Genomic DNA, 57,671 nt, shown 5'->3' on the forward strand with positions numbered 1-57,671 from the left:
TTGTAGATGCGCTCATAATTGCGCAGCATGCCCTTCTTGGCGCGTTCCACTTCGGATTCGGTAAACCCGTACTGGCGCGCGCGCTGGTCTTCCTCCACCAGCGCGTTGATCGCCGGCGTGGCGCCGCCCTTGCCCAGCACCGCGCCGGCACCGAACGAGCGGTAGCCGCGCACGATCTTGTTCATGCCGCTGCCGCCCTGCAGGAATGGCGGGTCGGCTTGCTGCGTCAACTCGTACATGCGCTGGCTGAGGATAAAGCTGTACATGCCTTCGATCAGCTTCTGGCGGTAGTCGGCGATGGTCTCGCCGGCCGGCCAGGACTGGATCGGATAACGGATATAGACGGTGTTGGCGCTGACTTCCTTGTCGGTGAAGACGATGCCTTCCGACTTCTGCTGCTGCGGAATCTTGGCGTAGGTGCGCGGACGCGGATTGGCTGGATTTTTGAGCTTGGAGAAATGCTGCTCGATCAGGCGCTGCGCCTCGGCCGGCTCGATGTCGCCGACCACCACCATCGCCATCAGGTCCGGGCGATACCAGTCGCGGTAAAAGCGCTTGATGGCGTCGTACTTGAAGTGCTTGATCACTTCCTCTTTGCCGATCGGCATGCGCTGCGCGTAGCGCGAGCCGTTCAACACCTTGGGCAGCACCACCTTGTTCATGCGGTCATCCACGCCTTTGCCGAGGCGCAGTTCCTCCAGCACGATGCCACGTTCGCTGTCGATGTCGGCGTCGTTGAACGACAGGCCATGGGCCCAGTCTTCCAGCACCTGGAAGCCCTGTTCGACAATCTCATTCTTGTCGGTCGGGATGGGAAGGATGTACACCGTTTCATCGAAGCTGGTATAGGCGTTGAGGTCCGCGCCGAACTTCACGCCGATCGACTGCAAATAGGACACCAGCTCGTTGCGCTTGAAATGGGTGGAGCCGTTGAAGGCCATGTGTTCGGTGAAGTGCGCCAGGCCTTGCTGGTCGTCGTCTTCCAGGATGGAGCCGGCCTTGACCACCAGCCGCAGTTCCAGCTTTTTCTCGGGACGGCCGTTTGGATGAATGTAGTACATCAGCCCATTGGCCAGTTTGCCAACTTTAACCTGTGGTCCAACCGGAATTTGGTCGCTCAGCTTCAGTGGTGGGAGAGTATCGGCATACGCCAGAAGAGACCATGCCAGAAGTGCGGCGCCGGACACGAGGCGCAGGGTAATCAGCTTCATTCAGAATGCAGGATATTGAATAGACCTCCTACCTTACACCGAAATCCACGATTCAGGTTAGAATCCTCGTGCCTGCCGCCCGGCAGGCAACAACAACGTCTTCGGGGCGGGGTGTAATTCCCCACCGGCGGTAAAGCCCGCGAGCGCGGCAACGCGCAGATCTGGTGTAACTCCAGGGCCGACGGTTAAAGTCCGGATGAAAGAAGATGTGCGCTTGACGCAACCTGCCGCCCGAGCCATCGGCGTGGCTGGCTGCGCGTATTCGCTTGCCCTGTCGCGTTCCTATTTTATCAAGGAGCGTTTCCCATGCTGGACCACACCGCAGTATCCCCTTACACCCTGATATCCGATGATCTGGAAGCCCGTATCCACGCGGCACTGGAAGCCATGCGCGCCGGCGTGCCGGTCATCCTGCTCGACGATTTTGACCGCGAGAACGAGGCCGACCTGATCGTCGCCGCCGAAAAGATGACGGTGCAAACCATGGCCATGATGATCCGAGAATGCAGCGGCATCGTGTGCCTGTGCCTGAGTGCCGACAAGGTGCGCGAACTGGAATTGCCGATGATGGCGGCCAACAACGGCAGCCGCTATGGCACGCCGTTCACCGTATCGATCGAGGCGCGCGAAGGCGTGACCACCGGTGTATCGGCGGCCGACCGCGTGACCACCATCCGCGCGGCGACGGCGGCCAACGCCAAGCCGGCGGACCTGGTGCATCCGGGCCATGTGTTCCCGCTGCGCGCCACGCCGGGTGGCGTATTGTCACGCAAAGGCCATACCGAGGGCTCGGTGGACCTGGCCACCATGGCCGGCCTGCATCCATCGGCCGTGCTGTGCGAGTTGATGAATCCCGACGGCACCATGATGCGCGGCGCCGACATCGAGCGCTTCGCCGAACTGCACCGGATGCCGATCCTGACCATCGCCGAGATGATCGCATGGCGCACCAGGCACGCCATCTAACCGTCACTCCGGCTTTGCCAGCTTGACGTAGCGGTAAACCAGCCACAAGGCACCGGCGTAAGCCGCGGCGATCAGCGTGAACGCCAGCGGCATGCGCAGCCCCCAGTCGGGCGTCATGTACATCACGGTGCCCATCATCGCCACGCCGACCAGCGCACCGACCTGACGGTTGGCGTTGAGCGCGGCGGCGGCGCTGTTGGCTTGCGCCCTGCCCGCCACCAGCATCACCGTCGCCGTCATGCCCGGAATCGCAATGCCGATGGCGACATTCATCAGCATCGCCGTCGTCACCAGCAGCCAGTAAGGCGTGTCCGGACGCAGGCCAAACAGCATCACCAGCGCCATGCCCAGGCCCACCAGCAGCCCATACATCATCGGCGGCCGCGTGCCGACACGCGCCGTGATGCGGCCGGAGGTCAGGTTGCCGATGGCGAAAGCGGCCATCATCGGCACCAGCTTGAGGCCCGTCTGCAACGCATCCGAACCACCCTGCTGAATAAATAGGCTCAACAAAAACACCTGTCCGAACACCGCGAAGTTAATCAGGAAGCCAACGCCATTGGCCGCCGCGAAGGCCGGCGTGTCGAACAGCGCCTTGGGCAGCAAGGGATGCGCGCCGGTCCGCTCGCGCATCACCAGCAGCGCGGCGGCGGCCAGCGTGACGATGCCCGCCCCCGCCACACCGACCGACATCCAGCCCCGCACCGGGCCTTCGATCAGCACAAAGCTCAGCGCCGCCAGCGCGACGACGCCCAGCGCGTGACTCAACATTGACAGCGCGCGCTCATGACGTGGCGTGGCGGGCACCAGCACCTGGGCCAGCACGATACCCAGCAGGCCAATCGGCACATTAACCCAGAACACGCTGCGCCAGCCAAATGCGTGCACCAGCAGTCCGCCGACCAGTGGCCCGGCCGCCGACGCGCAGCCGACGATCGCCGACCAAGTGCCCAGCATGCGCGCCCGCGTGGCCTGATCCTCATACGCATGCGTCAGCAGGCTCAGAGAACTCGGCATGAACAGCGCCGCCCCCAGGCCTTGCAGCAGGCGCGCCGCGATCAGGGCGGTGCCGCTGGGCGCGACGGCGCACAGCACCGAGCCGAGTATGAAAACACTCAACCCGCCCTGGTAGACGCGTTTGGGACCGTAGCGGTCGGCCAGCGCGCCACCGGCCATCAACAGCGCGGCAAAGGTCAGCGTGTAGCCGTCCACCACCCACACCAGACCGGTGAGCGGCACCGCCAGGCTGGCGGCGATATCGGTCAGCGCCGTGTTGACGGCGGTGACGTCGATCATGGCCATGACGAAGCCGATGGCCAGCGTCGTCAGCATCAATAATGGAGGTATATGCCGCGTCCGCGCGGCGCTGGTGATCGAGGTATGCATGCGCCCATGGTAGGCCGCTTGCATGATGCAGTAAATACGCATAATATCAGCACTCCGATGCAAAATTGCATCACGCACGCAGACCGCCATGGACTGGGACAACGCCCGCATCTTTCTCGCCATCTACCGCAAAGGCACGCTGCGCGCCGCCGCCGCGCTGCTGGACATCGACCAGGCCACCGTCGGCCGCCGCCTCAACGCGCTGGAAAAATCACTGGGCGCGCGCCTTTTCCTGCGCACGCCGTCCGGCTACATGGCCACGCCGGCCGGCGAACTGGCCGTCACCGCCGCCGAAAAGATGGAACAGGCGGCGCTGCAGTTCCAGCGCGAGATGCAGGGCATCGACAACCGCCTGTCCGGCAGCGTGCGCGTCACCACCTCCGACACCATGGCCGCGCACTTCGTCATCGCCGCCATGCAGCGCCTGCATGTGATGCATCCGGAAATCCGCATCGTGCTCAGTACCAGCACCAGCATCACCAGCCTGACGCGGCGCGAGGCCGACCTGGCGGTGCGCACCTTGAAGCCCTCCGATCCGGACCTGATCTCGCGCCACCTGACCCGCCGCAGCATGGGCCTGTACGCCACGCCGGACTACCTGAAACAGCGCGGCATGCCGGTGCCGGGCGCCGGCCTGGCCGGGCACGACATCGTCATCTACCAGGCCTCGGTCGCGCCACGCCACCAGGAAAAAATCTGCCTGGAGCCGGTACACAACGCGCGCGTGGCGATGGAGGTCAACAGCGGCCTGGCCATGATCGAGGCGGCGCGGCTAGGCATGGGCGTGACTGAGCTGCCCTGCCACATGGCCGACAACGATCCGCTGCTGGTGCGCGTGTGGCCGGAGCGGGTTGACCACTACGACGTCTGGCTGGCGATGCACGCCGATTTAAGCCGCAGCGCGCGGGTGCGCGCGGCGGCCGACGCCATCATCGACAGTTTCCCTCAACGGTAGCGGACGCGGGATTTTCACGCGCCGGTGCTAATATGCCAATATGAGTACGCAAGCATCGCTTCCCCATCTTCTGCAACGGCTGCACCGTGGCGCGGCCGGCTGGCTGCAAAGCTGGTGGCGGCTGACGCAATTCGCGGTGCTGATGTTTTCCGTGGCGCTGACGCCGGCCAGCTATGGCCGCGAGCGGCGTCCGGTGCTGGCGCGTCACCTGGTGAGCGACACGGTGCCGAATCTGGCGTGGTACGGTGTGCTGTCGGCGCTGGTCAGTCTGGTGCTGATCCGTATCGTGGTGGTGACGTCGCAAAGCTATGGCCTGTCCCGCTACGCGCTGGAGATGGTGGTGCGCGTGCTGGTGCTGGAGCTGATTCCGCTGACCGCCGCCGCCTTCGTGGCGCTGCGTACCACGCTGCCGGCCGGACTGGAATTCGCTCAGGGCCGCAGTGCGGGGCGCCAGGTCAGCATGCTGGAGCTGCACCGCGAATTCTTCCCGCGCGTGGCCGCGGGCGTGTTCGCGGTGTGGATGCTGGCGGCCGTCAGCTGCGTGCTGACGCTGATCCTGACTTATCTGTCGCTGTACGGTTTCACGCCGTGGGCGCTGGCCGGCTATACCCGCGTGGTCGGCCAGGTGTTCAATCCGGCCGTGACCATGATACTGGCGCTGAAGATCGTATTCTTCAGCTTTGCCGTCGGCCTGATACCGATGGCGTCCTCTTTTTACTTTGGCGAGAACTACCGCAACAAGGTGTCGCACGGCCTGTCCGACATGGTGCGGCTGTTTGCCGTGATGCTGCTGATCGAAGTTGCTTCGCTCATGGGAAATTACTACTGATATGACTGAACCAATCAATGAAGCCGCGCCGGTGCGCAATGCTGAATTCAAGGCGGCCCTGCTGCTGGTGCTGATGGTTGTGCTGGTGGCCGGCTCAGGCCTGTATTTGCTCTATGCGCGCGGCGCGTTCGAGTCGACCCAAACATTGTTCCTGCAGGCGGACGACTCTGAGGGCGTGGTGGTCGGCATGGATGTGACGTTTGCGGGCTTCCCGATTGGCCGCGTGCGCCGCATCGAGTTGAGCAACGAGGGCAAAGCCCGCGTGGTGGTGGATGTGCAGAGCAAGGACGCGCACTGGCTGCGCAGCTCCAGCATCTTCACGCTGGAGCGCGGGCTGGTGGGCGGCGCGAAATTGCGCGCCTTCAGCGGCATTCCAAGCGATCCGCCGCTGCCGGATGGCGCCGCGCGCGCGCTGCTGGTGGGCGATCCGGGCGCCGAGATTCCGCGCCTGCTGGCGACGGCGCGCGACCTGCTGCAAAACCTGAATGACCTGACGGCGGAGAACTCGGCGCTGGCCACCAGCCTGGCCAATGTGGCCGGCGTTACCGGCAAGCTCAATGGCCCGCAAGGCGCCATGGGGCTGATCGCCGGCGACGACAAGAATGCGCAGCAGTTGATGGAACGAGCCAACAAACTGCTGGTGACGGTGAACGCGCTGGCGGTCAAGGCGGATAGCCTGATCGGTCATGCGGATGAACAGGTGTTCGGCCAGCAAGGCGTGATGACCGATGCGCAGGCGACGGTGCGGCAGTTGAATGGCCTGCTGGCCGATGCGCGTAACTCGCTGAAAAAGATGGACGCCGTGCTGGTGGAGGCGCAAGCCGTGGCCTCCAACACCAAGGAAGCCACCGCTGATCTGGGCACGCTGCGCGGCGAAGTGGAAAGCAGCCTGCGGCGCGTTGAGCAACTGGTCAATGAAATCAACCGCAAATGGCCGTTCAAGCGCGATACGGAGATCAAGCTGCCATGAAGAAGACCATCTTAATCGCCGCCGTGCTGCTGGCCGGCTGTGGCAACACCCCGCCGGTGCCGGACTGGCAAATGAACGCCAAAAACGGCATCGACCGCGCCACCGACGCCTACATGGAGGGCAAGGCCAACCTGGAAGCGGCCGAATACCAGCGCGCCCGCGCAGCCTTGTCCAGCACCGGCAAGGTCGATCTGATCATCCGGGCAGAATTGACGCGGTGCGCCGCGCGTGTGGCCTCGCTGGTGTTTGAGGACTGCGCCGGCTACGACAAGCTGGCGCAGGACGCCGCCCCTACAGAGCGCGCCTATGCCGCCTATCTGGCCGGCCGCGCCAGCGCCGCCGACATCGCGCTGCTGCCACCGCAGCACCAGGCGGTGGCGGCGGCCACCAGCGACGCGACCGCCGCCAGCGCCGTGCAAGCCATCGCCGATCCGCTGGCCAGGCTGGTCGCCAGCGGCGTGATGCTCCGCAGTGGCAAAGCCAGCCCGCCACTACTGGCGAACGCGGTGGACACCGCCTCCGCCCAGGGCTGGCGCCGGCCGTTGCTGGCCTGGCTGGGTGTGCAGGCGATGCGCGCCGAGCAGGCGGGCGACGCCGCCGAGGCGCAACGCATACGCCGCCGCATCGCGCTAGTCACCCAGTGAGCCGGTCCTAGACCGCGCGCAGACGCAGCGCTGGTTTGCGCGGCGCGCTGACGCTGGCGCCGGCACCGCCGGCGGACGACACGGCGACGCTCGCCGACGCGTCGAGCTTGAAGACGCCGACCACCTGCTCCAGATGCCGCGCCTGATCCTGCATGGATTCGGAGGCGGCAGCGGCCTGCTCGACCAGCGCGGCATTTTGCTGGGTGGCGCCGTCCATTTCCGCGATCGCCTGGTTGATCTGCATGATGCCGGCTTCCTGCTCGGTGCTGGCGGCCGTGATCTCGCTCATGATGTCGGTCACGCGCCGCACGCTGGCGACGATTTCATCCATCGTGCTGCCGGCGTCCGCCACCAGCCGGGTGCCGGTTTCGACCTTGCCGACCGAATCATCGATCAGCGTCTTGATTTCCTTGGCGGCGGTGGCCGAGCGGTGCGCCAGACTGCGGACTTCGCTGGCGACCACGGCGAAGCCACGACCCTGCTCACCGGCGCGGGCGGCTTCGACCGCCGCGTTCAGCGCCAGGATATTGGTCTGGAACGCGATCCCATCGATCACGCCGATGATGTCGGCAATCTGCTTGGCGGAGCTGTTAATTTCCGTCATCGTGCTGACCACATTGGACACCACGCTGCTGCCGCGCAGCGCCACATCGGCGGCACTGCCCGCCAGACCGGTGGCCTGGCGCGCATTGTCGGCGTTCTGCTTGACGGTGGAGGTCAGCTCCTCCATTGACGAGGCGGTTTCTTCGAGCGAACTGGCTTGCTGTTCGGTACGCGACGACAGGTCCAGGTTGCCGGTGGCGATTTCCTCGCTGGCCGAGGCTATCGTCACCGTGCCGCGGCGCACGTCGGTGATGATGTCGTGCAGACGCTGGATAAAACCGTTGAGCGACGTCGCCACCTGGCCGAATTCGGCCGACAGCACCGGCAAGCGGTAAGTCAGGTCGCCGTCGCCGCTGCGCAGGTCTTCGGTGGCGTGCAGAATCGCCCGCAGCGGCGTCAACACCATGCGCGCCAGCAGCACCGCCAGCAGAATCGACAGCGACAGCGCCAGCATGCCGCCCCCCACCAGGGTGGCGCTGGTGGCGCTTCTCAGCACGGCGGCGTTTTTGCCGCGCTCGACCAGCAGCACCCGCTCCGCATCCACCAGTTCACTGATCAGGACACGCATCTGGTCCATCGTGGCTTTTCCCTTGGCCGACTGCTCAAAGGCCACCACCGCCTGCATTTTAGCGCTGTCTTCATTGGCGGCCTTGCGCAAGGCGATCGCCGGTTCGGCGGCGGCAGCAAGCCATTGCTGCTGCAACTCCTCGATTTTTTTCAGGCGCGCCTGCTGCTTCTCATTGTTGGCGGTGAGCGAACGCGCCTTCGCCAGATTCTCCTTGAACGCCACCTTGCCGTTATCGTACGGTTCCAGCGATGCGCTGGCGCCAGTCAAGGCATAGCCGCGCTCGCCGGTTTCCATATTGATCAGGCTTTCCAGCACGTTCTGGCTGGCGCCCAGCACTTCATACGTGTGAACGTTCCAGTCGTTGGCCTGATTCAGTTTGCTGAAATTGGTATACGCCACAGTCAAAAGCACCAGCAGTATGGCGACAATCAGGCCAAAGCCCGCATACAAACGTGTGGCGATCCCGAACTGGGCAGTTGAAGTTTTCATAATATTTTCCTGCAGGAATGGGTGGATTCGAGGTTCGCATAGCACGTCGTCGCGCTACGCGACAAACAACCAACACGGCAGCGGTTAGGCCATGCGCCATGCGGTGGACGCATGACTGATCGATCCGTTACCTCCCCCTCAACGACAAACACACGATATGGTGCAGGCGGAACGGCTAGGAGAGGCACAAGTAAGATAGCTTCATTATCGCGCCAAAAGATTCCATATTGCAATTGAATTTATTTTTGTGTTGTATCCGAGTCGGTTAGAATCGGCCTCCTCACTGATCAAGGAACACCATGCCTTACTACCTCGCCCGCCCGCTGCGCGGGCTGTTCACCGCGCTGGCGCTGTCGTGCGCCATGCTGGCACAGGCAGCGCCACAAAAAGTCATCGTCGACCTGGACATCGGCGACGACATCGACGACGCCTTCGCCGTCGGCCTGCTGCTGCAAAGCCCGGAAATCGACATCATCGGCATCACCACCGCCTGGGGCGACACCGCGCTGCGCGCGCAACTGCTGGAGCGCATGCTGCGCGAAACAGGCCACAGCCAGATCCCGGTGGCGCAGGGCATCGCCACCAGCGGCAACCCGCAGCCGTTCACTCAGGCGCGCTACGCCCAGCGCGGCAAGCTGCCGGCCAAAATCGACGCGGTCGATTTCCTGCTGGAGCAGATCAAACGCCAGCCTGGCCAGATCACGCTGCTGGCCCTCGGCCCGCTGACCAACGTCGGCGCCGCCATCGGACGCGACGCCGCCACCTTCGGCCAGTTGAAACAGGTGGTCATGATGGGCGGATCGGTACGCAGCGGTTACCGCAAGTCACAATACGTGCCATCGCGTCCGGTCGACAAGGAATACAACATCGCCTCTGACATCGCCGGCGCGCAACAGCTGTTCACCGCCGGCGTGCCGATCGTGATGATGCCGGTCGACTCGACCCAGATCCGCCTCGATGAAGTGGAACGCAACGCCCTGCTCGGCCACGGCTCGCCGGTGACCGACGCCATGGCGCTGCTGTACCACCAGTGGATCAACGCCTACCAACCCTGGTCCAGCAATATGCCCTCGCTGTTCGACGTGGTGCCGGTGGCGTGGTTGATCGATCCGGCGGTCTGCCCGACCACGCCGCTGCGCATCGTCGTCGATAACGACGGCTACACCCGCGAGCGGCCGGGCAAACCGAACGCGCAAGTGTGCCTGGCCTCGGACCAGAAGCGCTTCTTCGACATCATGATGCCGCGGCTGCTGAAGGATTAAGCGCCATGGCCCTCGTCTACTCCACCGAAACGGGGCGAATCTGCCCCGACTGCCGCAAGCCGTTGAACGACTGCGGCTGCAAGGCCGCCGCCAGGGCCAAACCGGCAGGCGACGGCAATGTGCGCGTGGCGCGCGAATCCAAGGGGCGCGGCGGCAAAACCGTGACACTGGTGCGCGGTCTGCCGCTGGACGCCGAGGCGCTGGCGGCGCTGGGCAAGCAACTGCGCAGCGCCTGCGGCTCGGGCGGCACTGTCAAGGATGGCGTGCTGGAAATCCAGGGCGACCACTGCGAACGCGTGATGGCCGAGCTGACCAAACTCGGTCACAAGCCGAAACGCGTCGGCGGTTAATTTCTCTTCGCGCGCTGGACCGACAGATAGACGTTGTCGCGCTCCAGCGCCGTCCCCGCGCACATCGCCGTGATCCACTGGTCGGTAGTGCCCACCGCCGCGAAGCCGGAATGGAACACCGTGCTGAAAACCCGATGTATCTCTTCCGCGCTCGCCTTGCCGGCCGCGTTCTCATAGGATGGCGAGCCGCTGGCGTCCGACAGAAACTCCACTGCCAGTCCCTTGTGCGACGCCTCGTAGATGGTCGCCGCGTCGCAGTTGTGCGTCATGTAGCCGACGATGGTCAGCGTGTCGATGCGATGGTCGGCGATCCATTGTTCCAGGTCGGTGCCGGTGAACACGCTGGCGTAGGTCTTGTTGATATGGTGATTCGACGGGCGTCCGGCGATTTCGTCATGCAGCCGCCATGCCGGTGAACCCTTGGCGAAGATCGGCGACTGTTCGGGCGCGTCGTGCTGCACCACCACCACCGGGATGTCGGCGGCGCGGGCCGCATCCATGGCGCGGATGATATTCGGCAGCGAGACATCCAGCGGCGGGTATGCAATCTTCATAGTTCCGTTGAAGTATTCGTTTTGCACATCAATGACGATCAGGGCACGGCGCATGATTCTTCTCCTGTTTGGGTTGCGATGAGCGACATTGTGCGCGCGCTGGCGCTCCCGCGACAGCGGCCCGAAGGCACATATACGATACAATCGGGCCATGCACTCGCCCGCCACCCAACGTTATCGGATCGCCGTGATCGCCTTCGACGGCATCACGCCCTTTCATCTGTCCGTGCCGGGCATGGTGTTCCGTGACGCGGCGTTCGATCTCAAGATCTGCTCCCCGGACCCGTCACCGCTGCGCACCACCGGCGGCTTTGACATCTCGGTGCGGCACGGACTGGCGGCGGTGAGCCGCGCGGACATCATCATCCTGCCGACCTGGCATGACGACTGCCGCGACGCGCCGCCCGCCCTGCTGCAAGCGTTGCGCCGCGCCCACCAGCGCGGCGCGCGCATCGTCGGCCTGTGCCTGGGCGCCTTCCCGCTGGCGCAGGCCGGCCTGCTCGATGGCCACCGCGCCACCACCCACTGGGGATTTGCCGACACGCTGGCCGAGCGCTATCCGGCCATCGCCGTGGATCGTGAAGTGCTGTACGTGGATGACGAGGTGCTGACCTCCGCCGGCGTGGCGGCGGGGCTGGACTGCTGCCTGCATCTGCTGCGCCAGCTGCGCGGCGCCGAAGCGGCCAATCACGTCGCACGCCAGTTGGTGGTGGCGCCGCACCGGCAAGGCGGCCAAGCGCAGTTCATCGAGCGTCCGGTGCCGGTCAGCGGCAGCGACGGCCGTTTTACGCAGGTGTTGGAGTGGGTCAATCAGCGGCTGGCCGATCATCACAACATCGACGCGCTGGCGGCGCGGGCGGCCATGAGCCGGCGCAATTTCACCCGTCACTTCCGCGACGCCACCGGTACCTCGTTCAAGCAATGGCTGCTGAACCAGCGTGTGGCGCACGCCCAGCGGCTGCTGGAACGCAGCGAGATGTCGATTGAACTGGTGGCGCAGGAAGCCGGCTTCGGCTCGACGCTGTCGTTGCGCCAGCACTTCCGCGCCACATTGCGCACGTCGCCGTCCGACTACCGGCGCCAGTTCCGCGCCGGCGCGGGCTGAGCGCGCGCCGGCTTAACCGCCTTCCGCCTCGCCGGCGGCGGCGGCTTCCCGCAGCTTGTCCTTCTTGCTCTTGCGCTTGCCCTTGACGCCGCCGTTGACGACGTCCGTGGCGGCACTCATCGGCTGCGCGACTTCGGTCGGCTCGAAGCCGGCGATGACTTCGCGCGGCACGCGCTGGTTCTGGCGCTTCTCGATCAGGCGGAAATGCTGCTCGGCGTCGGCGGTGATGAAACTGATCGCCAAGCCGCTTTCGCCAGCGCGACCGGTACGTCCGATGCGGTGCGTGTAGTCGACGGCGGAACGCGGCAAATCATAGTTGACCACCGCCGGCAGGCGCGCGATGTCGATGCCGCGCGCGGCGACATCGGTCGCCACCAGCACTTGCAGGTAGCCGGTGCGGAAATCGGTCAGCGTCTGGGTGCGGGCGCCCTGGCTCAGCTCACCGTGGAACGAGGCGGCGTGGATGCCGTTGCGGCGCAGTTTATCGGCGACATGGTCGGAAGCGTATTTGGTGGCGACAAACACCATCACGCCGCGCCACTTGTGCTGCTCGATCAGATGCTTGAGCAGCATGGTCCGGCGCGGCACATCGACGCTGATGGCGCGCTGTGTGATCGCCGGCTCGCAGGACGCCTCGGACAACACCTCGATGCGGGTCGGCTCGCGCAGCAGGCGGTCGGCCAGCTTCTGCACCGCCGGCGGGAAGGTCGCCGAGAAGAACAGGTTCTGACGCTGCGCCGGCAGCAGTGCCAGGATGCGATGCAATTCCTCGCTGAAGCCCAGGTCCAGCAGGCGGTCCGCCTCGTCCAGCACCAGCATCGCGGTCTGCTCGATGCGCACCGCGTTGTGGTCGATCAGGTCCAGCAGGCGACCCGGCGTGGCGACCAGGATGTCGGTGCCGCCGCGCAGCGCCAGCATCTGCGGGTTGATCGAAACGCCGCCAAACACCACCTGCACCTTGTAGGTGGTCGGCAGCATCGACACCAGCTGGCGCACCGACTCGCCCACCTGCGCCGCCAGTTCACGCGTCGGCACCAGGATCAGGCCATGCAGGCGGCGCGGGCCGCCGCGCTTGGCCAGCAGCGTTTGCAGCATCGGCAGCGCGAAGGCGGCGGTTTTGCCGGAACCGGTTTGCGCCGCGCCCAGCACGTCGCCGCCGCGCAGGATCGCCGGAATGGCGGCGCGCTGAATCGCAGTCGGCTCTTGATAGCCGATTTCGGTGATGGCGTTGAGCAGGGAGGGAGCGAGGCCCAGGGTGGAGAAGGACATATCGGCCTGAATTCTTTGAGTGAGGGCGACAGTATAAAGCATGCCAGCGGCACCCACCCCGCAGGCATCGCCGCCCACACCAAGGGCGCGGCTATTTAAAGCAGTTCTCGCGCGGCGGACGCTCGGCATTCAGCGGCACCCGTTGACCATCGATTTCCAGCTCCTTGAAGCGCGGCGCGGCCAGCGTGAATTCGCCCTTGCGCAGCTTTTCAACCAGCGGCTTGCAAGCGGCGTCACGGTAATCCAGCGTGGCGGCCACGCTCCACTTGCCATCGCCATCTTCCGCGTACAACCGGCCGCCAAACGCATTCTTTTTTTCTATCAGCAGCACCTCGGGCTTGCCGTCGCCGTCCGCATCAAACACAAAGGCATCGCACTTCCCTTCCCTGGTGCTCAGGCAGGACGGCTTTTGATCGTCCCGCGTATCGTCCCATTTCTGCGCCAGGAATCCCGTCGGCACCGGCGCGCCGGCCGGCCACACAGTCAGGTTGTCAGCCACCGACACCGGCGCGGTCGAGCGCACCGGCAGCTTCCATCGGTCCTTGTCGTCCTGCGCCAGCATGGCTTTGGCGCCCGCCTGCAGCACCGCCGCATCCGGACCGGTGGCGCGCGTCAGCTCCTGCAGGGCGGCGCGGCCATAACGTCCACCCTCGTAACGCAGATAATGGAAATCGAAATCGGCGGCGGCCACCTTGCCCTGGGCCAGCCGCGCCATCTGGCTTTGCACGCCGATGCGCGCCGGGTCGGCGATCGGCGTAAAGAGCGCCAGCAGCACCGCCAGCACCAGGAAGGCGGTGTAGATGTTCACGGTGGTCAGCGGCTGCAACCATGTGTCGTACTCATAAGCCGCCCACAGGTAGCCGACGGCATAGCAGGTGGTCACCAGCAGATAGGCGGCGGCCATCACGCGGTCGGCGGTCCAGCCGTACTGCACCACCCGCAAGCCCAGCGCGTAGATGCCGACCATGATCACCGGCAGGATCAGGATGGCCGCGGTACGCGCGCCCACCCGCAGCGGCAAGGCGACAATCGCCTCGCCGTTCTGGAAGGCGGCGTTGATCAGCACCAGCAGCACGGTGGCCGCCACCAGCAGCACGGCGGTGGCGTGACGCGTTTCCCACAGCGCCGTCAGACCGGTGAACGGCAGCGTGCAGATAAAGCCCGTCACCAGCACCACCGCCACCGGCAAAATCCACGATAGCAGCACCAGCAACAACGTGCGGATGCCGCGCACGATGGCCGGCCGCACGTCCGTCACATGCATCGCACACGAGAAGGCGGTGCAGATCACCGGCACATTGAACCAGGATTGCTGCAGCAGCTCGCGCAGGAAGCGCAGCTTGACCAGCATGAACAGCTCCGCGCCCAACCACAACACCAGGAACAGTGCGCCGACGAAGAACACGGAAAACAACAGTTGTATAGCCAGCTTCCAGGCGGTTTCAAAATAGCCGTTGTAGCTGGCGATGCGCCGCCCCTCGTGCGCCCCGGCCATCACCATCGCATGGGCGATGAAGAAGAAGGCGGCGCTGTACAGCAGCAGCGGCGCCGACGGCGACCACACCGATTGATACCGCCAGCGCGGCAGCAACAGGTCCGCGTGCAGCCCGCGCCACACGTCATGCTGGGCGAACACCAGCAGCACCAGCAGCGCCGCCACCAGCCAGTAGCCGACCTTGCGCAGCGTCAGGTGCCCCAGGCTGGACACCAGCAACACCGGCCATATCAGCAGCACCATCATCAGCGGCACCATTACATAGGCCGACGTGGCCGGCCAGGCGCTGTCGCGCGCGGCCGCGTATAGCCAATACAACAGCAATCCCTGCGCCAGCCCTATGGCCAGCCGCGCCGCCATCACCTTGCGGCTGACTTGCGCCTCCAGCACGATCTCGTTTTCCGCCATTCTCTCAACCTGTGATTGTGAATCCGTATAGTTTAATAATTTAGCATGAATGTCCGCGCACGCGTCAAGGCGCTATAATCAAGGACTATGAACCCACTTCTCGACAAGCTGCACCCCTATCCGTTTGAAAAACTGCGTCTGCTGTTTGAGCAGGTGACGCCCAATCCGCAGTACACCGCCATCAGCCTGGGCATGGGTGAGCCCAAGCACCCGACGCCGAAGTTCATTCAGCAGTCGCTGATCGACAACCTCGGCGGCCTGGCAGTGTACCCGACCACCATCGGCACGCCCGAGCTGCGCAACGCGATCGCCGGCTGGCTGGAACGCCGCTACAACCTGCCCAAGCTGAACGCCGCCACCCAGGTGCTGCCGGTGAACGGCTCGCGCGAGGCGTTGTTCGCGCTGGCGCAGGCGGTGATCGACAAGGACGCCGGATCGATCGTGGTGAGCCCGAATCCGTTTTACCAGATCTACGAAGGCGCCGCCTATCTGGCCGGCGCCGAGCCATATTTCGTCAACTCCGACCCGGCGCGCAACTTCGGCTGCGACTATGACAGCATTCCGGAAGCGGTGTGGCAGCGTGTCGCCCTGCTGTTCGTCTGCTCGCCGGGCAACCCGACCGGCGCCGTACTGTCGCTGACCGACTGGGAACACCTGTTCGCGCTGTCGGAGCGCTACAACTTCGTCATCGCCGCCGACGAATGCTACTCCGAGATCTACCACGGCGACCAGCCGCCGCTGGGCGCCATGGAGGCGGCCCACCAACTGGGCCTGGCCACCATCGACCAGCCCTACGCGCGCCTGGTGGTGTTCAGCAGCCTGTCCAAGCGCTCCAACGTGCCGGGCATGCGCTCGGGCTTCGTGGCCGGCGACGCCGAGGTACTGAAAAAATTCCTGTTGTACCGCACCTATCACGGCGGCGCCATGAGCACCACCGTGCAGGCTGCGTCGATCGCGGCGTGGAACGACGAAACCCATGTCGAAGAAAACCGCGAACAATACCGCGCCAAGTTCAACGCCATCACGCCCCTGCTGAAGGAAGTGCTGGAAGTCGAGCTGCCGGACGCCAGCTTCTACCTGTGGGCGGACGTCAGCCGCACCGGCCTGTCGGACACCGAGTTCGCCCAGCGCCTTTACGCTGCATACAACGTCACCGTACTGCCGGGCAGCTATCTGGCGCGCGAAGCGCACGGCGTCAACCCCGGCCGCAACCGCATCCGCATGGCGCTGGTCGCCGCGACGGCGGAAGGCCTGGAGGCGGCGCAACGCATCGTCCAATTCTGCAAGTCCCTTTAATAAATATCGAGTCCATCATGAGCCAACAACTCCAGAACATCATCGAAACCGCCTGGGAAGACCGTGCGAACATCAACCCGGCCAACGGTTCGGCCGAACTGCGCGACGCCGTCAACCACGTGCTGGCCGGCCTGGACGCGGGCACCATCCGCGTTGCCGACAAGGCCACCGGCGCCTGGGTCGTCAACCAGTGGGTCAAGAAAGCCGTGCTGCTGTCGTTCCGACTGGAGAACAACGTGGTCCTGCCATCGGACGGCACCATGCAGTTCTACGACAAGGTACCGACCAAGTTCGCCAACTACACCGCCGACGATTTCGCCAAGGGCGGCTTCCGCGTGGTGCCGCCCGCCGTGGCGCGCCGCGGCTCCTTCATCGCCAAGAACGTGGTACTGATGCCTTCCTACGTCAACATCGGCGCCTACGTCGATGAAGGCGCGATGGTCGACACCTGGGCCACGGTCGGCTCGTGCGCGCAGATCGGCAAGAACGTCCATCTGTCGGGCGGCGTCGGCATCGGCGGCGTGCTGGAACCGATGCAGGCCAATCCGACCATCATCGAAGACAACTGCTTCATCGGCGCCCGTTCGGAAATCGTCGAAGGCGTGATCGTCGAAGAGAACTCGGTGATCTCGATGGGCGTGTACATCGGCCAGTCGACCAAGATCTACGACCGCGCCACCGGTGAAGTGAGCTATGGCCGCGTGCCATCGGGTTCGGTGGTGGTATCGGGTTCGCTGCCATCGGACGACGGCAAGTACTCGCTGTACTGCGCGGTGATCGTCAAGCGCGTGGACGCGCAGACCCGCTCGAAAACCAGCATCAACGAACTGCTGCGCGGCGTTTAACACCATCGCAAGCAGCCGCTCCGTCACTCCGGCTTGCGCCGGATGACGGAGTGCCTGCTTTTGAGGAGAACTGCATGGCCATGGACCGCCTGTTCCAACTGATGAAGGACAAGAACGCGTCGGACATGTTCTTCGCCGTGAACTCCCCGGTTCACATCAAGATTAACGGCAACCTCATCCCGGTCAACCAGCAAAAGCTGGAGTCGGAAAACATCCATGCCCTGCTGGCGCAAATCGCCACGCCGGAGCAGATGGACGAACTGGCCGGCACCAATGAATTGAACATGGGCGTGTCGGTACCCGCGCTGGGACGCTTCCGCCTGTCGGCTTTCAAGCAGCGCGGCACGATTTCCGCCGTGTTCCGCTTCGTGCCGGCGGTGATTCCGCCGCTGGCCGAGTTGCGGCTGCCGCCAGTGCTGTCGGAACTGATCATGGAAAAGCGCGGCCTGATGCTGCTGGTGGGCTCCACCGGCTCGGGCAAATCGACCACCATCGCCTCCATGCTGGATCACCGCAACGCACTGCGTCCGGGGCACATTCTCACGCTCGAAGACCCAATCGAGTACCTGTTCCAGAACAAGCAATCCATCGTCAACCAGCGCGAGATCGGCAGCGATACCAGCGACTTCGCCACCGCGCTGCGCAACGCCATGCGCCAGGCGCCGGACTGCATCCTGATCGGCGAGATCCGCGACAAGGAGACCATGGCGGCGGCGCTGGCCTACGCGCAGTCGGGCCACCTGGTGCTGGCGACGCTGCACGCCAATAACAGCTACAACGCCTTAAACCGCATCATCAGTTTCTATCCGATAGAAAACCGCCCCGCCCTGCTGCAGGATCTGTCGAGCACCATCAGGGCGATCGTGTCGCAGCGGCTGGTACGCTCGGCGCATGGCGGCACGCGCGCGGCGGCGGTGGAAGTGATGGTCAACACGCGCCTGATCGCCGACCTGATTGAAAAAGGCGAGATTGGCCAGATCAAGGAGGCGATCGAGAAAAGCCTGTCGCCCGGCTCGCAATCGTTCGAGCAGGCCTTGCTCAAGCTGGTGCAGGACGGTCAGGTGGCCCAGGACGAGGCGCTGGCCAACGCCGATTCCGCCAGCAATCTACTGTGGCTGTTGAATAATGGACCGGACAGCCAGCGCGCCACCGCACCGCCGGCCGCGCCGGTCGCGCCGCCGGCGGGCGAGGTGCGCTTCACCGAGTTCAAGCTGGACGTCTAGACGCCGCTCGCCGCCGCCACGATGAATGCCTCGATCCAATCCTACATCCTGTTCTCGCTGGTCGCAGACCTGAGCCTGTGCGTGGTGCTGTTACTGGTCTGGCTGCGCCAGCGCAACGAATGGCAGGCGCTGTTCTGGGCAGCCAGCCAGCTGGCGCTGTCGCTCGGCACGGTCGCGGCCTACCTCGGGCCGGACAACTGGTTGCGGCCTTTGCTGACCTCCGCCACGCTGACCGTGGCGGTCGGCGGCATCTGGGCCGGGGCCGAATATTTTCGCGGCACGCTGCAGCGCAAGGTGTTGCGGCCAGCGCTGCTGGCGGGCCTCGCCGGCTGGGCTGCGCTGTACGCCGGCTGGCTGGCCTACCCCGGGTCGCTGCGGGACAGCACCGCCGCGCTACTCGGCCTGACCATGCTGTGGGCCGGCGTGCGGCTCAGCGTCCGGCGCAGCTACTATCTGCCACTGGGCCTGATCCTGCTGGCGCGCGGCGGCTTCAATCTGCTGAACGCGATGTACGACCTGAATCTCGATCTGCAATTCTGGTTCGCCTATTCGGTGCTGATCAAGACGCTGACGATGCTGTGGGTGGTGGCGGCGGTCCAGGAGAAAATCCAGCGCCGTCACGCGCACACCCTCGACAGCATGACCAGCGGTCTGCTGCTGGTGGACCACCATGGCGTGGTGCGCGAAGCCAATCGGGTCGCCGCCCGGCTGCTGGACTGCGAGTCGGCGGTCGCACTGGTCGGCGGCCAGATTGGCGATCACCTGAGCGGCTCGCTGCGCGACCTGGTCGCCGACTATCTGCGCGACCTGCGCGGCGCCGGCGCCTGTGTGCCACTCACCCGCAACATCCAGCTGCACCGGCAGGACGGCGTCACGGTGCCGCTGGACGTCATGCTGTCGGCGTATGAGGAAGGCGGACAGCCTTGCTGCATGCTGCAATTGATCGACGTCAGCGAGCGTCAGCAAAAAGACCAGCAGTTGTACCGCGCCGCGCACTACGACCAGTTGACGGGCACCTTCAATCGCAGCGGCCTGCTGCAGCAACTGGAGCACTGCGAGGCCCCGTATGCGGTGCTGGTGGTCGACCTCGACCAATTCCAGCGCATCAACGACTGCTTCGGCCGCGCCGTCGGCGACCAGTTGCTGCTGCAGGTCAGCGAGGGCCTGCGGCAGCAGCTGTCGCAGGGCGATCTGCTGGCGCGCCTGGGCGGCAACAAGTTCGCGCTGGTGCTGCACCAGCGCGTGCCGGGCAGCGTGCTGCCGCAGGCCGAGCTGCTGGCCGCGCGCCTGCCGCGCGCCATGCACGCCAACCTGGCGCAGCACGAGCAGCCGGTCGCGCTGTCGGCCAGCATCGGCATCGCCTGCCAGCCGGAACATGGCCGCGCCGCCGGCACGCTGCTCGATTTTGCCGCAACCGCGATGTACACCGTCAAGAAGACCGGGCGCGGCGCCTTCCGCGTGTTCGATCCGGCCATGAACCTTCAGGCCAGGGACGCGGTGCGGATCGACGCCGCGCTGCGCCAGGCGCTCAAGGCCGGCGAACTGCACCTGCTGTACCAGCCGATCGTCGCCACCGCCGACCGCCGCCTGCGCAAGGTCGAGGCGCTGGTGCGCTGGCATAGCCCGACGCTGGGCAGCGTGCCGCCGGACCGCTTCATCCCGGTGGCCGAGGAAAGCGGCCTGGTGGTCGAACTGGGCGCCTGGGTGCTGGGCGAAGCGTGCCGCCAACTGGCCGCCTGGGGGCCGGCGGCCGGCGCGCTGGCGGTCAGCGTCAACATCTCGCCACGGCAGCTGACTGCGCCCGGATTCGCCGCCCAGGTGCGGCAACTGCTCGACAGCCACGGCATCGCGCCGCAGCGGCTGGAGCTGGAGTTGACCGAACGGGTGCTGATCGACGAGGGCCAGCATACCCGCGAGGTGCTGGCCCACCTTAGCCAGATCGGTGTGCGCATCTCGCTGGACGATTTCGGCACCGGCTATTCGTCGCTGAGCTACCTGACGCAGTTCCGCATCGACACGCTGAAGATCGACCGCTCCTTCATCACCGACATCGAACACTGCCCGCGCAGCACCAATCTGGTGACAACCATCGTCCGCATGGGCCTCAGCCTGGGCATGGAGCTGGTGGCCGAAGGGGTGGAGACGGCGGCGCAGGCCGAGGCGCTGGCGGAGATGGGCTGCCACTGCCTGCAAGGCTATGTGATTTCCCGGCCGGTGGCTGCGGACGCCGTGCCGGCCATGGTATCCTACGGGGCTTAACTTCCCCGACTTATCATGACCATTACCCTCTACGGCATCCCGAACTGCGATACCGTCAAAAAAGCGCGCACCTGGCTGGCCGACCGGCGGCAGGAGTTTGTGTTCCACGATTTCAAAAAACAGGGCCTGAGCCGCGAAATCGTCGCCGGCTGGTTAAAGCAGCTGTCGCGCGATGTGCTGGTGAACCGCAAAGGCACCACCTGGCGCGCGCTGTCCGATGAGCGCAAGGCGTCCATCGTCGACGACGAAGCGGCCATCGCGCTGATGCTGGAAAACCCGTCCGTGATCAAACGCCCGGTGCTGGACCAGCACGGCGCCTTCGCCGTCGGCTTCTCCGACGCGCAGTACCAACAAATCTTCAATGGCTGACATGACTCCTTCCAAGACCCTGGCGCTGACCGAAAAACTGATCTCCCTGTCCTCCGTCACCCCGGACGACAAGGGCTGCCAGCAGCACCTGATTGATCTTCTGACCCCTCTCGGCTTTCAGTGCGAGACCATCGAATCGAACGGCGTGACCAATCTGTGGGCACGCCGCGGCAGCACCGCGCCGGTGCTGGTGTTTGCCGGCCATACCGACGTGGTGCCGACCGGCCCGGTCGAGCAATGGCGCTCGCAGCCCTTCACGCCGACCCACCGCGACGGCAAGCTGTATGGCCGCGGCGCGGCCGACATGAAAACCTCGATCGCCGCCTTCGTGGTCGCCTGCGAGGAATTCATCGCCAAGCATGAGGATCACAAAGGCTCGATCGCCTTCCTGATCACCAGCGACGAGGAAGGCCCGGCCACCGACGGCACGGTCATCGTCTGCAACCTGCTCAAAGAGCGCGGCGAAACGCTGGACTACTGCATCGTCGGCGAGCCGACCTCGGACGAAACGCTGGGCGACATTATCAAGAACGGCCGCCGCGGCTCGCTGTCCGGCAAGCTGACAATCAAGGGCGTGCAAGGCCACATCGCCTATCCGCAGCTGGCGAAGAACCCGATCCACCTGGGCGCGCCGGCGCTGGCCGAACTGGCGGCCGAAGTCTGGGACCAGGGCAACGAATACTACCTGCCGACCTCCTGGCAGATGTCCAACATCCACGCCGGCACCGGGGCCAACAACGTCATCCCCGGCGAGATGGTGATCGACTTTAACTTCCGCTTCTGCACCGCCAGCACGCACGAGGAGCTGAAGCGCCGCGTGCACGCCATCCTGGACAAGCACCAACTGCACTACGACATCAAATGGGCGCTGAGCGGGCTGCCGTTCCTGACGCCGCGTGGCGTGTTGAGCGACGCGTTGTCGGCGGCGATCAAGTCGGAAACCGGCGTCGATACCGAGCTGTCGACCACCGGCGGCACCTCGGACGGCCGCTTTATCGCGCAGATCTGCCCTCAAGTGATAGAATTCGGCCCCCCAAACGCCAGCATTCACAAGATTGACGAGCATATCGAACTGCGTTTCGTCGATCCGCTGAAGAACATCTATCGCCGCACGCTGGAAAACCTGCTGACTTAAACCGCCATGAACACAACTCTTTTCACCACGCCGCGCGACCTGCTGCGCTACGCCGTCACCCGCTTCAATACCGCCCAGCTGTTCTTCGGCCATGGCAGCATGGAGGCGTTCGACGAGGCGGCCTATCTGATCCTGCACACGCTCAAGCTGCCGCTGGACCGCCTGGACCCGTTCCTGGACGCCCGGCTGCTGCCCGAGGAAGTGGCGTCGGTGCTGGCGGTGATCGAGCGCCGCGTGGTCGAGCGCATTCCGGCGGCCTACATCACCAACGAGGCGTGGCTGGGCACTTACAAGTTCTACGTCGACGAGCGCACCATCGTGCCGCGCTCCTTCATCGCCGAGCTGATTCCCGACTACTTCGCGCCGTGGGTCAACCAGCCCGAGAATGTGTCGAACATCCTGGAACTGTGCACCGGGTCCGGCTGCCTGGCGATCATGATGGCGGACGCCTTCCCGGACGCGCGGGTCGACGCGGTCGACATCTCGGCCGACGCGCTGGAAGTAGCCAAACGCAACGTCGCCACCTACGAGCTGGAAGACCGCCTGACGCTGATCCACTCCGACCTGTACGCCAATGTGCCGGCCAAAAAGTATGACCTGATCATCACCAACCCGCCCTACGTCAACAGCGGCTCGATGAGCAAGCTGCCGATGGAATACCGCGCCGAACCCGAACTGGCGCTGGACGGCGGCAAGGACGGCATGGACCTGGTGCGTCGCATCGTCGCCGGCGCCGCCGAACGCCTGACCGACGACGGTCTGCTGATCGTCGAAATCGGCAATGAAAAAGAATTTGCCGAAGCCGCATTCGGTGAACTGGGCCTGACCTGGCTCACCACCAGCAACGGCGACGACATGGTCTTCCTGCTGACGGCCGACCAACTCAAACTGTAAATATGATCCGTTTTAATCAAGTAAGCCTGATGCGCGGCGTGAAGCCGCTGCTGGAACAAGTCGACGTCACCCTCAACCCCGGCGATAAAATCGGTCTGATCGGCGCCAACGGCGCCGGCAAATCCAGCCTGTTCGCCATGATGCGCGGCGAGCTGCACCCGGACCAGGGCGACATCGACTTCCCGGCCAAATGGCGCGTCGCCTACGTGGCGCAGGAAACCCCGCCGCTGGAGCGCGCCGCCCTCGATTACGCCATCGACGGCGACGTCGGCCTGCGCAAGCTGGAAGCCGAACTGGCGCGCCTGGAGTCGGAACCCGAATCGACCGAGAACGGCATCGCCATGGGCGATATCTACGGCGCGCTGGCCGACGCCGACGCTTACACCGTGCAGTCGCGCGGCGAGCAGCTGTTGCTGGGCCTTGGCTTCACGCTCGACCAGATGCAGCAACCGGTGGCCAGCTTCTCCGGCGGCTGGCGCATGCGCCTGAATCTGGCGCAGGCGCTGATGTGCCCTTCCGACCTGCTGCTGCTCGATGAACCGACCAACCACCTGGATCTGGACGCCATCATCTGGCTGGAAGACTGGCTCAAACGCTACACCGGCACACTGCTGATCATCTCCCACGACCGCGACTTCCTCGACGAAATCGTCAACGTCGTGGTGCACATCGACGAACGCAAGCTGAAACGCTATTCGGGCAACTACTCGGCCTTCGAACGTCAGCGCGCGGCGCAAATGATACTGGCCGCCGGCGCACTGGAAAAACAACAGCGCAAGCGCGCCCACCTGGAATCTTTCGTCAACCGCTTCAAGGCGCAAGCGTCCAAGGCACGCCAGGCACAGAGCCGCATGAAGGCGCTGGCCAAGATGGAAGAACTGGCGCCACTGCGCGCCGCCGCCGAATTCTCGTTCGAGTTCCGCGAGCCGCTGAGCGCACCGAACCCGCTGCTGGTGATGGACGACGTCAACGCCGGCTACCGCAGCGAGAACGACAAGACCGGCGAGATCACCGAGAAAACCATCGTCCGCGGCATCAACTTCTCGCTGCAGACCGGCCAGCGTATCGGCCTGCTGGGGATTAACGGCGCCGGTAAATCGACGCTGATCAAGACCATCGCCGGCGAGCTGACGCCGCTGACCGGCGAATCGACCACCGGCAAGGGCCTGAACATCGGCTACTTCGCCCAGCACCAGGTGGAGATGCTGCGCCACGACGAATCGCCGCTGTGGCATCTGGCGAAGATCGCGCCGACCACGCGCGAGCAGGAACTGCGCAACTTCCTCGGCGGCTTCAACTTCCCCGGCACCATGGTCACCAGCCCGATCGCGCCGTTCTCCGGCGGCGAGAAGGCACGCCTGGCGCTGGCGTTGATCGTCTGGCAGCGCCCCAACCTGCTGCTGCTCGATGAACCGACCAATCACCTGGACCTGGAAACCCGCGAGGCGCTGACCGAGGCGCTGGCGCAGTTCGAGGGCACGCTGGTGGTGGTGTCGCACGATCGCCACCTGCTGCGCGCCACCACCGACCAGTTCATCATCGTCGCCGACGGCAAATTGCAGCCGTTCGACGGCGACCTGGATGACTACAAGGACTGGCTGTTCCAGACCAAGCTGGGGAAAGGCACCGACGTGCTGCCGGCGGCGGGCAAGGACAACAAGACCGACTTCCCGGTGCAGTCGCCGGTGGCGCCACCAAAACCCGTGGTGGCGGCGCCAGCTCCCAGCAAGGAGCAGAAACGCCAGGAAGCGGAAGACCGCCAGCGCCTGTCGGCGCAGCGCAAACCGATCGAGCAAAAGATCAAGCGTCTCGACGAGCAGATCGCCAAGCTCACCGCGAAGAAGGCCGATGTGGATGTGCAACTGGGCGCGGAGTCGATCTACGACGCCGCCAACAAGGGCAAGCTCAAAGAGCTGCTGGCCGAGCAGGCCTATTGCGGCAAGGAGCTGGGCGAACTGGAAGAACAGTGGCTGCAGCTAAATGAGCAGCTGGAGGCGCTGGGCTAAGTCGTCAAGCCGCCTGGCGGGCGCCGAACTGCACTTTGCGGATGGACATCAGCTTGTCGATGTCCACCACGATCAGCCGGCGCCCGTCCACTTCCCCCACGCCGATCAGATAGTCCACCGCCGCCGCGCCGACCACCGGCTGGATCTGCGCCGGCGTCAGCGCGACGATATCGGTCACGCCGTCCACCACCATCCCCATCACGCAGTTCGACAGCTTGAGGATGATCACATCCGTCAGCGGATCGTGCTGCGGCGGACGTGGACCGAAAGCGACGCGCATGTCCACGATCGGCATGATCACGCCGCGCGACACCACCACGCCGCTGATGATCTCCCCGGCCGACGAAAAGCGCTCCAGCGCCTGCAAGGGGCGCAGCTCCTGCACCTTGGTGAAGTCCAGCGCGTAATCAAGTCCGCCCAGCCGGAAGACCAGGTACTGGCGCGCCTCGGCAGCAGGCATGTTCGGAGAAGCCATAATGATCCTTTCGTTCGGGAGAACAGCAGTAGCCATCGTAACCGCGCGCCTCATGGCCAGCGTTGACAGGCGTCAACATTTCCCGGCGCCGCAGTGTGTTTGCTACAATCGTTGAATGCACTACATGATCAATCCCGACGAAGTGGAATTCACCGCCATCCGCGCCCAGGGGCCGGGCGGGCAGAATGTCAACAAGGTGTCGAACGCCGTGCATGTGCGCTTCGACATCGCCGCCTCGTCGCTGCCGGAGCAGATCAAGGAAAGGCTGGCCGCACTGCACGACAGCCGCATCACACGCGAGGGCGTGATCGTGATGAAGGCGCAGCAGTCGCGCAGCCTTGGCGCCAACAAGCAGGACGCCTTGCGCCGGCTGCAGGAAATGGTCGATAGCGTGGCCGTGCCGCCCACCGTGCGCCGGCCCACCAAGCCCACCTACAGCTCCCAGCGCCGCCGCCTCGACGGCAAGGCCAAGGATGGCGAGCGCAAACAGATGCGCGGCAAGGTCGCGTTTTAACGCAGCAGTTGATGGACGCCCAGCGCCAGCAGGGCGAGGAAGAAGCAGCGGCGGAACATGGCCGGCGCCATGCGGCCGCGCAGCTTCTGGCCCAGCAGCATGCCGGCGATGGTCGGGATCAGCGCCAGCGCCGAGTTGCCAGCCGCCGTCACATGCCACTCGCTGCGCAAGGCCAGCATCACCGCCAGCGACAGCGTGCCGACCGTGAAGGCCATGCCCATCGCCTGCAGCAAATCCTCCCGCTCCAGATTCAGCGCTTGCAGATAGGGCGCCGCCGGCATCACGAACACGCCGGTCACGCCGCCCAGCAGCCCCGTCACCACGCCGACCAGCGGCCCGGCCCAGCGCTCGCAACGCGGCGCCACCCGCATACGCCATCCGGTCAGGCCCAGCAAGCCATACGCCGCCAGCGCGCCGCCGAGCACCGCTCCGTTCCACGTCGCGGAGCCCAGCACGAAAGCGATCGCCACGCCGGCACACATCGACAGCAACACCCAGCGGAAGCGCTGCCACAGCGGATACACCGACGGTCCGGAGGCCAGTTGCCAAACGTTCGTCACCGACGAAGGCACAATCAGCAAGGCGGCGGCCTGCAGCGGCGGCATGCGCAGCGACAGCAGCGCGATCGCCACGGTCGGCAGACCCATGCCGGTAACGCCCTTCACCAGGCCCGCGGTCACGAAAACAGCGGCAATAAACAAGATATCCATAGAGCGTATTGTGACGCGCCGCGACCGGTCTGAAAATGTGGAATATACTGAGGCAGACTTCGGATAATACTTAGGCCGTACTTCCAGGCTGTGCTTCCAGGCCAGGCTTCCAGACTATGCGCTTCGACCTGACCGACTTACAACTATTCATCCATATCGCCGAAAGCGGCAGCATCACCGCCGGCGCGGAATTGTCGCACCTGGCACTGCCCTCGGCCAGCGCGCGCGTGCGCGGCATGGAGGAAGCGCTCAGCGTGCCGCTGCTACAACGCGGCCGGCGCGGCGCCGAACCGACCGAGGCCGGTCGCACGCTGCTGCAGCATGCGCGCACCATCACTCGCCAGGTGGAAAACATGCACGCCGAGCTGGCGCAATTCGCCGCCGGCCTCAAAGGCCAGGTGCGCATGTTGTGCAACACCTCGGCCATCACCGAGTTCCTGCCGGACGCGCTGGCGGCCTTTCTCAAGACCCATCCGCGCCTGAGCATCAACCTGGAAGAACGCATGAGCCGCGAGATCGTGCAGGCGGTGGCCGACGGCGCCGCCGACATCGGCATCATCTCGGACGCGGTGGACCGGGCCACGCTGCAAACCTTCCCCTTCCGCGACGATCCGCTGGTGCTGGTGATGGCGCCCGGCCACCCACTGGCGCGACAGCTCGGCAACCAGCGCCGCATGGCCTTCGTGCAGGCGCTGGAGCACGACTTCATCGGCCTGGCCGGCGACAGCGCCTTTCAGCAGAACGCCATCGAACAGGCGACGCGGCTCGGCCGGCGCTTCCATTGCAAGATCAGATTACGCGGTTTCGAGGCGGTGAGCCGCATGGTGGCCAGCGGCGCCGGGCTGGCCATCCTGCCGGCGACGGCCGCGCGCCGCGGTTCGGAACCGCTGCGCATGGTGAAACTGAGCGACGACTGGGCCGACCGCAAGCTGCTGATCTGCGTGCGCGACGAGGCGGCGCTGCCCGGCTATGCGCGCGAGCTGCTGGCGGCGTTGCGCCGGCCGGATTAATCGTCGACCTGCGGCGCCCAGCGAATCGGCCCAAACCGGCCGCTATGCAGCACCGTCATCCCCGGTGCCGCCGTGCGGACCTTGGCTTTGACGTCCTTGGCGGGACGGTCGTACAGCGGCGGCTCGCCCGGCACGAACGCCATGGTCCGCAGCAGCACGTCGCCGGTCAGCAGCTCGACCACGCAGCGCGAGCCGCGCTGCATCTCCTTCTTCTGCGCCTGCACCTGAGTGACTTCCTCCTGCGCCTGCGCATGCCGCAACTGCGCCGCCTTCATCGCCAGCGAAATCTTCGCCACCTGGCGCAGCGACGGCCCCACCGACTCCGCCATCTTCTGGAACAGCGGCAGCTGCTCCGGCGTCAGCGTCACCTCGCGCTTGCGCACGCGGGTGGCCAGCGTCAGATACTTGCGCACGTCGGCCTGGCCGGTGATCAGGTCCATCTCCGCCTTGCACGTCTCGGCCTCGCGCGCGGCCGTGGCCACGCGCGGCTGCAGCTCGGCGATCTTCTTGTCGTACGTCGAGGTGTCCGGCACCAGCGCGTACAGCAGCATCTCGCTCTGCTTGCGCGGTCCGGCCAGCTGAATCTCGATCTTGCGGGCGGCGATCGCGCAGCCCTCGGCCACCTTGATCACCACCTCGTCGGCCAGGATCTCGCAGTTGCGGGCCTCGCCGATCACCACCCGGGTGGCGGCGATGATGCAGCTCTCGGCGCGCGTCAGCGTGATCTCGCCCTGCCTGCTCTGCAGCACCGCACCCGACGCCACGCCGCGCACGCGGATCGCGCCATCGACATTGGTGGCGCTGCCGCCCATCAGATTCTTGTTGAGCGAGATGTCGCCGCCGCGCGAGGCGATATTGCCGAACACATTGCCGTGGATGGTGATGTTGCCGCCTTCGACCACGCGCTGCTCCTGCACATCGCCAAACTCCTCGTACTCCGCAGTCAGTTGCAGGTTGCCGGTGGTGCGCAGGCTGACACCCTCGCGGCTGATGATCTTGGGACCGATCGACAGCCGCTTGCTGGCCGGGTCCACGCTGATGTAGCCCTCGACGGCCGACACCAGAAACTCGCCACCCCGCAGTTGCTCGACCAGCGTGCCCTGGCCGGCCATCGAGGCCAGGTTCACATCCTTGGGCACCGGCGGCTCCAGCACCAGGCCGGAAAGCTCGTAACCGCGCACGCCCGCCGCGCGCGGCACCTTGCGCAGCAGCTTGACGTTGGGCTTGACCTGCGGGAAGCGGTTCTGAAACGTCTGCAAATCCAGCCGCCCCTCGCCCATGTCCTTGGGCGCGTTGCTGCGGTGGATATCCTGCGACACTTCAACGATGGTGGCGTCGCGGCCCGGCACCGGCTTCAGGCGCCGCGCGACGACGATGCGCCCCAGCCGCCCGGTGCCGATGATATCGCGCACCACCGGCGCGTCGATGCCGAAGCGGATGCCCTTGATCCACATGTCGGCGACGAATTCGTCGAAGTTCAGGCGCGCCGGCTGCGGCATCATATCCGGCAGCTCCATATACACCTGCTCGAAGTAGTACTCGGCCTCGCCGTTGATCACCTTGACGGTTTTGTACAAGGCGCGCCGCGCCGCATGGAAAGGCAGGATGATGTCGGCAAAGCGCAGCAGTGGCTCGGGCGCGTCCCCCTGCGGCGGCGGCAGGTCCGGGCCGACGTTGTACAGCGTCTTGCTGAACACCGCGTAATCCAGACCGCCGAAGAAGGCGCTGCTCATGAAGATCTGGCTGACCGCCGTCAGGCAGGCCAGCGGCGTCGCATCGGCCTTGAAGTAGACACCATCGTCGCGCTGGACGAGCGCCGGCGGCAAATCCCCTTCCGCATTTGATTCCAGCGCCGTAGCGTCGTCTGACACAGTCTAATCCCCAGGAAAATAGTAGCTTAGATTAGCATTTACGGCGTGCTTGCGCCAGCCGCATCAAGGGGCGCTTGGCCGCAGGCGCGGATTGAGGTGCCAGTCGAGCGAGCCGGCGCTGTCGGCAAACAGCAACTGGCCGGCGCCCGGCGTGCCGCGCAGACGCTGCTTCAGGTCCTTGGGCTGCAACTGGCGCAGCGCCGCGCTGTCGGCCGCAAACGGCATGGTGCGCACCAGGGTCTCGCCGCTGGCCATGTGCAGGCCGCAGCGGGCGATGCCGGCCGCCTCCACCTTGTGTTCGACCACTTGCGCCAGCCGGTCGCTGAGCAGCTTGTGCTGGGTCATGCCGACCTGCAGGTCCTGCTTCAACGTCTGGATGGCTTTCATCTCGCCAGACACCGCGCTGGCGATCTTGCGCAGATGCTGTCCCTGCTCCGGCGTCAGCACCAGTTCCTGTGTGCGCAGCCTGGCCGCCAGCGCCAGGTAGCGGCGCACGTCCGGCAGCGCCGAAATGCGCTCGGTCTCGCGCTGGCTGTCGGCATTGGTCTGCGCCAGCTCGGCGATGCGCATCTCCAGCTCCTCGATCTCCTGATCGAACTGAGTGACATCCTTGACCAGCACATAGATGACCATTTCGGTCCGCCGCCGCGGCCCGGCGCTTTCCACTTCGACGTTGCGACCGGCGATGGCGCAACCCTCGGCCACCGACACCAGCACCTCATCGCCGATGATCTCGCAATTCAGCGCCTCCTCGATCTTGACGCGGGTGCCGGAGATCACGCAGTTTTCAGCGCGCTGCATGGTGATGGCGCCGTCGGCCGCATAGACCACCGAATTGGACGACACGCCGGCGATGCGGATGTCGCCGGCGGCGTTATGCACGCTGCCGCTGACCAGGTTCTGGTCCAGCACCACGGTGCCGCCGCGCGAATGGATATTGCCGTAGACATTGCCGTGCACCGTCACATCGCTGCCGGTGACGTCGCGCTGCTCCTGCACGTCGCCGTATTCCTCGTAGGCCCCGGCCAGTTGCAGATTGCCCGTGGTGCGGCCGCTGACGCCTTCCCGGCTGATGATTTTATCGGTGATGGAAATGCGGTTCGACTTGGTGTCCACACTGAGGAAGCCCTCGCGCGTCGACACCAGATATTCGCCGTCCTCGAAGCTCCTGGCCTCGGTGCCGTCGCCGGCCAGAAAGGCCAGCTTCAGGTCCTTGGGCGGCGGCGGCTCGGTCTTGCGTCCGGCCAGATCGAAGCCGGGCAGTCCCGGCACCGGCTCGCGCTTTTGCAGCAGCCGCATCTCCGCCTTGATCTGCGGGAAGCGGTTCTGGAAGCTTTGCAGGTCGATGCGGCCGTCGGCGCGCGCCTTGGGCGCATCGCTGCGATGCAGCTCGGCCGACACTTCGACCGCGCAGGCATCCTGCCCCGGCGCCGGTTCCAGATCGCAGGCGAAGGTGATGCGCTCCGGTTTGGCCGACGCCATGGCCGCCCTCACCGCCGCGACGTCGATGCCGAAGCGGATATTCTGTGTCCACATGAAGGCGATGAATTCGTCGATGTCCAGCTGCACCGGACGCTCCGGCAGCAGCGTGCCGTCGGGCAGCGTTTGCGCCTCGGTGTACTGTTGCTGGAAATAGTATTCGGCATACGACAAGCTCATTTTGGGCGGCTTGTAGAGTGCCTGGCGGGCACTGTCGAACACCCGCGCATTGTCGGCCAGGCGCAAGGCCTGCAGCGCCCCGGGGTCGCGGCCAACGCCGTACAGCGCCAGCATCAGGGCGGCGTAATCCAGGCCGGTGAAATACCAGCCCGATTGAAACACATCTGTCACCGCCGCCATCAGCGCCGACTTGGTCATGCCCAGATCGATATAAATACCATCCGCACGCTTGACCAAACCAAGGGGCCAGCCACGTCCCGAAGCTTCTGGCTCCTGGCTGGCGGCGGGCGCCGCGGGTGCAACGTCTTGAACCACGGTCTTCCTCCAAACGGCACGCATGCGGCCGAGAGGCGTTGCGTGTAATAAACAGATATTACACTTAGACTATGCGAAAACCATGAAAATCGGCGCCGCTGGGGCGCCGTGTGTCAGGATATTGATACAGATTAATACTATGAAAGTAATAACTATAGCGTTTTCTTATTTTTGCTTGATGCTCAGGCAATGCCAAGACAAGAAAACAACGGAAAAGGTCAGCGTTTCGGCGGCACCGAGTACAGGTCCTGGCCAACCTCGTTGATCTGGCGGCGCAGGTCGCGCCGCTCGTCCGGCGTCATGCGGCCGACGCGGCGGTTCATCTCGGCATTACGGCTGGCTTCCTGCATGGCGCGGCGGTGCTCCTCGGCGCGCTCCTCGTAGCGGCGCTGATCGAGCTGACGCGCCTCGATGGCGCGCGGCTGTTGTTGCTGTTCGGCGCGCTGGCTGATCTGCCCTTGCTGCTGCGGCTCGCGGCGCGGCCCCTCCTGCGCATGCCCGGCGCCGGCGCCGAGCAGACCGCAGCACAGCATCGCGGAGGCCAACGGAGACCGAACGCAAAAAGATGCGCAAGCTGCAGCGGATATTTTTTTGTGATCGATGACCATGGCGTTTCCCGAAAGCTGAATCTATGACCAAAGTGTATGATGCTTTGACCTGAGGGGTAAGGCTAAATGGGTAAAGTTTGTAAAAAATTGTAATGACTCGTTCCGTGCGCGTTTTCGCAGGACGAATATGACGTTACCATAGCAAAATAAATCTGACAATTCTGGCTGCCAAATGACAAGTACAACTGATTCCGGCAATACCGCCGCCAACGCGCCAGGCCACGTCGCCAAGATCATGGTGGTGGACGACGATGTCCGCCTGCGCGACCTGCTGCGCCGCTATCTGACCGAGCAAGGCTTCAGCGTCTTCACCGCCGAAAGCGCGACCGCGATGAACAAACTGTGGTTGCGCGAACGCTACGACCTGCTGGTGCTGGACCTGATGCTGCCCGGCGAGGATGGCCTGTCGATCTGCCGCCGCCTGCGCGGCGCCGGCGACCAGACGCCGATCATCATGCTGACCGCCAAGGGCGAGGACGTCGACCGCATCGTCGGCCTGGAAATGGGCGCCGACGACTATCTGCCCAAGCCGTTCAACCCGCGCGAACTGGTGGCCCGCATCGGCGCCGTGCTGCGCCGCCGCGGCCCGGACGAAATCCCCGGCGCGCCGTCGGAAACCCCGCAGACCTTCGAGTTCGGCCAGTTTGTGCTGGATCTGGGCACGCGCACGCTGAAAAAAAACGGCGAGACCGTGCCGCTGACCACCGGCGAGTTCTCGGTGCTGAAAGTGTTCGCCCGCCACGCGCGCCAGCCGCTGTCGCGCGAAAAGCTGATGGAACTGGCGCGCGGCCGCGAATACGAGGTGTTCGACCGCAGCCTGGACGTGCAGATCTCGCGCCTGCGCAAGCTGATCGAACCCGATCCATCGAGCCCGCTGTACATCCAGACCGTCTGGGGCCTGGGCTACGTGTTCATCCCGGAGGGCCAGCCGCGCTAAGGGGCGGCAGCGTCCATGAAGTTGCCGTTCTCGTTCCGCCTGGCCCGCCTGAAAAGCGGCTTATTCTGGCGCACCTTCTTCCTGCTCGGCGCGCTGACCACCACCAGCATGACGGCCTGGGTCGGCATGATCAGCGTGGTGCAGCACGAGCCGCAGGTGCAGCAGATCTCCTCGCAGGTGATCTCGGTGGTCACCATCACCCACGCCGCCCTGACCCACTCGGCGCCGGAACTGCGGCGCGAGCTGCTGTTCGAGCTGGTGTCGAACGAGGGTATCCGCGTGTTCCCGCTGGAGGACGACGACCAGGTCGAGCCGCCGGCCAAGAACGCGCTGATGCCGGACATTGAAAAGCTGGTCAAGGCCAAGCTGGGGCCCGACACCCGCTTCTCGTCGAAGGTCAACGGCGTGGCCGGCTTCTGGGTCAGCTTCAACATCGACGACGACCAGTACTGGCTGATGCTGGAGCGCGAGCGCATTCGCGGCCTGACCGGCATCCAGTGGCTGGGCTGGGCCAGCGTGGTGTCGCTGGTGTCGCTGCTCGGCGCCGCGCTGATTTCCAGTCTGGTCAACCTGCCGCTGCGCCGCCTGACGCAGGCCACGCGCGACTTCGCCCAGGGCAAGCGCCCGGCGCCGTTGCCGGAAAAAGGCCCGATGGAGATCATGGAGGCCAACCGCAGCTTCAACCAGATGGTCGACGACCTGCAACAAGTGGAGTCCGACCGCGCGGTGATTTTGGCCGGCATCTCGCACGACCTGCGCACGCCGCTGGCGCGCATGCAGCTGGAGGTGGAGATGGCCAACCTGTCGGACGATGCGCGCGAAGGCATCCAATCCGACATTGGCCAGATGGACGCCATCATCGGCCAGTTCCTCGACTACGCCAAACCGACCGAGGCGTCCAGCTTCATCAACGTCGACCTGAGCGAACTGCTGACCGACAGCGCGCACGAAGCCGCACGCCAGCCGGACGTGCGCATCACCACCGACATCGCGCCCGGCGCCCACGTCATGGGCAACGCCACCGACCTCAAGCGCGTGATCAACAACCTGGTCGAAAACGCCCGCCGCTACGGCAAGACGCCGGGCGAGGACTACGTCGACATCGACATCAAGTGCGGCGTCAAGGGCCTGCACGCGGCCAAGCGCGTGACCATCGAGGTACAGGACCACGGCGTCGGCGTGCCGCCCGAGCAGATCGGTCAGCTGCTCAAACCCTTCACCCGGCTGGACGAGGCGCGCGGCCAGGCCAACGGCGCCGGCCTGGGGCTGGCGATTGTCGACCGCGTGGTCACCCGCCACAACGCCGAGCTGCATGTGCGCAACCGCGACGGCGGCGGCCTGCAGATCCAGATCGTGATGAAAGGCTTGTAATGCGCCGCACCCTGATATGGACCGCGCTGTTCGGCGCGGCCGGCCTGGCGCATGCGGCCAAAGCGCCGCAGAAAACGCCACAGCCGCCGCCACCGCAATCCCGCGAAGCCACCGAGGAAGAACGCCGCTCCTTCGACGAATACTACCGCCAGCAGGTGCCGCCGCGCGTCAGCGGCGGCGCCTCGTTGTTTGCGCCGGCGTTCGACATCCAGCGCCATCGCGGCGAACCATGGCGGGTGATCGCCCGCGTCGACTCGGCGCCGCGTCGCCACACGCCGGACCTGTGCCGGCAAATCCGCACCAGCTACATCTACAACACCAAGGCGCCCGAGGGCGAACGCTGGACGCCGTCGGCGGCGGCGCCGGAATGGTATGTGTGGCTGGCCACGCCCAAGGTGCCCTGCACCGCCGCCCGCTACACCACGCGTATGGACCCGGCGGTGCATCCGGACGACGTCAAGGCGCTGATCTGGCAGCACCGCGAACTGCTGGCGCGCGCGCGGTTGCTGTTCGCCGGGAACTCGTCGTGCGCACGCCAACGCGCGCTGACCTTCCGCCTGGCGGCGATCGAACCGGCGTCGCCGGCCAACGGCGCGCCGGTCATGGTGGGCATGGTGTTCGAGAGCGACCGCGATACCGTGGTGCGGGTGGCGGTGCGCAAGCACCGCGGCGAGTACACGGCGTGGAATGTCAGCTGCGCGACTGCTGCTGATTGATCGGGTGATCCGGGCCTTCCAGCAGCTTGGTCAGCAATAGCTCGACCGAGCCATAACCGTACAGCGAATCGGCCTCCAGGCCGGTCGTTTCATACGGCACCGATTCCTCGCGCTCCGAGCGGCCGGGATCGTTGTCGGAATACGTCACGCGCCAGGCGCGCTTGAGCGCGTCGGCGCGGCGCAGGAACTGCGGCACCGGCCAGTTCGCCGGCTGCCACACATCGAGGTCGCCCAGCACGCGCCAATGGCCGCTGGCCAGCGCCATGTCGCCACAGCGCAGCACCTTGACCGCGTCCTGCGGGCGCAAGGTGTTCAACTCTTCCACCGACGGAAAACGCGGCAGCTTGGGACCGAACAGGTAGGCCAGCATGATCTTGCTGCCCGGCGTCATGCGCGCCACCAGCCCCCAACCGTAGCCGCCATCGAGCAACGGCACGGCAAACCAACTCCCTTCTTGATACGACTGCTTCATTCAAATCCTTTCACCGGCCGCCTTCTGGCGGCGCAAGTCCGCAGTGTAGCGACGCCGCGCAAAACACGGCGCACGCCATCGCGGGATGACGTGTGATACACTTGCGCCCTCGCTAGGGGTCCTGGAACGTTGTTTCCGGGTGAGAGATACCCTTCGTACCTGATCTGGATAATGCCAGCGAAGGAAAGCGCAAAAGTCGGTCCTCCCTCCTTTGATGGCTCTCTTCGCCGGCAACCAGCCGAACATGTAGAGAGCCGATATGTCCACACCAAACCTTGCAGTGTCCGCCATCGCCCTGGCGGTTTTACAGATGACTTCCGGCGTCGCCCACGCCGCCGATGAGGCCGCGCCCGAACAGGCCATGCCCGAAGTGGTCGTCAACGGCGTCAAGTTCCGCGCCACCTCGGCCTCGGTTGCCGGCTTCGGCAACGCGCCGCTGCTGGACACCCCGGCCTCGGTCAGCGTGCTGACCGCGCAGCAGATGCTGGACCTGCAAATCCGCTCCACCACCGACGCCGCCCGCTACGACGCCAGCCTGAGCGACGCCTACAACGCGGTCGGCTACGCCGAGCAGTTCTCGATCCGCGGCTTCAAGCTGGACAACGCGTCGAGCTACCGCAAGGACGGCATGGCCATCGCCGGCGACACCCAGATCCCGCTGGAGAACAAGGAACGGCTGGAAGTACTGAAAGGCCTGTCCGGCCTGCAGGCCGGCGTGGCGGCGCCGGGCGGCATCGTCAACTACGTCACCAAGCGTCCGACCGACACGCCGCTGCGCACCGTGGTGCTGGAAGCGCGCGAGCGCGGCACGCTGTACGGCGCGCTGGACCTGGGCGGCCGCTTCGACAACACCGACTTCGGCTACCGCGTCAACGTCGCCGGCGAGCGCCTGCGCTCCTACATCAAGGGCGCCGACGGCAACCGCAAGTTCGTCTCGGCCGCCTTCGACTGGCGCCTCTCGCCGCAGGCGCTGTTGCAGGTCGACGCCGACTACCAGCGCAAATCGCAGATCACCGCGCCCGGCTACCAGCTGCTCAACAACGCCACGCTGCCCAACGTGCCGGCCGACCAGCTGCTGAACGACCAGCCGTGGAGCCGTCCGGTGGAAACCACCAGCAGCAACGTCGGTGCGCGCTTCAGCTACCAGTTCTCGCCGGACTGGAACGCCACCCTCAGCGCCAACCAGCACCACTTCAAGCGCGACGACTACACCGCCTTCCCTTACGGCTGCGGCGCGCAGGACCTGGCGCCCGGCTTCTGCGGCAATGGCGACTACGACGTCTACAACTACATCAGCCTGGGCGAAAAGAAATCGCCGCTGACCGCGCAAGCGCTGCTGCAGGGCCGCTTCGCCACCGCCGCGATCACGCATGCATTCACCGCCGGCGCCTCGTTCTTCAAGAACAGCGAGAAATGGGGCGACTACCTGTACGACTACTCGGGCACCAGCAACATCTACCATCCGGTGATGGTGGCGCCGGCGCCGGGCAGCAGCCAGCCGGTGTCCGAACGCCGCCGCGACAACGAGCGCGCGCTGTTCGCGCAGGATATCGTCAGCCTGAACGAACAACTCAAGCTGCACGCCGGCGCGCGCTACGTGCAGCTCAAGCGCGACGAGTATGTCGGCGTGGATCAGAACAACGTGGTGCTGCCTTACGCCCACACCGACACCGGCTTCTGGCTGCCGAACGTGGCGCTGGTGTACGCCGTGCGTCCGAACGTCTCGACCTATGTGTCTTACGCGCAGGGACTGGAGCACGGCGGCGTGGCGCCGATGGGCACCAACAACGAACACCGCGCGCTGGCGCCGGGCAAATCGAAGCAGGTGGAAGTGGGCATCAAGGCCGATATCCGCCCCGACCTGAGCGCCAGCGTGTCGCTGTTCCAGATCCGCAAAGGGCTGGAGTACACCGACGCCGCCAATGACTTCGTGCGCAACGGCGAGGCGCAGAATCGCGGCCTGGAACTGGGGCTTGCGGGCCAGGCCACGCGCGACCTGCTGGTCGGCTTCTCGGCCACGGCGCTGAACACGCGGCAAAGCGGCACCGGCTCGCCTGAGCTGGACGGCAAGCGCGTGACCGACGTCGCCGCCTTCAAGTCGTCCGTGTATGCGGATTACGCCGTGCAGGCGGTGGCGGGCCTGAAGGTGGGCGCCAACTGGATCTACTCCGGCAAGAAAGCCTTCGACGCGGCCAACACCGTGTTCGTGCCGAAGTACCATGTGGTGAATTTGAGCGCGTCTTATGCCACGCGCGTCGGTGGCATCAACACCACCTTCCGTGCCAACATCGACAACGCCTTCGACAAGTTCTACTGGCGCGATGTCACGCCGGACCTGGGCGGCTACCTGATGCCAGGCGCCCCGCGCACCGCGCGCATCTCGGCCACCTTCGACCTTTAACCGCTAGAGCGCGGCCAGCGCCTGGTCCACCTGGGCCAGGCGCTGCGCCATGTCGCCACTGATCGGCACATAAGCGATCCCGCGCGCCGCCAACTCCTCATGCAGCATGCGATGGATGGTGACACTCACCGCTTCGCTCTCGCGCTGCAAACCATCGGCAACCCAGGGAATATCCGGCGTGGTGACCAGCGTCAGCGCATAGTCATGCGCATCGGCCAGCAGCGCCAGTTCGGCGTCAATACCACCGAAATAATGGCGGCTATAAACGGCGGTCATCAGCGGCGCGGTATCGCAGAACAGATAACGCCGCGCGCCGGCAGCCGCCGCGTCCTCACGCGCCAACTGCGTGCGCGCGATATGGATCTGATCCGTCGCCACCGGCACGCGGCCGGCGACATCGACAAACTCGCGTAAATACTCCGGCACCCACAGCGTGCGATAGCGCGCCGCCAGCGCGGCGGCCAGCGTCGTCTTGCCCGACGACGCCGTGCCAAGAATCGCGATGCGCAAAGGCGTCATTCCAGCGCCAGACGCCGGCCACCGCTGTGCGAGTCGCCACTCCATGCGCGCAGGCCGACCACCGCCATACCAACGAACACCGCGTACAGGATGGCCGTCAGCATCAGGTGCTTGTGCAGATACAGCCCCACATACAGCACATCGACAATGATCCACACATGCCAGTTCTCGATCTTCTTACGCGACAGCAGCAACTGGCCGACCAGCGAGCCGGCGGTCAGGAAGCCATCCGACTTCGGCACGTCGGTATCGGTGTACGTCTTGAGGAACCAGGCCAGCAGCACAAAGCCCGCCAGCCACGCCACGCCGGCGATCACGCGCCCGCGCGCCGACAGCGACGTCACCGGCAGCTTGTCATGGCGATCATCGCCATGCAGCCATTGATACCAGCCCCAGACCGACACCGAAATGAACACCAGTTGCAGTGCCATATCGCCATACAGTTTGGTGGAAAAAAATACCAGGCCGTAAATGGCCGAGGACAGAATGGAAAACAGCCAGGCCCAGTGCAGCTGCCGGATGTTCAGCAGCACCGTCAGCACCGACAACACGAAGCCCGTCATTTCCAGCGGCGTGGTAGTAAAGCCCAGCAAAGCGAAGGGTTCGTTCATGAGATGGAACAGAAGATCAATGCCGCAGCAGTATGCGAGCTTTTATTTAAATACGCAAGGTTCAACCGCCCCTTGCCATGCCTGACAGCGCGCGGAAAACGAATTTGTCAACCTTATTAAATAGCAATAGTTGTTGATTATGCAGTTTCTCCGTGGCACAATTTTTACACCTTCCACCCAGATCATGGAGTTACGCATGCGTAAAGCGCTTTTCCTCGCGGCGGCGTTGGCCGCTGGTTCCGCCCAGGCTGATTTTATTCCGGTCGCGCTGTCGGGCACGAACATTCTGACGCTGGGCGTCAACAACGGTTCGCTACAGGTCACCGAGAATTATCTCAACAATGGACCACTGGGCAAGCTGGTGGTGCAGGCGACGCTGCTGCCGCGCACCTTCGAAAATCAACTCAACGACGTCGTTAAAACCGCCATCAACAACAGCGGCGCCAGCTTTCAGGCCGGCAAGCTGACCGGCGTGCCGACCATCACGCTGGCGCCCAATGCCAACGGTACCGTACAGATGACTTTGAGCGGCCTGAGCTACGAAGCCCGTTCCCAGTACAGCGGCACCAAATTCGGTGTTATCAACTACAGCTGCACCAATACGCTGGCGCTGCGCAACGTTGTCATCAGCGCGCAATATGGCCGCGCCGACAATAGCACCATCGCGGGCAGCGTCGGCATCACCAGCACGCCGTCGTCGTCCACGGATTGCGACAGCAATCTTAGCTGGATATTGCCGGTGATCGGCGACCTGATCGTCAATAAAGTCAACGGCAAGATCGACGCCAAACTGCTGGCCAACCTCCAGCAATACACGGCCAACACCGCAAGCAAACTTTACTTCGGCGACGACTTCAACTGGCTGACCGGCCTCAATCGCATCGTGCCGGCCAACGCCGTGGTGCCGCTGCCGAATGGCGGCAGCTTCCCGCTGGGCCAGTACGTCACCGACAATATCACGTACCTGCTGGCCAACAGCCAGATCAGCCTGACGATCGGCCGCGGCGCCGATTTCTCACCGGTACTGGGCACCAACGAACCGCCGCGCACGCTGGCGGGGGACGCCATCACGCTGACACTCGCCACCCCCGCGGTGACCTTTAGCGCGAACCTGAAAGAGTCGTATCAGGTGCGGTGGCAATGGAAGTGCAGCGTCGCCAAGCCGTCACTTAACTGCGCCGATCCACGCTAGCGCCCGAGGCGATCACTGACCATCGGCGTCCGATCCTCCTTAGCGCTTGGGATACTTGATGGTCATTTCTTTGAGCAGATTGTCGGCATGGTCAACCTCCGACATCACCCACAGCATATACCGGATATCCAGATGGATGGCGCGGGTGATGTCGCGGTCGAAGTACCAGTCCTTGGTGATGGACTCGTAGGTCGAATCGAAGTTCAGGCCAATCAGCTCGCCGTGCTTGTTCATCACCGCCGAACCGGAATTGCCGCCGGTGGTGTCGGCGCTGGTCAGGAAGTCGACCGGCACGGTGCCCAGGATCGGGTCCTTGAACTTGCCGTAGCGCTTGGCCTTGATGGCGTCGAGCAGGTTTTGCGGCGCGTCGAACGGCGCCTTGCCGGTGTTCTTCTCGACGATGCCCTCAATGGTGGTGAACGGCCCCTTGGTGATGCCGTCCTTCGGCGAGTACGGCGACACGGTGCCGTAGGTCACGCGCAGCGTCGAATTGGCGTCGGGATAAACCGGCTTGCCCTGCGATTTCTTCCACGCGATGACGGCCGCCATATATTGCGGGATCACGCGTTCCAGATTGCCATCGAGCTCCTTGCGGCGCTCTTTCAGCGACTGCGTCACACCGTCGATCTTCACCGCCAGCTTGAGGAAGGCGTCGTTCGAGGCGGCGATGGCGCCGGCGTCCTTGCCGATCCACGACAGGCGGGTGGCGGTGTCGCCCAGTTGCGATTGCGTGTACAACGCCGGCACCGCGTCCAGCGGCGGCAGCAGCGCATCCAGCCCGCTCACGTGCATCGACTTCGGCAGCTTGGCGTAGCGCTGCAGCGCGGCGGTGAATCGGGCCTGATCCACGCCGCCGACATACGACTGCTCCAGGCGGTTCAGGCGCGCCTTGATGAAGGTCAGGTCGCGCTGCTGGTAGCCGGCTTCACGCTCGGCGTCCGGCTTGGCGCCTTCCCGCGCCAGTCGATACAGCGTGTTGCCGGACGTCAGCAGGTCGCTGGTGGTGGCCACGCCGTAGCCGAATTCCTCGTCGCTCAACGCGATGTCGGCGGCGATCAGCGCATCCAGTTCGGCCAGCAGTTGCTTGTCGCCGCCGGGCTGTTTGGCGTACCAGGCGCGGAACTCGGCGTCCTGCACATCCTTGATGGCGGCGATGTCCTTGCGCGCGAAACCGTCCATCAGGCCGCGGGTTTTCTTCATCACGTTATTGAGGCTCTTGACCACGCTGGCATAGCGCACCGCATTGGCTTCGCTGTCCTTGGTGGCGGCGGCGATCACGTCCAGGTCGGACTGGATCTCGGCGGCCTTGGCCGGATAGGCGGCGTCGCGCGCGTAGCGGATTTCCGACGGCAGCTTGTAGCGGCTGGTGCGGCCAGGATAGCCGGCCAGCAGCACCGGGTCGCCGTTCTTCAGGCCTTCGGCCGAGACGACCAGGAAGTCCCTGGATTTATACGGCACGTTGTCCGGCGACGGATCGGCCGGACGGCCGTCCTTGCCAACGTAGGCGCGCAGGAACGAGTAGTCGCCCACATGGCGCGGCCACTCGTAGTTGTCGATATCGCCGCCGAAGTCGCCCAGCGAATTGGCCGGCGCGTACACCAGGCGCACGTCGCGGATCATCATCTGGCGGATGCGGTAGTATTCCAGGCCGCGATGGAAGGCCGGCACCGAGCAGCGGTAGATCTTATCGCTTTCGCATTCGGCGATCAGCGCTTTGATCGCCTTGTCCACCGCGTCGCTGCGCGCCTTGCCGCTCATCGACGGTTGGATATCTTTGAGCACGCGGCTGGTGACGTTTTCCACCTTGTCGGTCACGTAGACCAGCGTGTTCGGGCCGCCCGGCAGTTCGGCGTCGCGGGTCTTGGCGAGAAAGCCGTTGGCGATGTAATTGTGTTCAGGCGTCGAGTTGCGCTGGATGGCGCCATACGCGCAGTGGTGGTTGGTGACCACCAGACCGGCGTCCGACACGAACGACGCCGAGCAGCCGCCCAGCGACACGATGGCGCTCATCGGGTGCCTGGACAGGTCGGCCAGCTTTTCCGCCGGGATGGCGATGCCGATGCGTTTCAGTTCGGATTTCAGTTGCGGCAGCTGGTACGGCTGCCATTGGCCTTCGTCGGCGCAAGCGCTTGTGGCGCACAGCACGGCGGCTGGAATGACTAAGTATTTAAACAAGATAGGGCCCCTGATGGATGACGGCGCCGATATTATAGATCGAAGCTCAGCGTCAGCCTACAGCCACGGCCGGACGGCGGCGTGTCAATCAGCAGCCTGCCGCCCAGCGCCGCCATGCGCTGCTCCATCGCAATCAGTCCGAAACCATCGCCGTCCGCGCGCCTGGCGGGGTCCAGCCCGACACCGTCGTCGCTGATGCTGAGCGTCAGCGACGATGTTGTCTGCGCCAGTTGCACCAGCACCGCGCTGGCCTGGGCATGCCGCCGCACGTTCACCAGCGCCTCCTGCAGGTTGCGGAACAGCGCCATCTGCAGCGGCGCCGGCAATGATGGGACTTGCGCCTCCGGCGGTAGCTCCAGCGCACAGGCAATGCCACTGCGGTGGCGGAACTGCTGCACCTGCCATTCCAGCGCCGCCGACAGGCCCAGGTCGAGCACCGCCGGCCGCAATTCATTCATGATCCCGCGCACGCTGCGGATGGTGGCGTCCAGATTCTCCAGCGCCAGATCCACCCGCTGCCGCAACCGTCCGCCGGCCGGGCCGGTGCGGCCCTGCAGCTGCGTCATCTCGATGCGCAGCGCCAGCAGGTTCTGTCCCAGTTCGTCGTGGATGTCGCGCGCCACGCGCTGGCGTTCCTCCTCGCGCACGGTTTCCTGGTGCGCCGCCAGCCGGCTCAGTTGCGCGCGCGAGCGCTGCAACTGCGCCGCCGTGCGCTTGTGCTGGTCCACTTCCTCCAGCAGCCGCTGATTGGCGGCGGCCAGTTCGGTGGTGCGCAGCACCACCCGCGCATCGAGCTCGCCGGACAGCGCGCGCAGCGCGGTTTCGGCCTGGCGCCGCGCGCTGATATCCGAAAACACCGCGATGAAATAATCGATGGCGCCGTCGTCGTCATACACCGACGTCAGCGACAGCGAGGCCACAAAGCGGCTGCCGTCGCGGCGCCGCCCCTCGGGCTCCCCCAGCCAGCGGCAGCCGCGCCGCAGCGCCTGCACCGCCGCCGCGTAGTGCCGCGCGGCGCCGGGACGCAGCAGGAAGCGCGGGCTGCGCCCCAGCACATCTTCGGCCGGGTAGCCGGTCAGCCGGGTAAAGGCCGGGTTGACCGCCACGATGCGCTGCGCGCGGTCGCACACCAGCACCCCTTCGCCGAGATTGTCCAACACCTCGAAGGCGCGCAGCCGGGCCGCGTCGCGCCGGCCCACCGTCCCCAGGTCGGTCAGGATCAGCCGTCCTCGCCGCGCCACGGCGTCGAGATTGGCCTCGATGCGCAGCCGGCGCGGCGCCCGGCCCGGCACCTGGCCGGGCTTGGGCGGCGGCGCCAGCGGCAACTCCAGCACCGCGCGCGCGCCGCTGGCAAACAGGTTGGCCACAAAGCGCCGCAGCCGCGGCCGCGCCGCCGGGCTGGCAAAGTACTCCAGCGGCAAGCCGGCCAGATCGTCGTGGCGCTGCTCCAGCAGCATGGCGGCGGCCTGGTTGGCGCGCACGATGCGGCCGTCGGCGTCCAACGACAAATAGCCGGCCGGCGCCTGGTCATACAGGGTGGCGTAATGGACACGGTCGGCCTGCGCCAGGTCGCGCTCGGACTGCAGCGCCGCCAGCACATGCTGTTGCAGGTCCAGTTCGATCTGGCTGGCCTGCCGCTGGTGCCACTGGCGCAGCTGCTCGCTGTCGGCCAGCGCGGTCGGCGACAGCGTTGCCTTGGCGGCGAGCGCGTCAGCGCGGCGCCGGCCCGGCATCGCCCTCACCTGACTGCACCGCGCGCAGGCGCGCCTCCAGCTGCTTGAATTCGGTGACGTTGACAAAGGTTAGCACCACCCCGTCGATGACGTTTTCCACCGTCCGGTAGGGCATGATGCGCACCGAGAACCAGCGCCCGTTGCGGGTCGGAATCTGCCGCTCGCAAAACACCAGCGTGCGCAGCACCTCGCGCGAGTCCTGCTCCAGCTCCGGGTAATCGAGCTCGTTGTTGATGTCGCTGAGCGGCCGGTGCAGGTCAGCCGCGATCAGCTTGAAGATCTGGGTGGCGCGCTCGGTGAAGCGGCGGATGCGCATCTCGCCGTCGAGGAAGATGGTGGCGATGTCGGTGCTGTTGAGCAGGTTCTTCATGTCGCCGTTGACCGTCGACAGGTCGTCCACCTTGGATTGCAGCTCGGCGTTGACGGTGTACAGCTCCTCGTTCAGCGACTGCATTTCTTCCTTCGACGTGGTCAGTTCCTCGTTGGTCGACTGCAGTTCCTCGTTGGTCGACTGCAGCTCTTCGTTGGCCGAGCGCAGTTCCTCGCGCGAGCCCTGCATTTCATCGCGCACCGCCTGGATCTCCAGCCGCGCCTGCGCCAGCTGGCGCTCCAGTTCCTGCACCTGCGGGTTGCCGGAGCGGCTGCGCCGCTTGGCCGGCGCGCCGGCGGCCAGCGCAAAGGTCAGCAGCACCGTGCCGGCCAGCTCGCCCCCGGTCAGCGCCTCGGCGCTCAGGTCCAGCATCTGCGCCGGGCCGCCGGCCTCGGTCAGGGCCAGGCCGCGCAGCGCCACCGGGCCGACGTTCGCGCCCGCCTGCTGCAACAGCGACGCCAACGCGTGGCGCAGGTGGTCGCGCACCATGGCGTGGATGTTCCAGTTGGCCTTGCCGGCGGCCGGCTCCAGAAAGGCGCCGGTGCGGCCGTGGATGAACAGGATATCGCCGTCGGCGTTGACCAGCACCGCCGCCGGCGTGTGTTTCAGCAGCAGGTGCTGCTCGATCTGCTGTTGCAGGGAGGGCCGCGCGGCGGCGTTCGGGTTCTGGCTCATGGGTAACTGGGAATGGGTGGTACGGGTGACGAAATAGCTGGCCACCCGCTGCGGTGGTGTATTGAGCCGGCGGAACACGCGGCTGGACGGCGTCACGGCGGCGAACATGTCGTTGAACTGGCCCGGCGTGTCGGCGCTGCCCAGCACCAGCAGGCCGTTCGGCCGCAGCGAGTAGTGGAACAGCGGAATCAATTGCGCCTGCAGCTTGGGCGTGAAATAGATCAGCAGGTTGCGGCAACACAATACATCGAGCTTGGTAAACGGCGGATCGGAGATCACGTTTTGCTTGGCGAAGATGATGTCCTTGCGGATGTCCTTGGCAATCCGGTAGCCGCCGTCGTCGACGGCGATGAAGTAGCGCCGCAGCACATCGGCCGGGACCTGGGCGCCGATGTCGGCGCCGAACACGCCCTGGCGCGCGCGGCCGATGGCGTCGAGATCGAGGTCGGTGGCGAAAATCTGCAGGCTGTAGCGCTCCGGCGCCGGCATCCGCAGCGCCGCCTCGCGAAACACGATGGCCAGCGTGTAGGCCTCCTCGCCGGTCGAGCAGGCCGGCACCCAGGCCTTGAACTCGCCGCCCTCTGGATGCGCCAGCAACAGTTCCGGGAATACCGCGTCACGCAACTGCTCCCACACCCTGGGGTCGCGGAAGAAGTGGGTGACGCCAATCAGCAGCTCCTTGAACAGCAGATCGAGTTCGCCGAGGTTGGCGCGCAGGAAGGCCAGGTAATCGTCCAGCGTGGCGCTTTGCCGCAGCCGCATGCGGCGGTCGACACGGCGCAGCACCGTGCTCAGCTTATAGTTGGAAAAATCGGCGCCGGTCTGCCGCAGCAGCAGCTCGAACAACTGGCGCAGGCTTTCCCGTTCGCGCTCGACCGGCAGCCGCGCCATGCCCTCCATGCGCCACCAGCGGCCGATGTGTTCCATCATCTGCGCCGGCAGCGCCACCAGGTCCACCACCTCGGCGGCGATGGCGCTGGCCGGCATCGCCTCGAATTCGGCCGACGACGGCAGTTGCGCCAGCGCCAGGCCACCGGCCTCGCGCACCGCCGCCAGGCCGTGCGCGCCATCGGCGCCCATGCCCGACAGCAGTATCGCCACCGCATGCTGCCGGCTATGCCGCGCCAGCGCGCGGAAAAAATCATCGATCGGGCGGCGCTGCGCGCGCACGCCGGCCGCCGGCCGCGGCACCAGCCGGCCCTGTTCAAGGCTCAGTTCGCTGTCTGGCGCGATCACATACACATGATCGGCGCGCACCGTCAGCGCCCGATCGACCTCGATCACCGGCATCGGCGTCACGCCGCGCAGCACCTCCGGCAGCAGACCGGCGTGATCGGCATCCAGGTGTTGCACCACCACGTAGGCGAATCCACTGTCGGGCGGCGCACTGGCCAGCACCTCGGAAATTGGCTGCAGGCCGCCGGCGGAGGCGCCGATGCCCACCAGCGCGATCGCGCCGCTGACCGGGGCGTCGCCGCCGGTCTCGGGCACGGGCACGGGCGTGGACGCGGACGGCACCAGCGTCAGGGAAGTGGTTGTTTTAATCATCTTCCCCCATCTTACTCTGAAACCGGCCGCCTATCGCCCGTTATTACCATGCCAGCCGCCGCCCAGCGACTGGATCAACGCGATCGCCGTGGTCTGCCGGTCGACCTGCGCCTGCACCAGCGAACGGCGGGCGCTGAGCGCGGTCTGCTGCGCCGTCACCACGTCGCTGTAGCTCACCTGACCGGCGCGGTAGCGGTTCAGCATCTGCACCTCGACCTGGTCGGCCGCCTCCGACGCCGCCTTGCGCAGGTCCTGCTGCTGCGCCAGCGTGCGGGTCGCGGCCAGTTGGTTCTCGACGTCGGCGAAGGCGCTCAACACCGTCTGCCGGTAGGTGGCGATGGCCTGGTCGCGCGCCGCCTCGGCGCCGCTGACGCGCGCCCTGGTGGCGCCTGCGTCGAACAGCGTCTGCGCCGCCGTCAGGCCCAGCGACCACAGATTGTTGGAGGCGTTGAACAAGCCGCCGGTGGAGGCGGCACCGTAGCCGTAGGAACCGGTCAGGCTCAGGCTCGGGAAATAGGCGCTGCGGGCGATGCCGATATTGGCGTTGGCGGCGGCCACGCGACGCTCGGCGGCAGCGATGTCCGGCCGGCGTTGCAGCAGCGTCGACGGCACGCCGGTCGGAATGTCCGGCACCGTGATGTTCCATTCGGCCGGCGCCAGCGTGAAGTCGCCGGCCGGCTTGCCCAGCAGGACGGCGATCGCGTGTTCCAGCGTGGCGCGCTGGCGCACCAGCGTGATCTGGTCGATGCGGGCGCTGGCCAGCTGCGTCTGCGCCTGCAACAGGTCGGACTTGGCGGCGATGCCGGCGTCGAAGCGGTTCTGCGTGATCTGCAGCACGCGCGCGTAGCCGTCCACCGTGGCGTCCAGCAGCGCCTTCTCGGCGTCGGTCTGGCGCAGCGAGAAGTAGTTGGTGGCCAGTTCGCCCTGGGCCGACAGGCGCGCGGCGGCCAATTCGGCGGCGCTGGCCTGCAGGCTGGCGTCGGCGTTGCTGACATTGGCGCGCAGCTTGCCCCACACGTCCGGTTCCCAGCTGGCGCCGATGTTGGCGCGGTACTGGTTGGCGGTTTTGTTGTCGCCGCCACCGCCGGAGCGGGTGCCGCTGCCGTTCAGGCTCACCGACGGCAACAGCGACGCGCGCTGCTCGGCCACCAGCGCCCGCGCCTGCGCATACGCGGCGACGGCGGCGGCGACGTTCTGATTATTCACCTCGATGCTCTCGGTCATCTGGTTCAGCAGCGGATCGCCGAACAGCTGCCACCACGGGCCGCGTTCCAGCGTGTCGGCCGGCGCGGCGGCGGTCCAGCCGGCGGCCGCCTTGTCGGCATCACTCGGGGTTTCCTTGTAGGCCGATGGCGCCGGCGTTGCCGGCACCTTGTAAGTCGGCGTGACCGAGCAGGCGCCAAGCAGCGACGACGCCACGGCCAGCGCGATCAGATGATAACGGGGAGAGGATGCGTATTTGCTCATGGTGTAATCGGCGATTGGTCGCCGTGGATACGGCTTAATTGTTGTTCGGACGGGCTGCGGCGGCGCAGCTTGTCCATCAGGATGTAGACCACCGGCGTTGTCAGCAGCGTCAGCATCTGGCTGGCGATCAGGCCACCAATGATGGCCACGCCCAGCGGCTGGCGCAGCTCCGAGCCCTCGCCGAAGCCGATCGCCAGCGGCAGCGCGCCCAGCGCCGCCGCCACGGTGGTCATCAAAATCGGACGGAAGCGCAGCAGACACGCCTCGCGCACCGCCTCCAGCGGCGACAGGCCGCGCGCGCGCTCGGCCTCCAGCGCGAAGTCGATGATCATGATGGCGTTCTTCTTGACGATACCGATCAGCAGGAAGATGCCGATCAGCGCAATCGTCGAGAACTCCATCTTGAAGATCAACAGCGCCAGCACCGCGCCCACGCCGGCCGACGGCAGCGTGGTCAGCACCGTCACCGGGTGCACCAGGCTTTCGTACAGGATGCCCAGCACGATGTAGATCACCACGATCGCCGCCAGGATCAGCAGCGGCAAGGACTTGTTGCTCTCCTGCGCCTGCTTGGCGGAACCGGCGAAGCTGCCGCGCACATTGTTCGGCATGGCGATTTCGGCCTCGGCGTCGGCGATGGCGGCCGCCGCGTCGGACAGGCTGTAGCCGTCGGCCAGATTGAAGGCGATGGTGGTGGCCAGTTCGCCATCCTGGTGGTTGATCGAGGTCGCCGCCGAGCTTTCGGCGAAGCTGGCGATCGCCGACAACGGCACCATGGTGGTGACCGATGTGCTCAGCGCCGAGCCGGACGAGGCGTCCTTCACCGCCGGCGCGGCCACATTGGCGGCGGTGGTGGTGGTGGACGTGGCGCCGGTGGACGAGGTGGTGGTGGTGGTCACGCTCGGCGCGCCGCTCGGATTGGACGCCGACGGCGACGGCAGTCCCTTGGACGGCACATACACATCGTTCAGCGCATTCGGGCTGCGGGCGAATTCGCGCGGCACTTCCATGATCACGTGATACTGATTCAGTTCACTGTAAATGGTCGCCACCTGGCGCTGGCCGAAGCTGTTGTACAGCGCATTGTCGATGTCCCTGGTGGAGATGCCGAGCCGCGAGGCGAGGTCCTTGTCGATGGTGACGAAGGTTTCAACGCCGTTGTCGGCCTGGTCGGAGTCCACGTCCACCATCGACTTCTGCGCCTTCATCGCCTCCGCCAGCCGACTGGCCCATTTTTTCAGGTCGGCCTGGTTGTCGGATTTCAGCGTGTACTGGAAGTTGGCGTTGGCCGACCGTCCGCCCGAGCGCAGGTCCTGCACGGGGCTGAGGAACAGGCTCACGCCGGTCACCCTGGCCAGCTTGGGCCGCAGGCGCGCAATCACCGCCTGCCCCGCCACATCGCGCTGGCCGACCGGCTTCAGGTTGATGAACATGAAACCGCCGCCGGCGCGGCGTCCGCCGGTGAAGCCGACCACCGTGTCCACCGCCGGATCGTCCTTGATGATGTTGACCAGCTGGCGCAGCTTGCCCTGCATCGCCTGGAAGGAGATGCTCTGGTCGGCGCGGATGCCGCCGCTGATCTGGCCCGTGTCCTGCTGTGGGAAGCCGCCTTTCGGAATCGCCGCGAACAGATAGAAATTCAGGCCGATGACGAACACCAGGCTGGCCATCACCAGCCACACGCTGTGCAGCGCCCAGTCCAGCGCGTGCGTGTAGCCGCGCAGGATGGCGTCGAAGCCGCGTTCAAAGAAGCGCGCGACGCGGGTTTGCGGCTTGGCTTCGTGGCCGTTGGGGCTGAGCAGCCAGGCGCACATCATCGGCGTGGTGGTCAGCGAGATCACCAGCGAAATCATCACCGCCGCCGACAGGGTAATCGCAAACTCCTTGAACAGCGCGCCGAACTGGCCGCCCATGAACAGCAGCGGTATGAACACGGCGATCAGCGAAAGGCTGATCGACAGCACGGTGAAGCCCACCTCGCGCGCCCCCAGCAACGCCGCCTGGAAGCGGTCCATGCCGGCCTCGATGTGGCGGGTGGTATTTTCCAGCACCACGATGGCGTCGTCGACCACGAAGCCGGTGGCCACGGTCAGCGCCATCAGCGACAGGTTGTTCAGGCTGAAGCCCAGCATATACATCACGCCGAAAGTGCCCAGCAAGGACACCACCGTCGCCACCGTCGGCACGATGGTGGCGCGCACGTTGCGCAGGAAAACGCTGACCACCAGCACCACCAGCAAGATGGAGATGATCAGCGTGACCTCGATTTCATGCAGCGATGAGCGGATTGAATTGGTGCTGTCGCTGGCCACCTGAATCTTGACGTCCGGCGGCAATTGCGCCTGCAACATCGGCAGCTGCGCGCGCACGCTGTCCACCGTCTCGATGACGTTGGCGCCGGCCTGCGCCCGCAGAATCACCACAATCGCCGGCTCGCCGTTGAACAGGCCAAGATTGTTCTGGTCCTCGACGCCATCCACCACGTCCGCCACGTCCTGCAGGCGGATCGGCACGTTGTTGCGCACGCCGACGATCAACTGGCGGTAATCGGCGGCGCTGCGGCCGCCGACCGCGTTGGCCGACCCGGTATAGATCTGCAAGCGGCGACCCTCACCCTGGATGGCGCCGCGCGGCCGGTTGGCGTTGGCGGCCTGGATGGCGGCGCGCACGTCCTCCATCGACAGGCCCTGCTTGTTCAGCGCATACGGGTTCAGTTCCACCCGCACCGCCGGCAGCGAGCTGCCGCCCAGTTCCACGTCGCCGACGCCGGTCACCTGCGACAGGCGTTGCAGCACGATGTTGGACACCGAATCGTAGATCTGTCCCGGCGAGCGGGTCTTGGAGGTCAGCGCCAGAATCATCGCCGGCGAGCCGGAGGTGTTGGCCTTGCGGTAGGTCGGGTTGCTGCGCAGCGTGGCCGGCAGATCGACGCGGCTGGCGTTGATCGCCGCCTGCACCTCGCGCGCCACCGAGTCCACATTGCGGTTCAAATCGAACTGCAGGATCACGTTGGCGGTGCTGGTGCTGGACGACGACGTCATTTCATTGACGCCGGCGATGGTGCCGAGATGGCGCTCCAGCGGCGTGGCCACGCTGGTGGCCATGGTCGACGGGCTGGCGCCCGGCACGGTGGCGTTGACCGAAATGATCGGAAAGTCCACCTGCGGCAGCGGCGCCACCGGCAGCACGAAGAACGCGCCGATGCCGGCCAGCGCCACGCCGACCGTCAGCAGCACGGTGGCGATCGGGCGCTTGACAAATGGCGAGGACAGATTCACGCGGCACCGCCTTCAGCTTGCTGTTTCGGCTGGCCGCGGAAGCGGCGCGCCAGCGCGTCGAAGCCGAGGTAGATCACCGGCGTGGTATATAGCGTCAGTAACTGGCTGACAATCAGGCCGCCGAAAATGGCCAGGCCTAAGGGGCGGCGCAGCTCCGAGCCCTCGCCCCAGCCGAACATCAGCGGCACGGCGGCAAACAGCGCGGCCAGCGTGGTCATCAGAATAGGACGGAAGCGCAGCAGCGCGGCCTGATGGATCGCCTCGCGCGGTGGCTTGCCCTCGTCGCGCTCCGCCTCGATGGCGAAGTCGATCATCATGATGGCGTTCTTCTTGACGATGCCGATCAGCAGAATGATGCCGATGATGCCGATCACGCCCAGGTCCTGCCCCGAGATCCACAGCGCCAGCAAGGCGCCCACACCGGCCGACGGCAACGTCGACAGAATGGTCAGCGGATGGATATAGCTTTCATACAGCACGCCCAGCACAATGTAGACGCACACCACGGCGGCCAGGATCAGCCAAAGCTGGTTGTCCAGCGACTTCTGGTAAGCGCCGGAGGCGCCGAGGAAGGTCAGCGTGACCGAGGCCGGGAGCTGGATCTCGGCCGCCGCCTGCTTGATGCTGTCGACGGCGGTGCCCAGCGAAACACCGGGTGCGGTGTCGAAGCCCAGCGTGGTGGCGGGATACTGCGCGACGTGGGTGATCTGCAACGGCGCCTGGCGTTCGGTGACGCTGGCCACCGCCGACAGCGGCGTCGCCTTGCCGGAGCCGGTTTTCAGCTGCAGGTTGCTCAGGTCTTCCGGCGTGGTGATGTCGTCGCGCCGCGCTTCCAGAATCACGCGGTACTGGTTGGTTTCGGTGAAGATGGTCGAAACGATGCGCTGGCCGAAGGCGCTGTACAGCGCGTCGTCAATCGAAGCGGCGGTCACCGACAGGCGCGAGGCCGTGTCGCGGTCGACGCTGACGTAGGCCGCCGGCGCGCTGGCATCGACATCCGACACCACATTGCGCAGTTGCTGCTTGGTGCGCATGTGGTTGGCCAGCTTGGTAGCCCACTCGTTGACGGTGGCGTTGTCCGCGCTTTCAATCGACACGCGGAACTGGGTCGGGCCGGTTTCGGCGTCGATGGTCAGGTCCTGCGTCGGTTGCAGGTACAGCGTCAGGCCGGGAATGTGCGACACGCGGTTGCGCAGACGGTCCATGGTTTCCTGCTGGTTGCCGCGCCCTTCCCGCTTCAGGTTAATCAGCATGCTGCCGGTGTGCAGCATGGTGTTGTTGGCCGCATCCACGCCGACCACGGAGCTGAGGTTTTCAACCGCCGCGTCTTCCAGGATCGCCTTGGCCGCCTGCTGCTGCAGGGTCGCCATCTTTTCATACGAGACGGCCTTGCTGGTTTCCAGGCGCGCCTGCAACTGGCCGGTGTCCTGCGTTGGGAACAGGCCTTTCGGAATCACGATGTACAGCAGCACCGTCAGCAGCAAGGTGCCCAGCGCCACCAGCAGCGTCAGGCCGCTATGTTTGATCACCCAGGTCAGGGTCCTGTCGTAGTGGCCGATCACCCAGTCGAAAAACTCCTGGAAGCGCACGGCGAAGCGGCTTGGCTTCTCTTCGCCGTGCGCTTTGAGCCAGCGGCCCGACATCATCGGCACCAGCGTCAGCGACACCACGGCGGAAATCAGGATGGTGATGGCCAGCGAGATCGCGAATTCGCGGAACAGGCGGCCCACCACGTCGCCCATGAACAGCAGCGGAATCAGCACCGCGATCAGCGACACCGTCAGCGAGATGATGGTGAAGCCGATCTGCTTGGCGCCCTTGAGCGCGGCGGCCATCGGCGTTTCGCCCTCTTCGATGTAGCGGGCGATGTTCTCGATCATGACGATGGCGTCATCGACCACGAAGCCGGTGGCGATGGTCAGCGCCATCAGCGACAGGTTGTTCAGGCTATAGCCCAGCAAGTACATCACGCCGCAGGTGCCGATCAGCGAAATCGGCACCGACAGGCTGGCGATCACGGTCGCGCGCAGGCTATGCAGGAAGGCGAAGATCACCAGCACCACCAGCACCACCGCCAGCACCAGTTCCATCTCCACGTGTTCGACCGAGGCGCGGATGCCCTTGGTGCGGTCGCTCAGCACCTCGACGTGCATGGCGCCCGGCAGGCCGGCCTGCAGCTCCGGCAGGCGCGCCTTGATCGCGTCCACGGTGGCGATGACGTTGGCGCCCGGCTGGCGCTGCACGTTGAGGATGATCGCCTGCTTGGTGTTGGCCCAGGCGCCCAGTTCCACGTTCTCGGCGCTGTCGACCACCCGCGCCACGTCGTTCAGGCGCACCGGGGCGCCGTTCTTGTAGGTCAGGATCAGGTCTTTATAATCCTTGGCCGTCACCAGCTGGTCGTTGGCGTTGATGGTGTAGGCGCGCGTCGGGCCGTCGAAGCTGCCCTTGGCGGCGTTGGCGTTGGCGGCGCTGATGACGGTGCGCAGCGTGTCCAGGCCCAGGCCATAGGAGGCCAGCACGTTGGTATCGGCCTGAATCCGCACCGCCGGACGCTGGCCGCCGCTGAGCGTCACCAGGCCAACGCCGGAGACCTGGCTGATCTTCAGCGCCAGACGGGTGTTGACGATGTTCTGCACTTCGGTCAGCGGCATCGTGTCGGAGGTGATCGCCAGCGTCATCACCGGCGCGTCGGCCGGATTGACCTTGGCGTAGATCGGCGGCGCCGGCAAATCGGTCGGCAGCAGCGAGGAGCCGGCGTTGATCGCGGCCTGCACTTCCTGCTCGGCCACGTCCAGCGACTGGCCCAGGCCAAACTGCAGGGTTATGATGGAAACGCCGGAAGCGCTGGTGGAGCTCATGCGCGACAGGCCGGCCATGGCGCCGAACTGGCGCTCCAGCGGCGCGGTCACGGTCTGCGCCATCACCTCCGGGCTACCGCCCGGGTACAGCGTCTGCACCTGAATGGTCGGGAAGTCCACCTGCGGCAGCGCCGACAGCGGCAGGAAGCGGAAGCCGACGATGCCCGCCAGGACGATCGCCAGCATCAGCAGCGAAGTCGCTACCGGACGCTGGATGAATGGTGCGGATGGACTCATTGTTTCGCCGCGCCTTCCTGTTTGGCGGCGCCGTCCTTGTTGTGGCGGTGATGCTGCTTGCCCTCGGCGCCCGTACCTGCGCCGGCGCCGGCCGGCTTGGCGCCTGGCAGCGTGACTTTGGCGCCTTCCTTCAGGCGGTCGGCGCCTTCGGTGATGACTTGTTCGCCCAGCTTCAGACCATCGGTGATCTGCACCTTGTCGACGGTCGAGGCGCCACGCGTGACTGGACGCACGGTGACGGTCTTGTCTTCCTTCAGCACGTAGACGAAATCGCCCTTGGCGCCGTGGCGCAGCGCGGTCACCGGCACCATGATGGCGTCCTTGATGGTGTTCAGCTCCAGTCGCACGTTGACGAACTGGCTCGGGAACAGCGCCGTTTTAACGTTGGCGAAGCGCGCCTTGGCCTTGACCGTGCCGGTCGAGGTGTCGATCTGGTTATCCATCGCGTGGAATTTGCCGCTGTCCAGCGTATTGGTGCGGGTGCGGTCCAGCGCCAGCGCCGGCAGCGACGCGCCCTGGTTGACGCGCTGCGCCACCGCCGGCACGCTATCCTGCGGGATCGAGAATTCAACGTCGATCGGCGACAACTGGGTGATCACGGCGATGCCGTTGGTGTCGGTCGAGCCGACCAGGTTACCGATATCCACAGTGCGCAAGCCCACCCGGCCGGAAATCGGCGCCACCACCTTGGTGTAGCCCAGGTTTAGTTTCGCCGTGCCTTCGGCCGCCTTGTCGGTCATGACCGTGCCTTCGAGCTGCTTGACCAGCGCCGCCTGCGTGTCCACGTCCTGGCGGGCGATCGAGTCCTGGGTCAGCAAGGTGCGGTAGCGGTTCAGCGTCAGCCTGGCGTTTTCAAGCTGCGCCTCATCGCGCTGGCGCGTGCCGGTGGCCTGCATCAGCGCCATCTCGAACTGGCGCGGGTCGATCTGCGCCAGCACCTGGCCGGCCTTGACCATCTGGCCCTCCTTGTACAACACGCTTTGCAGAATGCCGGAGACTTGCGGACGCACCGTGGTGGTGGCCGCCGCCATCACCGTGCCCAGGGCTTCCAGCGTGACCGGAATATCGGCCTTCTCCGCCGTCGCCACGCCGACCGTGGTGGCCGGCGCGCGGCGTCCACCGCCGCCCGGACCACCCGGACCACCTGGACCAGGACCGCCCGGACCTTGCGCACTGGCGCCACCGGCCGGCGCCACCGGTTGGTGCGTCAGATACCACGCCAGCCCGCCCAGGGCGGCCATCACGGCCACGGCGATCACGCTGCCGAGAAACTTGCGGCTGCGTTTGGGAGGGTTGGCATTCAAAGTCGGCTTGGCTTGCGAATCCATCGTTATCCTTTTTGTGGTCGTGCGGGTGCATGGCAAACGCGCCATGGCCTCATTGCCGGGACTCTAGCACAAGGCTTACACGGTGTCAGTGGGCTGAACAACCACGATACAATCTGGCTACAAATCCAAGCAGTTTGCACCCTTATCTTTCACTTGGCTTTACATTTCTTTACCGGGGTGACATCGGTGCTGCAAGGCGCTGACGTAAAATGGACTCATGAATCCTGCAGACCGCATACTTTTGGTGGAAGACGACCCGCGCCTGGCGGAGATGTTGACCGAATATCTGGGCCAATCGGGCTTCCGCGTGACCCATGCGCCCACCGGCCGCCTGGCGATGGACCACATCGCCGCCGCCGACATCGACGCCGTGATCCTCGACCTGATGCTGCCCGATATGGATGGCCTGGACGTTTGCCGCCAGTTGCGCGCCACCTCCGACGTGCCGGTGCTGATGCTGACCGCGCGCGGCGACGCCATCGACCGCATCGTCGGCCTGGAAATCGGCGCCGACGACTACCTGCCCAAGCCCTTCGAACCGCGCGAATTGCTGGCGCGCCTGCGCGCCATTCTGCGCCGCCGCGTCGATCCGCGCGGCGGCGAAACGGCGCGCGCCGGCGGCGAGGCCGCCAACGCCAACGTGCTGCGCTTCGGCCGCCTGGAAGTCGACCCGGCCGCACACGCGGCGCGGCTCGACGGCAAGCCCTGCGACCTGACCGCCTACCAGTTCGACCTGCTGCTGGTGATGGCCAGACACGCCGGCCGCGTGCTGTCGCGCGACGCGCTGATGGACCTGCTCAAGGGCGAACCGCTGGAGGCCTTCGACCGCTCGATCGACGTCCACATGTCGCGCATCCGCGCCGGCGTTGAAGACGATCCCAAAAAGCCGCGCCGCATCATCACCGTGCGCGGCGCCGGCTATCTGTTCGCCAAGGTGCAGGATTGATGAAGCGCTTCAGCATGGGCCTGCCGCGCCTGTACATCCGTTTTTACGTGGCGCTGTTGTTCATCCTGGCGCTGTTCGCCATCGCCACCACGCAGATCTGGAACCGCAGCGGCAGCCCGCTGGAGCGTTCCAACATCACGCTGTCCAAGCTGGTGGCCAACATGCTGGCGCCGCCCGGCGCGCCGCCGGCGGCACAGCAGGCCGCGCTGGAACGCATGGCCAACGGCATGAACGCCCACATGACCCTCTACACGCGCGACTGGCAGCCGCTGGCGGTGGTCGGCGAGATGATCCCGGCGCGCCACTGGCGCAAGCAAGGCATGACCGGGCCGCCGCCGGAGTCCTTCGTGCGCCTGCCGGACGGCCGCAAGCTGCTGTCGAGCGAGCCGCTGGGTTTCACCCGGCCCAAGGCCATGCTGCACAACGCGCTGATGCTGGTGGCGCTGGGGATCGGCATCGCCGCCTTCCCGCTGGTACGCCATCTGACCAAGCGGCTGGAGCGACTGCAACAAGGTGTCGAATCACTGGGCGACGGCAAGCTGACCACGCGCGTGCCGGTCGAGGGCAAGGACGAGGTGGCGCGA

General features: G+C 65.5%; 46 protein-coding genes and 2 riboswitches (2 of these 48 cut by a window edge). Of the genes, 25 read left to right on the forward strand and 21 right to left on the reverse strand.

The genetic code is table 11. The features are described from left to right. On the reverse strand, positions 1-1,211 hold the 5' portion of the coding sequence (locus GTP44_RS05900; protein WP_161018704.1) for a M16 family metallopeptidase. The gene continues 1,615 nt to the left of window position 1, outside the view; 1,211 of the gene's 2,826 nt are visible here — the first part of the coding sequence; its start codon is at positions 1,209-1,211; its stop codon lies beyond the left edge, outside the window. A 93-nt stretch (positions 1,212-1,304) separates the two neighbouring features. After that, positions 1,305-1,423, forward strand: a riboswitch (FMN riboswitch). A 94-nt stretch (positions 1,424-1,517) separates the two neighbouring features. Here GTP44_RS05900 and ribB point away from each other — a divergent pair. Continuing rightward, complete coding sequence (ribB, locus tag GTP44_RS05905; protein WP_161018705.1) at positions 1,518-2,177, forward strand: 3,4-dihydroxy-2-butanone-4-phosphate synthase; 660 nt, start codon at positions 1,518-1,520, stop codon at positions 2,175-2,177. Positions 2,178-2,180: 3 nt separating this feature from the next. Here ribB and GTP44_RS05910 read toward each other — a convergent pair whose 3' ends face one another. After that, positions 2,181-3,563, reverse strand: coding sequence for an MFS transporter (locus GTP44_RS05910; RefSeq protein ID WP_229256806.1), 1,383 nt, complete (start codon positions 3,561-3,563; stop codon positions 2,181-2,183). Positions 3,564-3,651: 88 nt separating this feature from the next. Here GTP44_RS05910 and GTP44_RS05915 point away from each other — a divergent pair, with 88 nt between their 5' ends. The 4 genes from GTP44_RS05915 to GTP44_RS05930 are packed head-to-tail and all read left to right on the forward strand — an operon-like array spanning position 3,652 to position 6,961. Further along, on the forward strand, positions 3,652-4,518 hold the full coding sequence (locus GTP44_RS05915) for a LysR family transcriptional regulator (protein WP_161018706.1): 867 nt from the start codon (positions 3,652-3,654) through the stop codon (positions 4,516-4,518). Between the two features lie 40 nt (positions 4,519-4,558). After that, complete coding sequence (locus tag GTP44_RS05920) at positions 4,559-5,347, forward strand: MlaE family ABC transporter permease (protein ID WP_160991732.1); 789 nt, start codon at positions 4,559-4,561, stop codon at positions 5,345-5,347. Position 5,348: 1 nt separating this feature from the next. Beyond that, a complete protein-coding gene (locus tag GTP44_RS05925) occupies positions 5,349-6,317 on the forward strand; it encodes an MlaD family protein (RefSeq protein WP_160991731.1) in 969 nt (322 codons plus the stop codon). Next, positions 6,314-6,961 carry a hypothetical protein gene (locus GTP44_RS05930; RefSeq protein ID WP_161018707.1) on the forward strand — a complete coding sequence of 216 codons (648 nt, stop codon included), beginning with the start codon at positions 6,314-6,316 and terminating at the stop codon, positions 6,959-6,961. Before GTP44_RS05925 ends, GTP44_RS05930 begins: the two co-directional genes overlap by 4 nt. 7 nt (positions 6,962-6,968) lie before the next feature. Here GTP44_RS05930 and GTP44_RS27995 read toward each other — a convergent pair whose 3' ends face one another. Further along, positions 6,969-8,621: a methyl-accepting chemotaxis protein gene (locus GTP44_RS27995; RefSeq protein WP_161018708.1), complete on the reverse strand. Its 1,653-nt coding sequence runs from the start codon at positions 8,619-8,621 to the stop codon at positions 6,969-6,971. A gap of 299 nt (positions 8,622-8,920) precedes the next feature. Between GTP44_RS27995 and GTP44_RS05940 the strand changes: the two genes are divergently transcribed. Then, entirely contained in the window at positions 8,921-9,883 is a 963-nt protein-coding gene (locus tag GTP44_RS05940; protein ID WP_161018709.1) for a nucleoside hydrolase, read from the forward strand. Between the two features lie 5 nt (positions 9,884-9,888). Further along, positions 9,889-10,233 carry a translation initiation factor Sui1 gene (locus tag GTP44_RS05945; protein ID WP_161018710.1) on the forward strand — a complete coding sequence of 115 codons (345 nt, stop codon included), beginning with the start codon at positions 9,889-9,891 and terminating at the stop codon, positions 10,231-10,233. Here the strand turns inward: GTP44_RS05945 and GTP44_RS05950 are convergent. Next, positions 10,230-10,841: an isochorismatase family protein gene (locus tag GTP44_RS05950; RefSeq protein WP_161018711.1), complete on the reverse strand. Its 612-nt coding sequence runs from the start codon at positions 10,839-10,841 to the stop codon at positions 10,230-10,232. The genes GTP44_RS05945 and GTP44_RS05950 overlap by 4 nt on opposite strands. A 97-nt stretch (positions 10,842-10,938) precedes the next feature. Between GTP44_RS05950 and GTP44_RS05955 the strand changes: the two genes are divergently transcribed. Beyond that, positions 10,939-11,892, forward strand: coding sequence for a GlxA family transcriptional regulator (locus tag GTP44_RS05955; protein ID WP_161018712.1), 954 nt, complete (start codon positions 10,939-10,941; stop codon positions 11,890-11,892). A 12-nt stretch (positions 11,893-11,904) separates the two neighbouring features. Here the strand turns inward: GTP44_RS05955 and GTP44_RS05960 are convergent, their stop codons facing one another. Together GTP44_RS05960 and GTP44_RS05965 are read right to left on the reverse strand one after the other, a co-directional pair. Next, a complete protein-coding gene (locus tag GTP44_RS05960) occupies positions 11,905-13,161 on the reverse strand; it encodes a DEAD/DEAH box helicase (protein ID WP_160991724.1) in 1,257 nt (418 codons plus the stop codon). 91 nt (positions 13,162-13,252) lie between these two features. Next, on the reverse strand, positions 13,253-15,064 hold the full coding sequence (locus GTP44_RS05965; protein WP_229256798.1) for a DUF4153 domain-containing protein: 1,812 nt from the start codon (positions 15,062-15,064) through the stop codon (positions 13,253-13,255). 87 nt (positions 15,065-15,151) lie between these two features. On the opposite strand from GTP44_RS05965, the gene dapC reads away from it, so the two are divergent. The 8 genes from dapC (at position 15,152) to GTP44_RS06005 (ending at position 25,091) form a co-directional block, all read left to right on the forward strand. Beyond that, positions 15,152-16,360: a succinyldiaminopimelate transaminase gene (gene dapC / locus GTP44_RS05970; protein WP_160991723.1), complete on the forward strand. Its 1,209-nt coding sequence runs from the start codon at positions 15,152-15,154 to the stop codon at positions 16,358-16,360. A 17-nt stretch (positions 16,361-16,377) separates the two neighbouring features. Then, positions 16,378-17,205 carry a 2,3,4,5-tetrahydropyridine-2,6-dicarboxylate N-succinyltransferase gene (gene dapD, locus GTP44_RS05975; protein WP_160991722.1) on the forward strand — a complete coding sequence of 276 codons (828 nt, stop codon included), beginning with the start codon at positions 16,378-16,380 and terminating at the stop codon, positions 17,203-17,205. A gap of 74 nt (positions 17,206-17,279) precedes the next feature. After that, positions 17,280-18,428, forward strand: a complete 1,149-nt coding sequence (locus GTP44_RS05980) for a PilT/PilU family type 4a pilus ATPase (RefSeq protein ID WP_161018713.1) — start codon at positions 17,280-17,282, stop codon at positions 18,426-18,428. A gap of 21 nt (positions 18,429-18,449) precedes the next feature. Continuing rightward, positions 18,450-20,687: a putative bifunctional diguanylate cyclase/phosphodiesterase gene (locus tag GTP44_RS05985; RefSeq protein ID WP_161018714.1), complete on the forward strand. Its 2,238-nt coding sequence runs from the start codon at positions 18,450-18,452 to the stop codon at positions 20,685-20,687. A gap of 15 nt (positions 20,688-20,702) precedes the next feature. Continuing rightward, positions 20,703-21,056, forward strand: a complete 354-nt coding sequence (locus GTP44_RS05990) for an ArsC family reductase (protein WP_161018715.1) — start codon at positions 20,703-20,705, stop codon at positions 21,054-21,056. A gap of 1 nt (position 21,057) precedes the next feature. Further along, positions 21,058-22,191, forward strand: coding sequence for a succinyl-diaminopimelate desuccinylase (gene dapE, locus GTP44_RS05995; protein ID WP_161018716.1), 1,134 nt, complete (start codon positions 21,058-21,060; stop codon positions 22,189-22,191). A gap of 6 nt (positions 22,192-22,197) precedes the next feature. Next, entirely contained in the window at positions 22,198-23,085 is an 888-nt protein-coding gene (gene prmB, locus GTP44_RS06000) for a 50S ribosomal protein L3 N(5)-glutamine methyltransferase (protein WP_161018717.1), read from the forward strand. Between the two features lie 2 nt (positions 23,086-23,087). Beyond that, on the forward strand, positions 23,088-25,091 hold the full coding sequence (locus GTP44_RS06005; RefSeq protein WP_160991716.1) for an ATP-binding cassette domain-containing protein: 2,004 nt from the start codon (positions 23,088-23,090) through the stop codon (positions 25,089-25,091). A gap of 4 nt (positions 25,092-25,095) precedes the next feature. Here the strand turns inward: GTP44_RS06005 and GTP44_RS06010 are convergent, their stop codons facing one another. After that, entirely contained in the window at positions 25,096-25,566 is a 471-nt protein-coding gene (locus tag GTP44_RS06010; RefSeq protein WP_160991715.1) for a chemotaxis protein CheW, read from the reverse strand. A gap of 124 nt (positions 25,567-25,690) precedes the next feature. Between GTP44_RS06010 and arfB the strand changes: the two genes are divergently transcribed. Beyond that, the gene (gene arfB, locus GTP44_RS06015) at positions 25,691-26,080 is read left to right on the forward strand and encodes an alternative ribosome rescue aminoacyl-tRNA hydrolase ArfB (protein WP_371867155.1); all 390 of its coding nucleotides are present in this window, start codon (positions 25,691-25,693) and stop codon (positions 26,078-26,080) included. Here arfB and GTP44_RS06020 read toward each other — a convergent pair. Next, a complete protein-coding gene (locus tag GTP44_RS06020) occupies positions 26,077-26,790 on the reverse strand; it encodes a sulfite exporter TauE/SafE family protein (RefSeq protein WP_160991713.1) in 714 nt (237 codons plus the stop codon). The two genes, arfB and GTP44_RS06020, sit on opposite strands and share 4 nt — an antisense overlap. Positions 26,791-26,906: 116 nt before the next feature. On the opposite strand from GTP44_RS06020, the gene GTP44_RS06025 reads away from it, so the two are divergent. After that, the gene (locus GTP44_RS06025) at positions 26,907-27,800 is read left to right on the forward strand and encodes a LysR family transcriptional regulator (RefSeq protein WP_161018719.1); all 894 of its coding nucleotides are present in this window, start codon (positions 26,907-26,909) and stop codon (positions 27,798-27,800) included. On the opposite strand, the gene GTP44_RS06030 is transcribed toward GTP44_RS06025, so the two are convergent. The 3 genes from GTP44_RS06030 to GTP44_RS06040 form a co-directional block, all read right to left on the reverse strand. Then, positions 27,797-29,671 (reverse strand): flagellar assembly protein A, encoded by a 1,875-nt coding sequence (locus GTP44_RS06030; RefSeq protein WP_371867156.1) that lies wholly within the window; start codon positions 29,669-29,671, stop codon positions 27,797-27,799. The two genes, GTP44_RS06025 and GTP44_RS06030, sit on opposite strands and share 4 nt — an antisense overlap. 63 nt (positions 29,672-29,734) lie before the next feature. After that, positions 29,735-31,528, reverse strand: coding sequence for a flagellar assembly protein A (locus GTP44_RS06035; RefSeq protein ID WP_229256799.1), 1,794 nt, complete (start codon positions 31,526-31,528; stop codon positions 29,735-29,737). Positions 31,529-31,863: 335 nt separating this feature from the next. After that, positions 31,864-32,178, reverse strand: coding sequence for a hypothetical protein (locus GTP44_RS06040; protein ID WP_161018721.1), 315 nt, complete (start codon positions 32,176-32,178; stop codon positions 31,864-31,866). 247 nt (positions 32,179-32,425) lie between these two features. Here GTP44_RS06040 and ompR point away from each other — a divergent pair, with 247 nt between their 5' ends. Genes ompR through GTP44_RS06055 form a run of 3 tightly spaced genes read left to right on the forward strand, consistent with a single transcriptional unit; the run spans position 32,426 to position 35,277 of the window. Further along, entirely contained in the window at positions 32,426-33,190 is a 765-nt protein-coding gene (gene ompR / locus GTP44_RS06045) for an osmolarity response regulator transcription factor OmpR (protein WP_160991710.1), read from the forward strand. Positions 33,191-33,205: 15 nt separating this feature from the next. Beyond that, positions 33,206-34,561 carry an ATP-binding protein gene (locus GTP44_RS06050; protein WP_161018722.1) on the forward strand — a complete coding sequence of 452 codons (1,356 nt, stop codon included), beginning with the start codon at positions 33,206-33,208 and terminating at the stop codon, positions 34,559-34,561. Next, positions 34,561-35,277 (forward strand): hypothetical protein, encoded by a 717-nt coding sequence (locus tag GTP44_RS06055; RefSeq protein ID WP_229256800.1) that lies wholly within the window; start codon positions 34,561-34,563, stop codon positions 35,275-35,277. The genes GTP44_RS06050 and GTP44_RS06055 overlap by 1 nt, the downstream gene beginning before the upstream one ends. On the opposite strand, the gene GTP44_RS06060 is transcribed toward GTP44_RS06055, so the two are convergent. After that, positions 35,252-35,749 carry an Imm26 family immunity protein gene (locus tag GTP44_RS06060; protein WP_161018723.1) on the reverse strand — a complete coding sequence of 166 codons (498 nt, stop codon included), beginning with the start codon at positions 35,747-35,749 and terminating at the stop codon, positions 35,252-35,254. The two genes, GTP44_RS06055 and GTP44_RS06060, sit on opposite strands and share 26 nt — an antisense overlap. A gap of 104 nt (positions 35,750-35,853) precedes the next feature. Continuing rightward, positions 35,854-35,952, forward strand: a riboswitch (TPP riboswitch). A 56-nt stretch (positions 35,953-36,008) separates the two neighbouring features. Between GTP44_RS06060 and GTP44_RS06065 the strand changes: the two genes are divergently transcribed. Further along, positions 36,009-38,150: a TonB-dependent siderophore receptor gene (locus GTP44_RS06065; RefSeq protein WP_160991706.1), complete on the forward strand. Its 2,142-nt coding sequence runs from the start codon at positions 36,009-36,011 to the stop codon at positions 38,148-38,150. A gap of 3 nt (positions 38,151-38,153) precedes the next feature. On the opposite strand, the gene GTP44_RS06070 is transcribed toward GTP44_RS06065, so the two are convergent. Together GTP44_RS06070 and pnuC are read right to left on the reverse strand one after the other, a co-directional pair. Beyond that, positions 38,154-38,669, reverse strand: coding sequence for an AAA family ATPase (locus GTP44_RS06070; RefSeq protein WP_161018724.1), 516 nt, complete (start codon positions 38,667-38,669; stop codon positions 38,154-38,156). Then, positions 38,666-39,280: a nicotinamide riboside transporter PnuC gene (gene pnuC, locus GTP44_RS06075; protein WP_161018725.1), complete on the reverse strand. Its 615-nt coding sequence runs from the start codon at positions 39,278-39,280 to the stop codon at positions 38,666-38,668. Before pnuC ends, GTP44_RS06070 begins: the two co-directional genes overlap by 4 nt. Positions 39,281-39,476: 196 nt before the next feature. Here pnuC and GTP44_RS06080 point away from each other — a divergent pair, with 196 nt between their 5' ends. Beyond that, positions 39,477-40,472, forward strand: coding sequence for a hypothetical protein (locus GTP44_RS06080; protein WP_160991703.1), 996 nt, complete (start codon positions 39,477-39,479; stop codon positions 40,470-40,472). Positions 40,473-40,511: 39 nt separating this feature from the next. On the opposite strand, the gene GTP44_RS06085 is transcribed toward GTP44_RS06080, so the two are convergent. The 7 genes from GTP44_RS06085 to GTP44_RS06115 are packed head-to-tail and all read right to left on the reverse strand — an operon-like array spanning position 40,512 to position 56,141. Then, positions 40,512-42,647 carry a S46 family peptidase gene (locus GTP44_RS06085; RefSeq protein WP_161018726.1) on the reverse strand — a complete coding sequence of 712 codons (2,136 nt, stop codon included), beginning with the start codon at positions 42,645-42,647 and terminating at the stop codon, positions 40,512-40,514. Positions 42,648-42,679: 32 nt separating this feature from the next. Next, positions 42,680-44,380, reverse strand: a complete 1,701-nt coding sequence (locus GTP44_RS06090) for a sensor histidine kinase (protein ID WP_161018727.1) — start codon at positions 44,378-44,380, stop codon at positions 42,680-42,682. After that, the gene (locus GTP44_RS06095; protein ID WP_161018728.1) at positions 44,358-46,973 is read right to left on the reverse strand and encodes a CheR family methyltransferase; all 2,616 of its coding nucleotides are present in this window, start codon (positions 46,971-46,973) and stop codon (positions 44,358-44,360) included. The genes GTP44_RS06090 and GTP44_RS06095 overlap by 23 nt, the downstream gene beginning before the upstream one ends. Before the next feature lie 30 nt (positions 46,974-47,003). Then, a complete protein-coding gene (locus tag GTP44_RS06100) occupies positions 47,004-48,440 on the reverse strand; it encodes an efflux transporter outer membrane subunit (RefSeq protein ID WP_161018729.1) in 1,437 nt (478 codons plus the stop codon). Further along, positions 48,437-51,718 carry an efflux RND transporter permease subunit gene (locus GTP44_RS06105; RefSeq protein ID WP_161018730.1) on the reverse strand — a complete coding sequence of 1,094 codons (3,282 nt, stop codon included), beginning with the start codon at positions 51,716-51,718 and terminating at the stop codon, positions 48,437-48,439. Before GTP44_RS06105 ends, GTP44_RS06100 begins: the two co-directional genes overlap by 4 nt. Further along, positions 51,715-54,813, reverse strand: a complete 3,099-nt coding sequence (locus GTP44_RS06110) for an efflux RND transporter permease subunit (protein ID WP_160991697.1) — start codon at positions 54,811-54,813, stop codon at positions 51,715-51,717. The genes GTP44_RS06105 and GTP44_RS06110 overlap by 4 nt, the downstream gene beginning before the upstream one ends. Next, positions 54,810-56,141 (reverse strand): efflux RND transporter periplasmic adaptor subunit, encoded by a 1,332-nt coding sequence (locus GTP44_RS06115; RefSeq protein ID WP_160991696.1) that lies wholly within the window; start codon positions 56,139-56,141, stop codon positions 54,810-54,812. Before GTP44_RS06115 ends, GTP44_RS06110 begins: the two co-directional genes overlap by 4 nt. Before the next feature lie 217 nt (positions 56,142-56,358). Between GTP44_RS06115 and GTP44_RS06120 the strand changes: the two genes are divergently transcribed. Beyond that, positions 56,359-57,087, forward strand: a complete 729-nt coding sequence (locus GTP44_RS06120) for a response regulator (protein WP_160991695.1) — start codon at positions 56,359-56,361, stop codon at positions 57,085-57,087. Continuing rightward, positions 57,087-57,671 carry the 5' end (the start) of a sensor histidine kinase gene (locus tag GTP44_RS06125; RefSeq protein ID WP_160991694.1) on the forward strand. The gene runs 669 nt beyond the window's last position, so only the first 585 of its 1,254 coding nucleotides appear in the window; it begins with the start codon at positions 57,087-57,089; the stop codon falls past the right edge of the window. The genes GTP44_RS06120 and GTP44_RS06125 overlap by 1 nt, the downstream gene beginning before the upstream one ends.

Origin of the sequence: Duganella lactea, from assembly GCF_009857505.1 — a bacterium.
In the GTDB taxonomy this organism is placed as follows: domain Bacteria; phylum Pseudomonadota; class Gammaproteobacteria; order Burkholderiales; family Burkholderiaceae_D; genus Rugamonas; species Rugamonas lactea.

Coding starts and splice junctions, on each gene's coding strand:
- GTP44_RS05925 (WP_160991731.1), top strand. CDS start 5,349: ATGACTGAACCAATCAATGAAGCCGCGCCGGTGCGCAATGCTGAATTC.
- ompR (WP_160991710.1), top strand. CDS start 32,426: ATGACAAGTACAACTGATTCCGGCAATACCGCCGCCAACGCGCCAGGC.
- GTP44_RS06020 (WP_160991713.1), bottom strand. CDS start 26,790: ATGGATATCTTGTTTATTGCCGCTGTTTTCGTGACCGCGGGCCTGGTG.
- GTP44_RS06070 (WP_161018724.1), bottom strand. CDS start 38,669: ATGACGCCTTTGCGCATCGCGATTCTTGGCACGGCGTCGTCGGGCAAG.
- GTP44_RS06120 (WP_160991695.1), top strand. CDS start 56,359: ATGAATCCTGCAGACCGCATACTTTTGGTGGAAGACGACCCGCGCCTG.
- GTP44_RS05990 (WP_161018715.1), top strand. CDS start 20,703: ATGACCATTACCCTCTACGGCATCCCGAACTGCGATACCGTCAAAAAA.
- GTP44_RS06110 (WP_160991697.1), bottom strand. CDS start 54,813: ATGAGTCCATCCGCACCATTCATCCAGCGTCCGGTAGCGACTTCGCTG.
- GTP44_RS05910 (WP_229256806.1), bottom strand. CDS start 3,563: ATGCATACCTCGATCACCAGCGCCGCGCGGACGCGGCATATACCTCCA.
- dapD (WP_160991722.1), top strand. CDS start 16,378: ATGAGCCAACAACTCCAGAACATCATCGAAACCGCCTGGGAAGACCGT.
- GTP44_RS06050 (WP_161018722.1), top strand. CDS start 33,206: ATGAAGTTGCCGTTCTCGTTCCGCCTGGCCCGCCTGAAAAGCGGCTTA.
- GTP44_RS06055 (WP_229256800.1), top strand. CDS start 34,561: ATGCGCCGCACCCTGATATGGACCGCGCTGTTCGGCGCGGCCGGCCTG.
- GTP44_RS05940 (WP_161018709.1), top strand. CDS start 8,921: ATGCCTTACTACCTCGCCCGCCCGCTGCGCGGGCTGTTCACCGCGCTG.
- ribB (WP_161018705.1), top strand. CDS start 1,518: ATGCTGGACCACACCGCAGTATCCCCTTACACCCTGATATCCGATGAT.
- GTP44_RS05950 (WP_161018711.1), bottom strand. CDS start 10,841: ATGCGCCGTGCCCTGATCGTCATTGATGTGCAAAACGAATACTTCAAC.
- GTP44_RS06005 (WP_160991716.1), top strand. CDS start 23,088: ATGATCCGTTTTAATCAAGTAAGCCTGATGCGCGGCGTGAAGCCGCTG.
- GTP44_RS05960 (WP_160991724.1), bottom strand. CDS start 13,161: ATGTCCTTCTCCACCCTGGGCCTCGCTCCCTCCCTGCTCAACGCCATC.
- dapC (WP_160991723.1), top strand. CDS start 15,152: ATGAACCCACTTCTCGACAAGCTGCACCCCTATCCGTTTGAAAAACTG.
- arfB (WP_371867155.1), top strand. CDS start 25,691: ATGATCAATCCCGACGAAGTGGAATTCACCGCCATCCGCGCCCAGGGG.
- GTP44_RS05930 (WP_161018707.1), top strand. CDS start 6,314: ATGAAGAAGACCATCTTAATCGCCGCCGTGCTGCTGGCCGGCTGTGGC.
- prmB (WP_161018717.1), top strand. CDS start 22,198: ATGAACACAACTCTTTTCACCACGCCGCGCGACCTGCTGCGCTACGCC.
- GTP44_RS27995 (WP_161018708.1), bottom strand. CDS start 8,621: ATGAAAACTTCAACTGCCCAGTTCGGGATCGCCACACGTTTGTATGCG.
- GTP44_RS06100 (WP_161018729.1), bottom strand. CDS start 48,440: ATGAGCAAATACGCATCCTCTCCCCGTTATCATCTGATCGCGCTGGCC.
- dapE (WP_161018716.1), top strand. CDS start 21,058: ATGACTCCTTCCAAGACCCTGGCGCTGACCGAAAAACTGATCTCCCTG.
- GTP44_RS06090 (WP_161018727.1), bottom strand. CDS start 44,380: ATGCCGGGCCGGCGCCGCGCTGACGCGCTCGCCGCCAAGGCAACGCTG.
- GTP44_RS05985 (WP_161018714.1), top strand. CDS start 18,450: ATGAATGCCTCGATCCAATCCTACATCCTGTTCTCGCTGGTCGCAGAC.
- GTP44_RS06035 (WP_229256799.1), bottom strand. CDS start 31,528: ATGACCAAGTCGGCGCTGATGGCGGCGGTGACAGATGTGTTTCAATCG.
- GTP44_RS06025 (WP_161018719.1), top strand. CDS start 26,907: ATGCGCTTCGACCTGACCGACTTACAACTATTCATCCATATCGCCGAA.
- GTP44_RS06010 (WP_160991715.1), bottom strand. CDS start 25,566: ATGGCTTCTCCGAACATGCCTGCTGCCGAGGCGCGCCAGTACCTGGTC.
- GTP44_RS06060 (WP_161018723.1), bottom strand. CDS start 35,749: ATGAAGCAGTCGTATCAAGAAGGGAGTTGGTTTGCCGTGCCGTTGCTC.
- pnuC (WP_161018725.1), bottom strand. CDS start 39,280: ATGAACGAACCCTTCGCTTTGCTGGGCTTTACTACCACGCCGCTGGAA.
- GTP44_RS05980 (WP_161018713.1), top strand. CDS start 17,280: ATGGCCATGGACCGCCTGTTCCAACTGATGAAGGACAAGAACGCGTCG.
- GTP44_RS06040 (WP_161018721.1), bottom strand. CDS start 32,178: ATGCTGTGCTGCGGTCTGCTCGGCGCCGGCGCCGGGCATGCGCAGGAG.
- GTP44_RS05955 (WP_161018712.1), top strand. CDS start 10,939: ATGCACTCGCCCGCCACCCAACGTTATCGGATCGCCGTGATCGCCTTC.
- GTP44_RS06080 (WP_160991703.1), top strand. CDS start 39,477: ATGCGTAAAGCGCTTTTCCTCGCGGCGGCGTTGGCCGCTGGTTCCGCC.
- GTP44_RS06115 (WP_160991696.1), bottom strand. CDS start 56,141: ATGGATTCGCAAGCCAAGCCGACTTTGAATGCCAACCCTCCCAAACGC.
- GTP44_RS05920 (WP_160991732.1), top strand. CDS start 4,559: ATGAGTACGCAAGCATCGCTTCCCCATCTTCTGCAACGGCTGCACCGT.
- GTP44_RS06095 (WP_161018728.1), bottom strand. CDS start 46,973: ATGATTAAAACAACCACTTCCCTGACGCTGGTGCCGTCCGCGTCCACG.
- GTP44_RS05915 (WP_161018706.1), top strand. CDS start 3,652: ATGGACTGGGACAACGCCCGCATCTTTCTCGCCATCTACCGCAAAGGC.
- GTP44_RS06065 (WP_160991706.1), top strand. CDS start 36,009: ATGTCCACACCAAACCTTGCAGTGTCCGCCATCGCCCTGGCGGTTTTA.
- GTP44_RS05965 (WP_229256798.1), bottom strand. CDS start 15,064: ATGGCGGAAAACGAGATCGTGCTGGAGGCGCAAGTCAGCCGCAAGGTG.
- GTP44_RS05945 (WP_161018710.1), top strand. CDS start 9,889: ATGGCCCTCGTCTACTCCACCGAAACGGGGCGAATCTGCCCCGACTGC.